The organism is Spirillospora sp. NPDC029432 (genome assembly GCF_040703975.1).
In the GTDB taxonomy this organism is placed as follows: Bacteria; Actinomycetota; Actinomycetes; order Streptosporangiales; family Streptosporangiaceae; genus Spirillospora.
Genome location: NZ_JBEZWH010000009.1, coordinates 1 through 56,144, shown reverse-complemented (window position 1 = coordinate 56,144; position 56,144 = coordinate 1). Strand labels below are relative to the sequence as shown.

Annotated in this window: 51 protein-coding genes (1 of these 51 running past the window's edge); 28 read left to right on the top strand and 23 right to left on the bottom strand. The window is 72.1% G+C overall.

Annotated elements, in window-relative coordinates; translation table 11 throughout:
- The 3 genes from AB0881_RS09655 to AB0881_RS09645 form a co-directional block, all read right to left on the bottom strand.
- Nucleotides 1–2,114, bottom strand: the 5' portion of a protein-coding gene (locus tag AB0881_RS09655; RefSeq protein ID WP_366615734.1) for an amino acid adenylation domain-containing protein. Its footprint begins 1,813 nt before the window's first position; only the first 2,114 of its 3,927 coding nucleotides appear in the window; it begins with the start codon at nucleotides 2,112–2,114; the stop codon falls past the left edge of the window.
- Nucleotides 2,115–2,462: 348 nt separating this feature from the next.
- Nucleotides 2,463–3,008: a hypothetical protein gene (locus AB0881_RS09650; protein ID WP_366615732.1), complete on the bottom strand. Its 546-nt coding sequence runs from the start codon at nucleotides 3,006–3,008 to the stop codon at nucleotides 2,463–2,465.
- Nucleotides 3,009–3,158: 150 nt separating this feature from the next.
- Nucleotides 3,159–4,316, bottom strand: coding sequence for a beta-propeller fold lactonase family protein (locus AB0881_RS09645; RefSeq protein WP_366615730.1), 1,158 nt, complete (start codon nucleotides 4,314–4,316; stop codon nucleotides 3,159–3,161).
- A 358-nt stretch (nucleotides 4,317–4,674) separates the two neighbouring features.
- Between AB0881_RS09645 and AB0881_RS09640 the strand changes: the two genes are divergently transcribed.
- Both AB0881_RS09640 and AB0881_RS09635 read left to right on the top strand, forming a co-directional pair.
- Nucleotides 4,675–4,920 carry an SCO4226 family nickel-binding protein gene (locus tag AB0881_RS09640; RefSeq protein ID WP_366615729.1) on the top strand — a complete coding sequence of 82 codons (246 nt, stop codon included), beginning with the start codon at nucleotides 4,675–4,677 and terminating at the stop codon, nucleotides 4,918–4,920.
- 265 nt (nucleotides 4,921–5,185) lie between these two features.
- Nucleotides 5,186–5,473 carry a hypothetical protein gene (locus AB0881_RS09635; protein WP_366615727.1) on the top strand — a complete coding sequence of 96 codons (288 nt, stop codon included), beginning with the start codon at nucleotides 5,186–5,188 and terminating at the stop codon, nucleotides 5,471–5,473.
- 7 nt (nucleotides 5,474–5,480) lie between these two features.
- On the opposite strand, the gene AB0881_RS09630 is transcribed toward AB0881_RS09635, so the two are convergent.
- From AB0881_RS09630 to AB0881_RS09615, 4 genes are all read right to left on the bottom strand, one after another.
- Nucleotides 5,481–6,014 carry a hypothetical protein gene (locus tag AB0881_RS09630; RefSeq protein ID WP_366615726.1) on the bottom strand — a complete coding sequence of 178 codons (534 nt, stop codon included), beginning with the start codon at nucleotides 6,012–6,014 and terminating at the stop codon, nucleotides 5,481–5,483.
- Between the two features lie 96 nt (nucleotides 6,015–6,110).
- Complete coding sequence (locus AB0881_RS09625) at nucleotides 6,111–6,314, bottom strand: hypothetical protein (RefSeq protein ID WP_366615724.1); 204 nt, start codon at nucleotides 6,312–6,314, stop codon at nucleotides 6,111–6,113.
- Nucleotides 6,311–7,384: a LacI family DNA-binding transcriptional regulator gene (locus AB0881_RS09620; protein WP_366615723.1), complete on the bottom strand. Its 1,074-nt coding sequence runs from the start codon at nucleotides 7,382–7,384 to the stop codon at nucleotides 6,311–6,313. The genes AB0881_RS09625 and AB0881_RS09620 overlap by 4 nt, the downstream gene beginning before the upstream one ends.
- 85 nt (nucleotides 7,385–7,469) lie before the next feature.
- A complete protein-coding gene (locus tag AB0881_RS09615) occupies nucleotides 7,470–8,693 on the bottom strand; it encodes a serine hydrolase domain-containing protein (RefSeq protein WP_366615722.1) in 1,224 nt (407 codons plus the stop codon).
- A gap of 363 nt (nucleotides 8,694–9,056) precedes the next feature.
- Here AB0881_RS09615 and AB0881_RS09610 point away from each other — a divergent pair, with 363 nt between their 5' ends.
- Both AB0881_RS09610 and AB0881_RS09605 read left to right on the top strand, forming a co-directional pair.
- Nucleotides 9,057–10,664 (top strand): PP2C family protein-serine/threonine phosphatase, encoded by a 1,608-nt coding sequence (locus tag AB0881_RS09610; RefSeq protein ID WP_366615720.1) that lies wholly within the window; start codon nucleotides 9,057–9,059, stop codon nucleotides 10,662–10,664.
- Entirely contained in the window at nucleotides 10,661–11,740 is a 1,080-nt protein-coding gene (locus AB0881_RS09605; protein WP_366615718.1) for a cobalamin-dependent protein, read from the top strand. The genes AB0881_RS09610 and AB0881_RS09605 overlap by 4 nt, the downstream gene beginning before the upstream one ends.
- Here AB0881_RS09605 and AB0881_RS09600 read toward each other — a convergent pair.
- Nucleotides 11,700–12,536, bottom strand: coding sequence for an AraC family transcriptional regulator (locus AB0881_RS09600; protein WP_366615717.1), 837 nt, complete (start codon nucleotides 12,534–12,536; stop codon nucleotides 11,700–11,702). The genes AB0881_RS09605 and AB0881_RS09600 overlap by 41 nt on opposite strands.
- 127 nt (nucleotides 12,537–12,663) lie before the next feature.
- Between AB0881_RS09600 and AB0881_RS09595 the strand changes: the two genes are divergently transcribed.
- The gene (locus AB0881_RS09595; RefSeq protein WP_366615715.1) at nucleotides 12,664–13,449 is read left to right on the top strand and encodes a phytanoyl-CoA dioxygenase family protein; all 786 of its coding nucleotides are present in this window, start codon (nucleotides 12,664–12,666) and stop codon (nucleotides 13,447–13,449) included.
- 243 nt (nucleotides 13,450–13,692) lie between these two features.
- Here AB0881_RS09595 and AB0881_RS09590 read toward each other — a convergent pair whose 3' ends face one another.
- The 6 genes from AB0881_RS09590 to AB0881_RS09565 form a co-directional block, all read right to left on the bottom strand.
- Nucleotides 13,693–14,388, bottom strand: a complete 696-nt coding sequence (locus AB0881_RS09590) for a hypothetical protein (protein WP_366615713.1) — start codon at nucleotides 14,386–14,388, stop codon at nucleotides 13,693–13,695.
- Between the two features lie 160 nt (nucleotides 14,389–14,548).
- Entirely contained in the window at nucleotides 14,549–14,695 is a 147-nt protein-coding gene (locus tag AB0881_RS09585) for a hypothetical protein (RefSeq protein ID WP_366615711.1), read from the bottom strand.
- A 72-nt stretch (nucleotides 14,696–14,767) separates the two neighbouring features.
- Complete coding sequence (locus AB0881_RS09580; protein WP_366615709.1) at nucleotides 14,768–15,088, bottom strand: hypothetical protein; 321 nt, start codon at nucleotides 15,086–15,088, stop codon at nucleotides 14,768–14,770.
- A gap of 289 nt (nucleotides 15,089–15,377) precedes the next feature.
- Nucleotides 15,378–16,199, bottom strand: coding sequence for a YwqG family protein (locus AB0881_RS09575; RefSeq protein WP_366615707.1), 822 nt, complete (start codon nucleotides 16,197–16,199; stop codon nucleotides 15,378–15,380).
- Between the two features lie 1,503 nt (nucleotides 16,200–17,702).
- A complete protein-coding gene (locus AB0881_RS09570; RefSeq protein ID WP_366615705.1) occupies nucleotides 17,703–19,064 on the bottom strand; it encodes a flavin monoamine oxidase family protein in 1,362 nt (453 codons plus the stop codon).
- A 745-nt stretch (nucleotides 19,065–19,809) separates the two neighbouring features.
- Entirely contained in the window at nucleotides 19,810–20,448 is a 639-nt protein-coding gene (locus tag AB0881_RS09565; RefSeq protein ID WP_366615703.1) for a restriction endonuclease, read from the bottom strand.
- Nucleotides 20,449–20,651: 203 nt separating this feature from the next.
- On the opposite strand from AB0881_RS09565, the gene AB0881_RS09560 reads away from it, so the two are divergent.
- From AB0881_RS09560 to AB0881_RS09505, 12 genes are all read left to right on the top strand, one after another.
- Nucleotides 20,652–20,831 (top strand): DUF6183 family protein, encoded by a 180-nt coding sequence (locus AB0881_RS09560; RefSeq protein WP_366615897.1) that lies wholly within the window; start codon nucleotides 20,652–20,654, stop codon nucleotides 20,829–20,831.
- 403 nt (nucleotides 20,832–21,234) lie between these two features.
- On the top strand, nucleotides 21,235–22,464 hold the full coding sequence (locus AB0881_RS09555) for a macrolide family glycosyltransferase (protein WP_366615701.1): 1,230 nt from the start codon (nucleotides 21,235–21,237) through the stop codon (nucleotides 22,462–22,464).
- Nucleotides 22,465–22,487: 23 nt separating this feature from the next.
- The gene (locus AB0881_RS09550; protein WP_366615699.1) at nucleotides 22,488–23,396 is read left to right on the top strand and encodes a sulfotransferase domain-containing protein; all 909 of its coding nucleotides are present in this window, start codon (nucleotides 22,488–22,490) and stop codon (nucleotides 23,394–23,396) included.
- Between the two features lie 15 nt (nucleotides 23,397–23,411).
- Complete coding sequence (locus tag AB0881_RS09545; RefSeq protein ID WP_366615697.1) at nucleotides 23,412–24,191, top strand: class I SAM-dependent methyltransferase; 780 nt, start codon at nucleotides 23,412–23,414, stop codon at nucleotides 24,189–24,191.
- Complete coding sequence (locus AB0881_RS09540; protein ID WP_366615695.1) at nucleotides 24,178–26,490, top strand: PEP/pyruvate-binding domain-containing protein; 2,313 nt, start codon at nucleotides 24,178–24,180, stop codon at nucleotides 26,488–26,490. The genes AB0881_RS09545 and AB0881_RS09540 overlap by 14 nt, the downstream gene beginning before the upstream one ends.
- Nucleotides 26,487–27,128, top strand: a complete 642-nt coding sequence (locus AB0881_RS09535; protein WP_366615694.1) for a gamma-glutamyl-gamma-aminobutyrate hydrolase family protein — start codon at nucleotides 26,487–26,489, stop codon at nucleotides 27,126–27,128. The genes AB0881_RS09540 and AB0881_RS09535 overlap by 4 nt, the downstream gene beginning before the upstream one ends.
- A complete protein-coding gene (locus AB0881_RS09530) occupies nucleotides 27,125–27,877 on the top strand; it encodes a phosphocholine cytidylyltransferase family protein (RefSeq protein ID WP_366615692.1) in 753 nt (250 codons plus the stop codon). The genes AB0881_RS09535 and AB0881_RS09530 overlap by 4 nt, the downstream gene beginning before the upstream one ends.
- Complete coding sequence (locus AB0881_RS09525; protein ID WP_366615691.1) at nucleotides 27,874–28,404, top strand: adenylyl-sulfate kinase; 531 nt, start codon at nucleotides 27,874–27,876, stop codon at nucleotides 28,402–28,404. Before AB0881_RS09530 ends, AB0881_RS09525 begins: the two co-directional genes overlap by 4 nt.
- Before the next feature lie 2 nt (nucleotides 28,405–28,406).
- Complete coding sequence (locus tag AB0881_RS09520; protein WP_366615690.1) at nucleotides 28,407–29,597, top strand: class I SAM-dependent methyltransferase; 1,191 nt, start codon at nucleotides 28,407–28,409, stop codon at nucleotides 29,595–29,597.
- A gap of 54 nt (nucleotides 29,598–29,651) precedes the next feature.
- A complete protein-coding gene (locus AB0881_RS09515; RefSeq protein ID WP_366615689.1) occupies nucleotides 29,652–30,665 on the top strand; it encodes a 3-oxoacyl-[acyl-carrier-protein] synthase III C-terminal domain-containing protein in 1,014 nt (337 codons plus the stop codon).
- Nucleotides 30,666–30,748: 83 nt separating this feature from the next.
- Complete coding sequence (locus tag AB0881_RS09510) at nucleotides 30,749–33,124, top strand: ATP-binding protein (RefSeq protein ID WP_366615687.1); 2,376 nt, start codon at nucleotides 30,749–30,751, stop codon at nucleotides 33,122–33,124.
- Nucleotides 33,124–33,753 carry a response regulator gene (locus AB0881_RS09505; protein WP_366615686.1) on the top strand — a complete coding sequence of 210 codons (630 nt, stop codon included), beginning with the start codon at nucleotides 33,124–33,126 and terminating at the stop codon, nucleotides 33,751–33,753. The genes AB0881_RS09510 and AB0881_RS09505 overlap by 1 nt, the downstream gene beginning before the upstream one ends.
- Here the strand turns inward: AB0881_RS09505 and AB0881_RS09500 are convergent.
- Nucleotides 33,731–35,215, bottom strand: coding sequence for a DHA2 family efflux MFS transporter permease subunit (locus AB0881_RS09500; protein ID WP_366615685.1), 1,485 nt, complete (start codon nucleotides 35,213–35,215; stop codon nucleotides 33,731–33,733). The two genes, AB0881_RS09505 and AB0881_RS09500, sit on opposite strands and share 23 nt — an antisense overlap.
- Before the next feature lie 224 nt (nucleotides 35,216–35,439).
- On the opposite strand from AB0881_RS09500, the gene AB0881_RS09495 reads away from it, so the two are divergent.
- Nucleotides 35,440–35,910: an SgcJ/EcaC family oxidoreductase gene (locus AB0881_RS09495; protein ID WP_366615684.1), complete on the top strand. Its 471-nt coding sequence runs from the start codon at nucleotides 35,440–35,442 to the stop codon at nucleotides 35,908–35,910.
- Between the two features lie 123 nt (nucleotides 35,911–36,033).
- Here AB0881_RS09495 and AB0881_RS09490 read toward each other — a convergent pair whose 3' ends face one another.
- The 7 genes from AB0881_RS09490 to AB0881_RS09460 all read right to left on the bottom strand — a co-directional run bounded on the left by AB0881_RS09490 (nucleotide 36,034) and on the right by AB0881_RS09460 (nucleotide 42,502).
- Entirely contained in the window at nucleotides 36,034–36,888 is an 855-nt protein-coding gene (locus tag AB0881_RS09490) for a shikimate dehydrogenase (RefSeq protein WP_366615683.1), read from the bottom strand.
- On the bottom strand, nucleotides 36,885–37,328 hold the full coding sequence (aroQ, locus tag AB0881_RS09485) for a type II 3-dehydroquinate dehydratase (RefSeq protein WP_366615681.1): 444 nt from the start codon (nucleotides 37,326–37,328) through the stop codon (nucleotides 36,885–36,887). The genes AB0881_RS09490 and aroQ overlap by 4 nt, the downstream gene beginning before the upstream one ends.
- Nucleotides 37,329–37,354: 26 nt before the next feature.
- Nucleotides 37,355–38,137, bottom strand: coding sequence for an N-acyl homoserine lactonase family protein (locus AB0881_RS09480; protein WP_366615680.1), 783 nt, complete (start codon nucleotides 38,135–38,137; stop codon nucleotides 37,355–37,357).
- Nucleotides 38,134–39,495, bottom strand: a complete 1,362-nt coding sequence (locus AB0881_RS09475; RefSeq protein ID WP_366615679.1) for an MFS transporter — start codon at nucleotides 39,493–39,495, stop codon at nucleotides 38,134–38,136. The genes AB0881_RS09480 and AB0881_RS09475 overlap by 4 nt, the downstream gene beginning before the upstream one ends.
- A gap of 132 nt (nucleotides 39,496–39,627) precedes the next feature.
- Nucleotides 39,628–40,416, bottom strand: coding sequence for a citryl-CoA lyase (locus AB0881_RS09470; protein ID WP_366615677.1), 789 nt, complete (start codon nucleotides 40,414–40,416; stop codon nucleotides 39,628–39,630).
- A 40-nt stretch (nucleotides 40,417–40,456) separates the two neighbouring features.
- Nucleotides 40,457–41,650, bottom strand: a complete 1,194-nt coding sequence (locus AB0881_RS09465) for a CoA transferase (protein ID WP_366615675.1) — start codon at nucleotides 41,648–41,650, stop codon at nucleotides 40,457–40,459.
- Nucleotides 41,651–41,710: 60 nt separating this feature from the next.
- Complete coding sequence (locus tag AB0881_RS09460) at nucleotides 41,711–42,502, bottom strand: IclR family transcriptional regulator (protein WP_366615674.1); 792 nt, start codon at nucleotides 42,500–42,502, stop codon at nucleotides 41,711–41,713.
- A 364-nt stretch (nucleotides 42,503–42,866) separates the two neighbouring features.
- On the opposite strand from AB0881_RS09460, the gene AB0881_RS09455 reads away from it, so the two are divergent.
- The 8 genes from AB0881_RS09455 (at nucleotide 42,867) to AB0881_RS09420 (ending at nucleotide 52,442) form a co-directional block, all read left to right on the top strand.
- Nucleotides 42,867–44,348, top strand: coding sequence for an aldehyde dehydrogenase family protein (locus tag AB0881_RS09455; RefSeq protein WP_366615672.1), 1,482 nt, complete (start codon nucleotides 42,867–42,869; stop codon nucleotides 44,346–44,348).
- Complete coding sequence (locus AB0881_RS09450) at nucleotides 44,345–45,349, top strand: alcohol dehydrogenase catalytic domain-containing protein (protein ID WP_366615671.1); 1,005 nt, start codon at nucleotides 44,345–44,347, stop codon at nucleotides 45,347–45,349. The genes AB0881_RS09455 and AB0881_RS09450 overlap by 4 nt, the downstream gene beginning before the upstream one ends.
- Nucleotides 45,350–45,413: 64 nt before the next feature.
- Complete coding sequence (locus tag AB0881_RS09445; RefSeq protein WP_366615670.1) at nucleotides 45,414–47,219, top strand: thiamine pyrophosphate-binding protein; 1,806 nt, start codon at nucleotides 45,414–45,416, stop codon at nucleotides 47,217–47,219.
- Nucleotides 47,216–47,590 (top strand): cupin domain-containing protein, encoded by a 375-nt coding sequence (locus tag AB0881_RS09440; RefSeq protein WP_366615669.1) that lies wholly within the window; start codon nucleotides 47,216–47,218, stop codon nucleotides 47,588–47,590. The genes AB0881_RS09445 and AB0881_RS09440 overlap by 4 nt, the downstream gene beginning before the upstream one ends.
- Before the next feature lie 84 nt (nucleotides 47,591–47,674).
- Nucleotides 47,675–48,832 carry an ABC transporter substrate-binding protein gene (locus AB0881_RS09435; RefSeq protein WP_366615668.1) on the top strand — a complete coding sequence of 386 codons (1,158 nt, stop codon included), beginning with the start codon at nucleotides 47,675–47,677 and terminating at the stop codon, nucleotides 48,830–48,832.
- A 93-nt stretch (nucleotides 48,833–48,925) separates the two neighbouring features.
- Nucleotides 48,926–49,795 carry a branched-chain amino acid ABC transporter permease gene (locus AB0881_RS09430; protein WP_366615666.1) on the top strand — a complete coding sequence of 290 codons (870 nt, stop codon included), beginning with the start codon at nucleotides 48,926–48,928 and terminating at the stop codon, nucleotides 49,793–49,795.
- Nucleotides 49,792–51,669: a branched-chain amino acid ABC transporter ATP-binding protein/permease gene (locus tag AB0881_RS09425; protein WP_366615665.1), complete on the top strand. Its 1,878-nt coding sequence runs from the start codon at nucleotides 49,792–49,794 to the stop codon at nucleotides 51,667–51,669. The genes AB0881_RS09430 and AB0881_RS09425 overlap by 4 nt, the downstream gene beginning before the upstream one ends.
- Entirely contained in the window at nucleotides 51,666–52,442 is a 777-nt protein-coding gene (locus AB0881_RS09420) for an ABC transporter ATP-binding protein (RefSeq protein WP_366615664.1), read from the top strand. Before AB0881_RS09425 ends, AB0881_RS09420 begins: the two co-directional genes overlap by 4 nt.
- 74 nt (nucleotides 52,443–52,516) lie before the next feature.
- On the opposite strand, the gene AB0881_RS09415 is transcribed toward AB0881_RS09420, so the two are convergent.
- A complete protein-coding gene (locus AB0881_RS09415; RefSeq protein ID WP_366615663.1) occupies nucleotides 52,517–53,509 on the bottom strand; it encodes a ThuA domain-containing protein in 993 nt (330 codons plus the stop codon).
- 299 nt (nucleotides 53,510–53,808) lie between these two features.
- On the opposite strand from AB0881_RS09415, the gene AB0881_RS09410 reads away from it, so the two are divergent.
- Nucleotides 53,809–55,965 (top strand): PQQ-binding-like beta-propeller repeat protein, encoded by a 2,157-nt coding sequence (locus tag AB0881_RS09410; protein WP_366615662.1) that lies wholly within the window; start codon nucleotides 53,809–53,811, stop codon nucleotides 55,963–55,965.
- Nucleotides 55,966–56,017: 52 nt separating this feature from the next.
- Nucleotides 56,018–56,140 carry a pyrroloquinoline quinone precursor peptide PqqA gene (pqqA, locus tag AB0881_RS09405; protein WP_366615660.1) on the top strand — a complete coding sequence of 41 codons (123 nt, stop codon included), beginning with the start codon at nucleotides 56,018–56,020 and terminating at the stop codon, nucleotides 56,138–56,140.
- The last annotated feature ends 4 nt before the right edge of the window (nucleotides 56,141–56,144 follow it).

Below are 56,144 nucleotides of genomic sequence, written 5' to 3'. Positions count from 1 at the left end.
GATCCGGAGGTGAAGATCACGTACGCCAGCTCGTCGGGAGCCGGAACACGCGGCTCGGCCTCGCCGCCCCCGAGCGAGCCGGACGCGGGCAAGCGGTGCACCTCCACGCCCGCCGGCCAAGAGACGTCCGAGTCCTCCGGGACCACGGCCCGGCGCACCCCGGCCTGCTCGCACACCGACGCGATCCGCGCCGCGGGCCACGACGGCTCGACCGGCACGTATCCGGCGCCGCTCGCGGTGACCCCCAATAGCGCCGTGACCTGCTGGATCCCCTTCTCGAACGCCACCGCGACCAGGTCACCCGGGCCGGTGCCCGTTCCGGCCAGCTCCCGGCCGATCCGGCGTACCCGCTCGGCCAGCTCGGCGTGCGTCACCTCGTGCGCGCCGTCCAGCAGCGCCGCGTTCCCCGGATGCTTCTGCGCGGCCCAGCGCAGCGGATCGTCCAGCAGCGGCCCGGCGTCTCCGAACGGGCGGCGGTCCAGGGGTTCGTCCAGCAAGAAAGTCGGGTCCCAGCCCAGTCCAGGATCGGTCCACGCGCCGGGATCGTCGGCCAGCCGCCGCAGCAATCGCAGATGCGCGTCGCGCATCCCGGCCACGTAGCCCTCGGTGAACGCGCCGTCCGCCGCGTCCCAGGCGATGCGCAGCCGCCCGCCCTCGTCGTGGACGATGTGGTCCAGCGCCACCTGAGGCGTCTGGGAGATGCCGAAGACCTCCTCGCCCAGCCACCCGGCCGGTGGGCGGTCCGGGTCGGACAGCCCCAGCCCGCTGGTGAAGACGACCGGATGGGACGGCGTCAGGTCCGCGGTCCCGGTCTCGCGCAGGACCTCGACCCCCGACATGGTTCGGTGGTCCATGTCGGTCCAGAAACGCCGGTTCACCCGTTCGGCGAACCTGGCGAACCCTTCGGCGAGTTCCGGACGCGGCACCTCGACCAGGATCGTCGAGGTGAAGTCGCCGACCAGATGCTCCAGCTCCGGATCGTCGGGCCGGTCGAACAGCGTGGTGTTCAGGCTGAACGGCGCCGCCGCGCCCCACCGGTCCAGCACCAGGCCGAACGCGGCCAGCAGCACGCCGGTCGGGCTCAGGCCGTGCTCGGCCGCCCGCTCCCGCACCGCCCGCCACTGCCCCGCGGAAAGCTCGGCTGACTCCCGGGAGAACCGGTGGCCGCGCAGCTCCGCCAGATCGGTCGCCCACGGCAGGCGGGGGCCCGGCGGCAGATCCGGTGCCCGCCGCGCCCAGTACTCCCGATCCCGTTCGCGCCGGAGCCGCTCCCCGGGATCGGCGGCGCGGTGCCGCATCACCTCGGCGAACGTCAGGGAGGCCCGGGGAAGTTCGGCCGACGGGGCGATCATCAGCTCGCCCCACTCGGCCAGGATCTGCATCCAGCCGGCGAGGTCGAGGGCCAGCACGTCGATGCCCAGGAAAACCCTGGTCCGCCCGTCCGGCAGGAAGGCCGCGCGCACGTCGAACAGCGGCCAGCGGGCGGGATCGCGTACCTGGTGCGAACACTCGTGCCGCATCCGCTCCAGCACGGCGTCCGCGTCCACCGCGCCGCGCAGGTCGGTTACGGCGATCTCGTAGTGGCCGGTCTCGGGCAGTACCCGCTGCCGCCCCTCCGCGTCCACGATCATCCGGAGCATCGGATGGTGCGCCACCAGCCGGTTCCAGGCCGCACCGAGCCGAGCGAGATCGTCTTCCGGGCTGTCCGGGCCCGGCCACCGGTCGTACTCGCGGTAGTAGAACGTTGCGACGCCACCCAGAGGGAACGCCGGATTCCGGCCGATCCAGTACGCGCTCTGCAGCGGCGTCAACGGGAACGTCTCCTGCGGCCCTTCGTCCGCGATCGAAGCCGGCGACCCGGCCTCGTCCTCCTCGACTCCTGACCGGGCCGCGACGCTGCGCACAGTGGCGGATCCGAGGAACGCCGGAAGCGGCAGGTCGATCCCCAGATCGCGCAGCCGCCGCCGCAGCCGTACGGCGGTGAACGACTCCAGCCCGAGAACGGTCAGCGCGGTATCGGGATCGACGGAGGCGGGATCGAGCCCGAGGACTTCGGCGACCATCTCGCCTACCTCGTCGACCATCGCGGGCGAGGACGGCAGCACGTCACGCATGGGTCTCCCAGAAGCCGGACGAGTACGAACTTGCACGACAATGATTATCACAACCGTTTTCGCAAGAACAGTCCGTCTTGCCGCGATCGTGCGCGTGCGAGGTCGCTTCCTGCGCTGCTACGCCTCTCAGCGTGAATAGCGCTCTTGCCGGCGCCGCCGGGTCCGAGTCGACTGCCGGCCACACGTACTACAAGGCGTAGTGGTTTCCTCGGTGGCGTGTGGACCGCGCGCTGCCGCGTGGAGCGCTGGGGTGGTGCAGGTGCACGGCGCGGTTCCTGGGCCGGTCCTGACCGATCCGCTGGAAACACAGCGCCTGTGCGCCTCCCGGCGCTGGTTCTCCGGGTGGAGTCAATCGTGCTTAGAAGCACTCCCGCCCTGGCGGACGCGGATGCGACCGGACGTCGGCGCGCCGCCGTCCGGCACGAAGGTTCCGGTCGCCGCGCCGGCCGGCGTGGGCTTCGTCGCCGAGGCCTCCGCCGCGGGGGCGGCGGCGCAACTCGCGGCTGGGGCCTGGTCGCGGTGGGCGATGACGCCCCACACGGTGACCGGGACGCCCTCGACGTCGACGGCGGCCTCCACGGTGACGATCGCATCGGCCGGGACGCTGCCCTTCACGGTGAGCGCTGCGCGGCCGAACCGTCCGGCGAACTCGGCCACCAGCTCGCGGACCTCGTCGTAGCCGCGCCCGGCCGCAACGCGAGCTTCCAGCCGCACCGGGCCCGGGCCGCCGACCCGCCAGTCCTCGGCCGGACGCCAGACGAACTCGCGGGCCTGGCGCTCGTCCATCCCGGCCCGGCGCAGGGCCGGGAGCATCTGCGCGGCGATCGCGTCCGACACCGCGTCGCCGGCGGCGCGGTTCACGCGGTCGGCCAGGCTGTTGGGGTGCGTGGTCATGGCCAGCGCCTCCTACAGGGCGTCGACGTCACCGAGGAGATGATGCACACCGTGCCGCGGCGTCGGGCGAACGGCGAGTCGGTCGAGCAGATCCGGCCCGACCTGATCCCCCCGCCGGTAAGGCCACTTGAGCTCACACGGGTATGAAGGTCAAGCCAAAGCCCGCGAGGGGTGCGGGGCGGGTGGAACGTTGACCGAGTGGAACGCCGGGCGCGGGCCCTGGGACGGCACTGTCTGGAGGAGCCTGAGCGCGCCGCCCGGCCCGACCGCGAAGGTGTTGACGATGCTGTCGGTGAAGTCGCTGACGTACACGCGCCGTCCGCCGGGGGCGAACCCGATGCCGATCGGGCTGGACATGCTGGTCCGCGGCACGGTCTCGGTGAGCCTGCCGTCGTCCCCGATCGCGAACCCCAGCACCTGGCCGGGGACCGCGTCGGGATTGGCCCCGACCCCGACCGCGGCCACGTAGAGCCAGTGGCCGTCCGGGCTGATCGCGGCCCCCTCGGGAAAGTCGCCTCCGGGCACCGGCGAGCCGGGCACCGGCCTCAGAGCGCCGCTCGCGGCGATGTGGAACCCGTGAACGTCGTCCGACACCTGGTTGACCACGTACACGAACCTGCCGTCCGGAGTGATCACGGTCTCCGCTCCGGACACGCCGATCGCGGCCCTGGCCACCCGGCGCCCGACCGAACCGTCGGCGCGCAGCGCGAAGCCGGTCAGCACGGTCCGCGCGGTGTCGGCGGGCGTGCCGTGGCTGACGTACAGGAACCGGCCGTCGGGGGTCACCGCGACCCCCTTGCTGTTCTCGGCGCCGGTGTCCACCGCATCGCGCGGGTGCAGGTCGCCGCGGCGCCCCACGGCGAACACCGAGACCGCTCGGCTTCCCAGGTTGCTCGCGTAGAGCGTCCGGCCGTCCGGGGACATCGCCATCGCGAACGGGGCCTGCGTCGCGACCGCGCCGAGGCGGGTGAGGGCCCCGTCGGGTCCGATCCGCACCCGCAGGATCCGGTTCAGGAGGGTGTCGGCGACGTACCCGAAGCGCGCGTCCGGGGTGAAGGCCATGGCGCGCGTACCCGCCGTCTCGTCGGTCGGCAGCGCGTCCACCGGAGTGAGCGTGCCTGCTCCGGTGACCGCGAAGCGGGCGACGTTGCCGGTCCCGCCCGCGTTGGCGCTGTTGGTCACGTAGACCACGCGCCCGCCGGACGGTGCCGCCTCCCGGACCGGCGCCGCGCTCGCGGGCGCCGCGCTCGCCGCCCCCGCCAGCAGGAGTCCGGCGGCCCCCGCCGCCATCCGGCCGAGTCTGCACATCGGATCCTCCCCGTCGGGTCGGCGCGGGCGGCCGGGCGCCGCCGCACCCACACCGAACCCCGGCCACGGTGATCCAGTCCAGGCCGTTCCCGAACTGACACGTACCGGCCAGAAACGGAACCGCCCGCCCCCCGCGGAGCGTGATCGGGCCTCTGCGAGGCGGTACGCCACTCCGGACCGAGGGTGAAATGTCCAACTATGGGTCGGTCGTCGGCCAAACTCCGGCTAAGCGCAGGCCGCGCGCACCGCCCTTGCCTGTACGCCCGGAACCTGCCGATGGAGCATGGAAGGCGAGGCAGGATCCGGCGACCGGCCGGCCAGCTAGGCGACGCGACATGCTCCTAGGGGGAAGAGCGAGATGAAGTTCATGGACGTCCACCGCAACATGCAAGGGATCTCCAGCGACGATCTGTCGGCCGCCCATGAGGCGGACCTGGCGATCGAACGCGACGAGGGCGTGCACTTCGAGCGGGCCTGGGCGGACCCCGAGTCCGGCACGGTGTACTGCCTGTCCGAGGGGCCCTCGGCCGAGGCGGTCCAGCGGATCCACGAGCGCGCGGGCCACCCCGCCGACGAGATCCACCGGCTGACGTTGATCGTGTGACACCGGCCGACGGGCCGGTGGCGGGTTCGCGGCGAGGGCAGCGGTCCCCGGCTCAAGGGCCGAGGCCTCACGGCTTCGGCCGGCCTCGATGCCGACCGTGGTCGGTGGATGGGGCCTGGTCCGGCCCGCATGTCGCCGTACGCTCAGGTACCGCCTCATCGGCGGTCTGCGACGCCTGGTCTCGTGAGTAGGGTGAGCCGCTCAGGTCGGGGCGTGGTGTGCGGAGGCGTTCGCAGTGGGGTTCGAGGGGAGCGTCTGGCGGGTCATGCGCCAGGACGAGCTGGTCGGTGAGATCACCATCGAGGCGGCGGATTGGCCTTGGCTCAACGGGCGCTTCGTGGCGGGGCCCGCGTTCGCGGATGTGGGGCCGCTGTTCTCTCGGGAGCTGGCGCTTCTTGATCGCATCGATGATGACCACGAGGCGTGGGAAGCGGTCTATGCGCAGATCGCCGAGGCTGTGCAGCTGGTGGCGCCTCATGGGGCGGTAGCGGAGTTCCTGCTGCATATCCAGGACGATCAGGCGTGGTTCCGCTGGAGCGACGAGCCGCCCTAGAGGCTCGTCACGGGTAGGAGGTGTCATGGACGCCCACCGGGGCGCCCATGGCCTCTTGCAGTGATTCCAGGAGTTGTTCGAGTTCGCGGCCCTCGGGCTCGTTCAGGAACGCGGTCACGGCGGAGTAGACGTCCACCGTCGCGTCCGGGTGGTCCGCGTCGTACTTGCCCATGAGGAAGCGGGCGAAGGTGGGCGAGGCCGGGTCTTCGTCGAGCACCCAGGTGCCGCCCGCGTCGCTGAACATGTACTCGGCGCAGTAGGCGGTCAGCAGCAGGTCGAAGGGCTGGTAGCCGATCATTTCGAAGGGGGTCAGGTCCTCGGAGGCGCAGATGATGCTCATGTGCCCGAGGCCGTGGCTGGGTTGTTCGAGCAGGACTTCTGGGGGATCCCAGCGGGACAGTTCGCCCAGGTAGACGACCAGCTCGCGACTCGTTTCGATCCAGTCCGGCAGGAACTCCCGGCGCTCGTCGCGCACGCGGGCCGCCGCGTCGGGGGACAGCGGGTCGGGCAGCGGCTCTTCCGGATCGAACGGGTACGCCATGCGCTCTCCTGATCTTGGAACGGTCGAGCACGCACACTAACGCACCCTGCCTGAGCAATCGGTCAGGACAGCAGCGGACCTCGGCCTGGCACCCGTTCAGAACGAGCCGCGCCCGACCGCGGGGTCGCAGGGTTCGAGCCGGTCGGCCAGGCGGTGCAGCGTCCGCGCGGTCGCTCTGCGGACCTGCCCGCGGTGGCGACGCCGCGGGCGGCCGGGGACGTGCGGCGCGTCCGGCAAGGCCGAGCGCGCCCGGGTGCGGGAGATCTCGTTGGCGACGGTGAAGCCGAGCAGGTCCATCATCGTGCTCCTTCCGTGGGGGCCGGGCCGGTAGAGGCCCGGACGACCAGTTCCGCGGGCAGCACCACGTCGCGCGCGGCCCGCCCGGCGGGAGGATCGAGCAGGAGGCCGCCGGCGACGCGCCCCATCTCGCGGGCGGAGTGCCGGACGGTGGTGAGGCCCGCCGTCGCGGCCTCCGGTACGTCGTCGAAGCCGATCACCGAGATGTCGTGACCGGGGCGCAGTCCGCGTTCGGCGAGCGCGTCGAGGACACCGAGGGCGAGCATGTCGTTCACGGCGACGATCGCCGTGGGCCGGGGCGGGCGGTCGAGCAGGAGGGCGGCCGCGGCGGCGCCGTCGGCCCGGGTGTAGGAGGCGGCGCCGGCGAACGCCAGCTCCGCCCAGCCGACGCCGGCCTCCGCGAGCGCGTCGCGGTAGCCGCGCAGCCGCTCGCGGCTGAAGTGGTACGGCAGGTCGTCAGGGCCCGCCAGGGAGACCGGGCCGGTGGGCCGTCCGGAGGCGGGCAGGGCGAAGATCGCGGCGATCCGCCGGTGGCCGAGCCCGGCGAGGTGGGCGCCTGCGGTACGGGCCGCCGCGGCGTCGTCGATGCCGACGAACATCGCGTCGGGGTCGTCGTCGCGCCGGTCGGCGTTCACGATCGGGAGGCGGCGCGCCCTGACGGCGTCCAGGGACCGGTGCCCGTCGGGCAGGCCGTACACGCAGAAGCCGTCCACGGAGGCGTCCTGCACCAGGCGCACGGCCGTCTCGTCGTCGCTCCCGGACAGCGGCACCAGCAGCAGGCCGGTCTCGTGCCGCTCGGCGGCGGCGGCGAGGCCGCTCATGAACTGCACGGTGTAGGGGTCGGTGAAGGCCACCGACACGGCGGCGTTGAGCAGCACGCCGATCGCGCCGGTGGTGCCGCGCCGCAGCGAGCGGGCGGTCGGGTGCGGTCCCGGGTACCCCAGCCGCCGCGCCGTTTCCAGGACCTTCTCGCGCAGCTCGGCGGAGAGCTGGTCCGGGCGGCTGTAGGCGTTGGACACCGTGCTACGGGAGACCCCGAGCTCGTCCGCGACGGTCTGCAGTGTCGGCCGCATCCTTGGATGATCTTTCTGTATCGATTCAGTCTTCTGGATCGATACAGTAACACGGCCGTGCGTCTGCCTCCAGTCCCAGCGGCGGCTATCGGCCGCCGCCGGGGGAAGTTCCGGTGATGGCCTGCCTCTGCTTGCCGGCGATCTCCTGCAGCGGTATGTCGTCCTGGTTGGCGAGGATGACGCCGACCCACCCGGTGTCCGGGTAGATGCTCCAGTGACTGCAACTGCCGGGGTGGATGCCGCCGCGCGACAGCTCCCACTGGCCTGCGACGATGTGGGCCGGCGGCCCGTAGGTGCTGAAACCCGGGGAGCCTCGGAAGTTGGGGGCCTTGACCGAGGTGTACACGTCGGCCCACGGCGGGTCGAGCAGGGTGCCGTCGTACAACGCCTTGGCGAACCGGACCATGTCCGGCGCGGTGACGAACCCGCCGTCCGGGACGAAGTTGCGCGCATTGTTCTGGCCCGCCAGGCCCGGGTGCGTGCTGCCCTTGTCCAGGTTGCGGACGGCGTCCACCCGGCTGCCGTCGGCCTGCTTCATGTACGAGTGCGCGATGTGCTCGTCCGCCAGCCATTGCGGCCTGGTGTAGTACGCCGAGCCGGTCATGCCGCAGCGCCCGAAGACGTGCTCGTGCACGTAGTCCCAGAACGTCATGCCGGTCACCGCCTCGACGATCTGCACGGCGACTTCCGCACCCCAGCCGGGCTTGTTCGAACCCGCGCCGGGGGCGGCGACCAGCCTCGCCTGCCGGGTGTACTGCCGGTAGTACTCGAGCTGCTCCTGCTCGCTGCCGAACACGCGTTGATGGTCGTGCTCGGGAAAGGACAGCCCGGAGGTGCCCATGAGCAGATGGTGGATGCGCACCTGCTCGGCGATCTCCTTGGCGAAACCGGTCAGGTAGGTGCCCACCGTGTCCCACAGCTTCACCTCGCCCCGCTGCGCGAGCTGCACGATGGACAGGCTGAGGAACGGCCCGCCATAGAGGTTGAACGCGACACCCTCGTGGTTGCGCGTCCCCTTCTCCTTGTCGGCCATGCCGTAGCTGCGCGACAGTACCGTCCGGCCCCGGTGCGACAGCAGCACCACTCCGGAGAACCTGTCCTCGGCGGCCAGCTTGGCGATGTACCGGTCGTAGGCACCGCCGGGACGGGTGTCCGGCGGGATCCGGTCGGGCTGGGACTTGTACGTGCCGGCGTGGCCGGGCCGGCCGGTCGCTGGCGAGACGCCGTACGCCACCACGCCGGCGCCGGCCAGCCCGCCCCACCTGAGCAGCCGCCGCCGGCCGATACCACGTTCGGAATCCGAGTCCATGATCACGATCCTTTCCGGATCGACAGTGAGAGCCGTGCCCATTCCCGCTCTGAAGAGGGACGGCTGTTGCGGTCACCTTCCACCCGCGACTTTCTAGCCAACGGACGGTCACGGCACGGTGCCAACGGCTGTGACCCGGCTGTGACCGGGACTCCGGCCACGCAGCGCCGGCGCCACCCGCGTGACGCGACGCCGTTCGCGGCGGCGGTGCGGGAGTGCCGGGAGTAGCGGGCTTCGGTATCCGCACGGCTACGCCGCGTGACAGGTCGTGTCGGGTGTCGGTTAGGCTCGGAGTGGAGAAGATCCACTGTAGGTGCGTACCGAGGGGGAGGGGAGCCCCGCGCCGGGCTCGGGTCCGATGCCATGACCGAAGACGGAGACGGCTCTCCCGGTGTCCTCGACCCGGTGTCGCGGTCGGCTCCGCACGCGGTCCTGACGGTCGAGCCGTCCGGGGTGATCTCGCGGCTCAACGACGCGGCCCGGGGCCTGCTGGGCGCCTCGGCCGGGCGTGCCCTGGCCGCCGCGGCGCCGGGCTGGCTGGCCGACGCGCACCGCGCCTTGGAAGATCTGGTCGGCGCGGGAACCGCGACCGCCAGCGGGCCGATCGGTGATCGGGTCTTCGAGGCCCGGGCGGTTCCGCTGCACAGCGCCCGGGGCGCTCCCGTACCCACGGCCTGGTGGCTGGCCGACATCACCGAGCGGGTTCGGCTCGCGGAGGACCTGGCGGCCGAGCGGCGGCGGATGGCGTTCCTGGCGGAGGAGTCCGGCTGGTTCCTCGGGTCGCTCAACCTGGAACGGTGCATGGAGGCCGCCGTCCGGCTGGCCGCCCGGCACCTGGCCGGCGCGGCCCTGGTCATCGCGGCGCCGTCCGGGCCTACCTACCCCGTCGCCTACTGCGGTTCGGACGGCGACCCCGAGCACGAGGAGCGGGTGATCGACCTCGCGGAGGTGCCGGGACTCGCCGAGGCGATGCGGGGCCTCCCGCCCCCGCGCTGGATCGACCCGTCCGACGTTCCCGGCTGGGTCGCGCGCCCGGAACCGGGCGTCCAGGGCGCGATCGCGGTGATCGGGCTGCCGGGGCAGGGCGTCCCCGCCGGGGTCCTGCTGCTGCGCCGCCGCGGCCGGCCGGGATTCTCGGAGAGCGAGGAGACGGTGGTCCGGCTCTTCGCCCGCCAGGCGGGAGCGGCGATGGCGGCCGCCCGGCTGTACGGCGAGCAGGCGTCCATCACCGAGACGCTGATGCGTGATCTGCTGCCCCCGCCGGCGCAGCACCTGCCGGGGATCGAGCTCGCGGCGCGATACCGGCCGTCCGAGGACGCCGAACGCGTGGGAGGCGACTTCTACGACGTGTACCCGGCCGAGTCCGGCGGCGAGTCCCTCGTGGTCCTCGGCGACGTGGCCGGCAAGGGCCTGGAGGCCGCGGTGCTCACCGGCAAGATCCGTACGACGCTGCGGGCCCTGCTGCCGCTGGCCGGAGACCACCGGCGGGTGCTGGAACTGGTGAACGCGGCGCTGCTGCACGACGGCGGCACCAGGTTCGCCACGCTGGTGCTGGCCTCGGTCCGGCGGGAGGAACGGCGGGTGCGCGTCAGGCTCACCAGCGCCGGCCACGCTCCGCCGCTGATCGTCCGGGGCGACGGCCCGATCGAGGAGGCGCCGACCGGCGGCTCGCTGATCGGCGTGCTGGACGAGATCGTCTCCACGACGGCGGAGGTGACCCTGTGGCCGGGCGACACCTGCCTGATGTACACCGACGGCATCACGGAGGCGTTCGGCGGCCCGCTCGGCGACGAGATGTTCGGCGAGGAGCGGCTGTACGCGGGACTGGCCGGCTGCGGCGGGATGCTCCCCGAGGCGCTGGTGGAACGGGTCCACATGCTCGCCGCCGAATGGGTCCGCGGGAACCGGCACGACGACATGGCGATCATCGCGATCACCGCCCCCCGGCGTTCGGAACGGGGAGGATCATGACGCGCGCACCGGATTCGCTGGCCGACCGTCTCTGGGAGGCCGTCACCTCCGGGGACGAGGCCGCCGCGGCCGACACCGCCATCGCGGCGCTGGACGGCGGGCTCGACATCGAGGACCTGCTGCTCGACGTCATCGCGCCCCTCCAGGGCCGGATAGGGAGCGAGTGGGCGGCCAACCGGTTCAGCGTGGCGCGGGAGCATCTCGCCACCGCCGTCAACGAACGCGTGATCAGCGCGCTCGCGCACCATCCGGCCGTCCGGGAACGGCAGCAGGCGCGGCGGCGGCCCGGCCGGGTCGCGGTGGCGTGCATCGACGGCGAGTGGCACGCGCTGCCCGCACGGCTGGTGACCGAGGTCCTGCGGCTGCGCGGCTGGCACGTCGACTACCTCGGCGCCCAGGTGCCGACCCAGCATCTGGTCTCCTACCTGCACGGCACCGGCCCGGCGGTCATCGCGCTGTCATCGTCGATCGCGACGCGGCTGCCCGCCGCGCACGCGGCGATCGCCGCCTGCCGGGCGACCGGCACCCCGGTCATGGTCGGCGGTGCGGCCTTCGGCCCCGGCGGACGCTACGCCGCCCGGCTCGGCGCGGACGCCTGGGCCGCCGACGCCCGCGCCGCCGCCGACCGCCTGGCGGAGGGGCCGCCGCCGGCACCGCCGGCGGTCCACCGCCAGGTCATCGACGACCTGCCGCACCTCGCGGACATGGAGTACGCGCACGTCAGCCGGACGGCGCCGGACCTGGTCCGGCACGTGCTGGACGGTCTGGCGTCCCGGTTTCCCGACATGGCGGCCTACAGCGAGCAGCAGCTGCACCACACCGCCGAGGACGTCGCGCACATCGTCGACTTCCTCGGCGCGGCCCTCTACGTCGACGACCCCGACCTGTTCAGCGGCTTCATGGCGTGGGCGGCCGGCCTGCTCGCCGCCCGCGGCGTCCCCGCGCGCAGTCTCCTGCCCGCGCTGGAGCTGCTCTCCGAGCGACTCGAGGGCCGCCCCCGCGCCATCGCCATGCTCGACCGCGCCCACACCGAGATCAGGAACGCCCGAAACGGGCACGGTACGCGGCCGGGCTGAAGTCGAAGAAGTGCCGGAAACGGCGGCTCGCGTAGTTCGGGTCGTTCCAGCCGACCAGCCGTCCGACCGCCGCGACGGGCAGTTCGGTCTCGATGAGGAGGGCCGCGGCACGCTCGGCGCGCAGCCTGCCCAGGTAGGTCATGGGCGGGACGCCCAGCTGCGCGGTGAACAGGCGGGCCAGATGGGCCGGTGACGTGGTCACCGCCGCGGCGAGCTCGGTCAGGCTCCAGGCGCGCTGGACGTCGTCCTCCAGCAGCCGTGCCGCGGCCGTCACCGCGGGGTGGGTCCGTCCGGGCGGGTCGGCGGGGAGCGATGCGGCCGTGCCGCCCAGCAGGCAGAGCAGCATGCCGACCAGTACGGCATGCGGGGGTTCGGGGCGGGGCCGGCCGGTGATCGCGGTGAGGCCGGTCTCGACGATGCGCAGCGTGGTGGGGTCCAGCCGCAGCGGGTGGCCGGAGCGGCCGGCGTCGTGCAGGATCCGGCCGAGCCGCGGGTCGGCGCGCAGCCAGGCCAGTTCGCGCTGGAACACCTCCGGGCCGACGTAGAGGTTGTGGACCACCAGCCGGCGGCAGTCCCGGTAGCCGTGCCAGTCTCCCGGCCGCAGCATCGCCACCGAGCCGCGGTCCAGTTCCCGCTCGCCCGCGGCCGAGACGTGCGTCGCGGTCCCGCCGGTGACCACGGCCAGCTCGATGAAGTCGTGGCTGTGGAGCGCGGCGCCGTCCCGCAACTCGTACCGCTCGGCGACGGCCGGCGGCCCGCCGGGCGGGAAGACCTCCGCTCGCCGCACGCGATGCACCGGGCCCTCCTTCCGCGGGTGACCGTCAAGATTGTGCTACATCTGCCGGGTTCCCGTGCTAGCCGCGCACCCCTCGCGATCGCGACAGTTGTAGCGACCGACTCCCCGAAACGCGAGGAAGATGAGAATGGACGCCGCCGCCGCACACCCCCGCACCACCCCGGAGAACCTCTCCGAGGACACCGTCGCCGCCTACCGCCGTGATGGTTTCGTCCATGTGCCGGGGGTCATCTCCCGGACGGACGCCGCCAGGTACGCCGAAGCCGCGCTGGCGGTACGGAGCACCGTCCGCGACAACCACGACGGGATGATCTTCACCCAGCTGCTCCAGCTATGGCGCCGGGACGAGACGCTGCGGGAGCTCACCCTGGACCCCGCCCTGGCGGCCATCGCCTCCCGGCTGGCGGGGATCCCGCTGCGGCTGTGGCACGACCAGCTCCTCATCAAGGACCCGCACAACGGGGCCGCCACCGAGTTCCACCAGGACCAGCCGTACTGGCCCCACACCGGCTCCCGGCATGCGCTGTCGGCCTGGGTGGCGCTGGTGGACGTCCCGGTCGACCGCGGCTGCATGACGTTCATCCCGGGCTCGCAGCACCTGGACGGGCTGCGCGCGCAGGACCTGTCCGACCACGCGGACATGTTCGCCGTGGCGCCCGAGCTGGAATGGGAGCGCCGCGTCACCGTTCCCCTGCGGGCGGGCGACTGCACGTTCCACCACTCCCTCCTCGCGCACAGCGCCACGCCCAACCTCACCGACGATCCCCGCATCGCCCACGTCATCATCTATGTGGACGCCGACCTGTCCCTCGCGTCCGAGCCCGCCCATCCCGTCACCGACCCGCTCGGCCTCGCCGCGGGAGAGCCGCTGCCCGACGAGCACTTCCCCCGCTTCCGCCCCGCCCGCGGGTGACCGTCCGGCGGTGCGGGCCGGCGGAACGTCCGTCCAGGGGGCATCAGAGGTGCAGGTGCAGGCCCTGGGGTGTCGCCAGCTCGGCAAGCACGGCGGCTTCGCCGGGCTTTGCCGGAGAGGTTCGGTCGTGCTGCACGGTGTTTCTCCCCGACGAGGCGCACAGCCAGCAGCCGCTCGCCATCCATGGACGGCAGCCAAGCATGCGCCACCGACAACGGCCACGGAACGGCGCGAAATCGGCGCTCACAAGCGGGCGTCGAAGCGTCGGCGGAGCGGCTCGTAGTCATGCGCGGGAAAGATCTCCGGAAGCACTGTGAGGTAATGCTCCAAACCCGCGACGCTGCTGGGCGACACCTCGCGCCGCAGGTTCACGTCGGCGAAGAGGTACTGCCACCCGTGGGCACCCACAGTGAGCAGCACCGAATCGAGGTAGCCGGCGTAGTCGACGTCCAACGGTTCGAGCCAGTGGTCACCGGCGTCGTAGTACCAGATCTGCGTGTCCGCCCCGATGGACAGCGGGCGCGCTTCGGGTAGGGAGATCCCGGTGACCGACCCCGACCCGGCGTGCGGCTCGTAATCGATGGTGTAGAGGTCGACCAATTTGGCGTACTCCTCGGGCGGCAGCGTCCAGTCATCGGGACCCCACCCGTTCACCGCCCATTCGGCGATGTTCTGGAGGCAGAACTCGCCGCCGCGGGTGCCGTCGGCCGTCAGCCGCCACACGACGTGAAGTTGCTTGGAGCTGAAGTACAGGCTGCGGAAGGCATCGTCCAAGTGGACGTCGGCGTTCTGGGCCAACTCCGCGAACACGGCGTCGGCGCCGGCGCCGTCATGCACGTCCTCACCGGACTCCTGATGCTTGACGGAGACGAGCGGGCTTGCCACCAACTGCTCAACGACGCGAACGTAGCGTTCCAGGAAAGGGGTGAAGCCGTTCATCGCTCTCCAAGATATATTCGCACCAGATTCAGGCGGAGCCGAGCAGATTCCAGCGCTTACCGACAACGTTGAAGAACACCACACCTACCACAGGCCGGCGTCAGGACAAGTAGAACAGGGAAAGTGACCGTTGGTATGGCGGGCGCCAATTGCGAGCCGATCAGAGTATCTGCTTGGCGGCCCCTGCCGGATCGGATCTGCGTGCGGTGAGTTTGCCGTGCGCCTGGGCGCGGCCCCAGACCGCGTCCTGCCTGGCGCGGGCCGGCACGACGACCACCCGCACCACTTTCCACGCCGAGACCACCATGGCCGCCACGATCCTCGGGCTCCCCACGGACTTACAGGGCTCGCCTGCCTGCCTGATCTTCAGGCTTCCACCTCAGCCACCGGTGTCCGGCGCGCGGAAGTGATCATCCGGAGCCGGGGCGCCCCCGCCGGAGGCTGTTCCTGCCGTTCGGAACTCCTGGAGCCAGTCGGCGATCTGCTCCTGGTCATGCAGGTATGGCTGCCCGCGACCGTGGCGTAGATCGATGCCGTGCAGCAGTCCGAGCGCACGCCAGATCGCGCTGTCTGTGGCATTGGGTTCGCCGGCGGTCCTCCATTGCCCCGCCCAGCGGTCGGCCTCGTCCCTGCTGACGGTGCCGTCGAGCAGGCCTAGGAACATGGCCTCGATCTCATCGCGGGTTGGTGGCTGCCTCATCCGGCCATCGTGGCATCAGACCGAACGGACGGAACGCCGCGGCTTCCTGGCCACTGACCGGGTCGAGGCTCGTTCATGGGAACGGGCCGTCCGAAGGGACGACCGTGAGAGAGTAGCCGCTGCCAGTGGCGCTTCCTCGACACCGCGCTTCTCGATGCGTTCCTAGCTGTAGCCCCATTTTGGGGGGCGAAGCCAGATAGGTGCTCCTGGACCCGCACTTCCCGCACCACCAGCACGAGTCCGGAGATCACCACCATCCCAAGCCCTTGCCGTCCAGGGTCTCGGGCCGTCAGTGACTCTGCCAGTCGAATCTAGCCCGGTCGAAACGGTGTGCCTTGAGGTCTTCGTACCTGATCATCCAGTAGAGCAGGCCGCCGTCGCCCCACTCCATGCCCGCTTCCTTGTCGCCCGCGATCTGCGCCAGCAGGATCCAGCGGTCCGCCTCGCTCCACAACCGGTCCTCGTTCCGCGTCCTGAGGACGGTCTCGGCGATGCCCAGGGCGACGGGATGCTGGATGTGCTGGGGCTCGCCGCCCACCTGATGGCCCTTCTCCTCCGCCTCGAAGAGCACGTACTCGAAGTGCGCGATGCGGTCGAGGTCGTCCTCCGTCAGCCCTAGCGGCTCCCACACCTCCTCGTCCGTGATGCGGACCGAGTCCATCGCCACCTCGGCGCGCAACGGCACCGGGTTGTACGGCGATAGCGGTTCCGGCGTGTGACGCGGTTCAGCCTCCATGCCGTCCGGAACGTACAGGACCCGCGCGCCCGCAAAGGTCTCCGGATCGCTCGCGTTCACGTACGAGGCGAAGTCGTCGGCCCGCCCGTCGAAATAGAAGAAGAGCAGCTTCCCGTCCTGGGGGAACCCGACACCGGGCAACGCGGCGCACTCCAGCGAAGCGATGAAGGAGAGCGGGCCATGCCCTTCCCAGTAAGGCCACTCGACACCGTCCGGCAGCGAAGGCTCACCGCCGAGCACACCGACGGCCGCCTCGCCCGCGCTCGCCGCGATCAGGCGATACCCGTCAGGCTCGGCACGACCGATCCAGCGCTCGGCGACATCCTTCGGAAGCCCGGCACGAACGAGTTCGGCGAAACGCGCCATCGTCAACATGGCGGACATGCTGCCAGAACCCGGAGACAAACCCCGAACCTCGACATACGGCAGGAGTTGCCGGGCCAGGCGAAAGAGGGATATGCAGCAAGGGTCGCGGCCAGCCATGGACCGCCCGGCTTGGCGTGCGGCCGCATCTGCGTGCGTCCGCGGCGCGGACCTCCGCTCACCGGCTGCTGGCCGACAAGGCCCACCAAGGCGCCGGCGAGCACGTCATGATGCCCTATCGCGGCCGCGGCAAGCCTCAGTCACAAAAGGACGCCAACCGTGCGCACGCATGGCTGGCTGTGCGGACCCGGCGAAACGCGCCAACGCCCAACTCAGAGCCTGGCAGATCCTGCGCAAGCTGCGGTGCCGCCCCTGGCGCACCGGACGCATCGTCAAGGCCGTTCACACCCTGAAATTGCGCGAGTCCACCGCATGCTGGAAAAGGCTCAGTGGTTGATCGACCAAGAAAACCCGACACCGGAGACCGCATGCCGCCTTTGTGCCTGTCTCTGAATGGTGATTCGAGTGGTGAGGGCCGTTGCGGGGGACCTGGTGAAAGGACCTTGGGCGAGAGGGGATCGTCACTTCCGGCGATCAAGCGCACGACTCCCGCGGATGGGCCTGACCGAAGTGGGTCGTGGGGTTCTGCGCGGATGGGTGAACGAGCATGATCTCTGCATGACTCCGAAACGCTGGATCGTCCCTGGGGTGGTGCGCCTTGGCCTGTGCGGCTCTGTTGGCGCTCGTAGGTGGGCTGCAGGTCTTCGGCTCCGTCACCTCGCCTACCTTCAGGACTCTTGAGATCAGAGGCGGCCGAGAGGCGCAGTTGCTCGACCCCGCCGCCTTCCTGCGAGGGCTGGTCTTAACGGTCTCGGCGGGGGTGGCGTTCTTCTCTGGTCTCGCCTGCATCTTCTGGGGTGCTTCGCGGCGCCGTCAGGAACTGTTAGAGGAGATCCTTCAGCGCCTGTCTCCCCCTGCGCCGAGCGCTCACGAGGGTGTCCATGCCGGCCCAGGTCGTCCGGACTCCACTTGATCTGACAGCGACAGTGAGCCGGCCGATCGTTCGTGAACGCCTGGTCCGGCCGGGGGTGCCGACGGGCGATCGGGGTCGCTGCCAGGAGCGAATCCAGCGAGTTTGCTCGGGTCACGGTCGGTCTCCATGTCCTCGTGCCAGCCGGCGGCGTTGGTGATGACGTAATGGGGACCGGAATTTCGATCGGATCGTCGCTCTCTGTAGTCGCCTTCTCGGGTGCTGCGGAGTCGAGGAGTCAACTGGTCGGCGCCGGCGTCGCCCGCTGGCCGGGAACGTGCGGCCGTGGGCGTTCACCTCCTGTCCGAGAATGATCTTTCCGGACAGGAGGCGGGGCCACACCACCTTCGGGGCTGAATGAGAAGTCACGCCGGCGTCAGCCGTCGCGGCCGTGCAAACGCGACGTTCGGTTCCGACGCCGGTCGACCTTCGTGGTGAAAGGCACTGCGGCGATACGTCGCCTGCCCGGACGCAGCGGCTGCCGCTCAAGACATGAGCACCTCGTCAGCGGCGGCCTGGCCGGAGCGCACCGCCCCGTCGATGTAGCCGTACCAGCGGGTCGCGGTCTCGCTTCCTGCCCAGTGGATGCGGCCCACGGGGGTGCGGAGCGCGGGGCCGTACTGGGTCCACGCGCCTGGCGGGAAGAGCGCCGCGTACGCGCCTCGGGTGAAGGGCTCGGCGCTCCAGTCCTGCTCCAGGTAGGTGCGCGGCCGGGCGGCGTGGGGGCCGAACAGGCGGGCGAGCTGGTCCAGGACGGCGCTCTTGCGCTGATGTTCCGGCAGGGCGGCCAGCTCCCGGGCGACGGCGCCTTCGAGGATGCCGACCAGTACACCTCGGTTCGCCGAACGGGGACTGCTGTCGGTGACGCCGCTCAGGGGACCGCGCAGACTCAGCGCCTGCCCGCTCAGGCCGGACGAGCGCCAGAACGGCTCCGGATAGACGATCAGGCACTTGATCGCGCTGCCCATCGCCAGCCGCTGGGTCAGGCCGTCCCGGCCGGCAGGCAGCGGCGGATCGTAGCTGATGCGTCCGGCCAGGACGGGCGGGATCGCGACGACGACGCGGGCAGCGCGCACGGTGTCGCCGGCCGCGGTGCAGATCAGGACGCCGGAGTCGTTCTGGGCGATCCGCAGGACCGGCGCACTGAGGCGAACGCGGTCGCCGAGCCTGGAGGCCAGGCGCCGCGCCAGCTCGCCGGCGCCCTGGTCCAGGCGGTCCTGCTGGGCGCCGCCCTCGGTCGCCATGACCGCCTCCAGACTGCCCGCCGACCGGGCGTAGAACAGGGCGTGCAGCAGGGACAGCTCGCTCGGCTCGCAGGCCCACATCAGCCGGGTGGCCAGCGAGAACAACCGGCGCCCGCCTCGAGTGCGCAGGGTGCGGCCGATCCACGTGGCCAGGGTCTGGTCATCGAGTACCGCGGCGTTCGGGCTGCTCCACGGGGCGGCGGGGTCGATCGTCCGGGCCAGCCGCTCGAACCGCGCCTGAGCCTGAGCGAGGTCCAGCAGCTGCGGCATGCTCAGCCGGGGGACGGTCCCCCGCCAGTGCCGGATGCGGCCAGCGGAGGTCTCGACCAGGTGGTCGCCTGCCACATGGGTGGCGAACACCTCGATCCCGAGCTCCTTGGCCAGGGCATGGACACGATCCTGCCCGGGACCGATGAACTGGCCCCCGAGGTCGAGGATCTCGCCGTCGGCCTCAACAAGGCGGGTGCGCCCGCCGACGTGGTCGCGGGCTTCGAGTACGAGCACGTCCACGCCCTGCCGCAGCAGTGTGTCGGCGCAGCTCAGCCCGGACATTCCGGCGCCGACGACAACGACGTCGGCGACGTGGGGACGGTGGTCGGTCATGACTCGCTCCTGGTGCGTCGGGCCGTGCCACGGCACGCGACGTCCCTAGGGTGCGACGCGTTCGCGGCACGGCGAACACGCCAGCGCACCCACCGACCACCATCGGCGCTGACTCATGATGCTTGATCACCCCCAAGCTACCCGGGTGGTTGTGGTCTCGGGACGATCTGGTCGAAGTTCGTGTACGCCCCCGGAGCCACGTGCGTTGACTGCAGACCCTCAGGACCAACGAATACGCAACCTTCGGTTAGGCGAGCTCACCGGTATCGGCCCCGGAATCGGCAGCTGCTGGCGTTGCGCCCTGGCCTACCAGTGAAGACGGGCGGGCCGGCCCGCGCGGGGTCGCAGGGGATCGGACGCAGGCGCTGGAGCTGCACCGACCGCAGCGGCCGCCGCCATGTCGGCCGGACGTCACCGGCACCGATGTCGTTCTGCTGCTGAGCGACATCTAGCACGCGGCGTCGTCGTCGCTGCCGGCCGAGCAATCGGGGCCCGGGCGAACAAGCGGGCGGCCCTGGCGGCACCCGTCGCTGTCAGCCGCATGCTGGCGCGTCCGCCGTGGCGGTTTCGCGACCCGGAAGTCTGCCGCGGGGTCCTGGCCCGGCTTCGAACGGCGAGCGCGGGCGATGCGAGTTCGAGCTGGTCGACGGTGGGGATTGCCTGTCGCGTTGGATCGCGACGGGCTTCACGGTCGCGCCGGGTGATCGCGCCGAGTGCTGGGTGGCCCGAAGTTGTGGTGCTGAGATCAGAGGGTGAGTGGGGTGTCGTCCATCCAGCGGGCCAGTTCGTCGCGGCCGATGAGGACGAGGTGGCCTTCGGCTTCGGCGCGGGCTTGCCGGGTGAACGTGTTGTTGGTGACCAGCACGCCGATGTGGTCGCGGTAGCTGGAGTTGATGGCGCCGATGAGGTTGCGGACGCGGTCGGCGCCGACCGGCTTCTTCTGGCGTTTGCACTGGATGGCGATCTTGGCGCCGCCGTCGGTCAGGGCGGTCACGTCCACACCGCGGTCGCCGGCCCGGCCGATCACCTCCACGGCACGGAACCCGTCGCGGCAGAGGAGGTCGGCGGTCAGCTCCTCGAACTGGAGCCCGGTCATCACATCGACGCGTTCCAGGTGGGCGAGTTCCCGCAGCCGTTCCTCGCGGAGCCGGGCCTGGTGCCTTTCCGCGGCCAGCAGCACGGCTGCGACCAGCGCCAGTACCGACACCGCGACGACCACCGCAACGATCCAGGGCCAGTGTGCCGAGAGCACACCGAGGAGGAAGCGGCCGACGAAGAAGACGACGACGGTCGTGACGGCGCCGGCGGTCAGCGCGCCGATGGCCACGACGACGGCGTGCGGGCCTTCTCGATCCGGGGGAGCGGGGGGAGGCGGTGCTGCCATGAAGACCTCCGCGGCGTCTGACCAGAAGTTGACCCGAGGATGACACAGGCCAGTGACGCTTTGCATGGGCGGCACGGTGCCGCCGGCCCGGCACCGCCATGCTGAGCCGACCGAATTCTCTCCCGGACCGCCGCACATGATCGGTCACGAAGTGCGGTCGCACCCAACTACCCGGCGCCATCTGCTGCTTGGTGAGCGTCGGCATGGACCTGAGGTCGGCTGGCCTGCCGGCCAGGAGATCGAGGGCCGCTCGCCGGTGCGAGTGGCTGATGTTCAGTTCGCCATGGCATACACGGACGGCCCCGTTCTGGGATCTCGGTGTCGCGGCGCTGTGGCCTGCCCGGGACACGATCGCGATCCTGGCCGCAACCGACAGCGACTGACCGGCACGATCCACAGTAGCCAGTGGGTGCCGCCCTTCCGCGCGGGTCCCGGCTGCGCCGGGCGGTCACGGACGGCTGGGCGGACGGGCATCTAGCGCTGCCGAACCATGAGGGTGAGATTGTCACGCGCGTCCCAGAGCGCCTGTCCGCGGTCGCAGGAGGCTGCTGTGCCGCTGTCGGGCGCGCGGAGGCTGCGCCGGACGCCGGCCGGATCGGCGTCAGAAGGTGAGCGAGTCGGGGCAGGCCCATTTCCCCAGAGAGGCGCTTGGAAGGATTGTAGGTCGAACGGCCGTCATCTTCGCCGCCGCAGGGCGCGTACGTTTTCGTTGCCGGGGCTGACGACGTCCTGCCCGGGGAACCGAGTATCGCGCTGTGGCTGTGCCCAGAAAGGCTGGAAGCGAATATGGCCGGTCGGCATCTGCTTGTCCTGAACGTGCACGCGTACGGGCATGTGCTTCCCACCTTGGTCATGGTCGAGGAACTGGTACGGCGCGGTCACCGGGTGACGTACGTGACGTCCGGGCAGTTGGCGGGGCCGCTGGAACGGGCGGGCGCGACGGTTCTGCGGTACGAGTCGCGCATTCCGAAGATCGATCCGTTCGAGGAGGTCGGCGATGACGTGGGCCGCCCGCTGAACCTCTTTCTCGAAGAGAACAAGGCGATCCTGGACGTCGCCGAATCGGCCCTCGCGAACGTCCCTGCGGACTTGGTGCTGTACGACTTCGCGGCGCTGCATTCCGGCCGGATCCTCGCCGAGAAGTGGTCGCGTCCGGCCGTCCAGTTGCATCCGGTGTTCGTTCACGCGGACCAGTTCGCGCAGTACCGCTGCATGTTCGAGGACCCGGAGCGGACCGGGGACGAGACGGCGGGCGTGCTGGAATACCGTGACAGCGTACAGAAACTGCTGGCCGAGCACGGCGTGGCACGGCAGGCGCCGGAGTTCATGAGCGCGGTCGAGGACCTCAATCTGGTCTTCCTGCCCGAGAGTTTCCAGCCGGACGCCGCGGAACTCGGCGACCGGTTCGTCTTCGTCGGCCCATGCCTGGGCGCACGGGATTTCCTGCCGGATTGGCGCCCGCCCGAACCGGAGCGGCCGGTGGTGCTCATCTCGCTCGGCACCGTGTTCAACGAGAATCCCGAATTCTTCCGCACCTGCGCGCAGGCGTTCGCCGACGGCGACTGGCATGTCGTGATGACGCTGGGGGACCGGCTCGACCCGGCTCGGCTGGGGACCCTGCCCGGGAACGTCGAGGCGTTCCCCTGGGTGCGGCACGCGTCGGTGCTGGAGCACGCGGCCGTCTCGGTCGGCCAGGCGGGCATGGGCAGCACGCTGGAGTCCCTGGCCCACGGCCGTCCGGTCGTCGCCGTCCCGCAGTCGGGGACGCAGGAGCCGATCGCCGAACGCCTCTTCGACCTGGGGCTGGGCACGGTGATCCGTCCCGCCGAGCTCTCCGCGGAACGGATCAGGGCCGCGGTGGACGAGCTGGCGGCCGACCGGGAGTGCCTGCTGCGGGTCCGGCGGACGCGGCGGGAGATCGAGGACGCGGGCGGGGCGGCCCTGGCCGCCGACGCGATCGAGGCGCATCTCGAACGCGCTGGACGGGCGGTCGCGTCCGAGCCGTTTACGAACTGAACACGAACGGGGGCAGTCACTTCATGACACCGACGACATCGGATGCCGGGCAGCCGGACGGCGACGAGCGGAGCAATCTGCATGTGCGAAATGCCCGCCGGCTGGGTCCCGACGACATCGTCATGGCGACCCAGCCGGGTTCCGGCGCGACGCTGCTCGGCAACATCATGCTGGAACTGGACATCGACGTGATGGACCCGTTCGGTGTGGTCATCGAAACGGACGGTTCGGTGCGCGCGAACGAGGACGTGCTCACCAAGCGCGAACGCATCTCCGCGGTCGCGGCGAAGGAACGGAGCCTGCGCAGCGGCTCGGCCGCGGGCAATCCGGACGTGCGGTTCTTCAAGAACTTCCTGCCGCCGGAGAGTTACGCGCCCGGAGCGACCCGCGGGGCGGTCGTACTGGTCCGCGATCCGCGCGACGCGATGTACTCCAAGTACCGTTTCCTGCGCGATTTCGGAAACTGGATCCCCGGCCGGGACGACATCGAGGAGCAGGGTTCCTTCGCGGAGTTCCTCGATGGCAGGGGCGCGGGCCCCGAACCGCCGCCGATCGAGAACTGGACGGCCTTCTACGGGGCGTGGGCGGAGGCCGCCGACCGGTTCGAGCGGTTCACCGTCCTCCGCTTCGAGGATCTGAAGGCCGACACCTTCGGTGCGGTCTGCGAACTGCTCGACCTGTTCCAGGTGAAAGTGCCGCCGGACGAGATCGCCGCCGCGGTCGAGCGCAGTTCGTTCGACGCGATGCGCAAGCACGAGGACGCGCATTCCGCCGCCACCGGCGACGCGGTCGATGCCCGGATCATGCGTCGCGGCAAGGTCCGCGAATGGGAGGAATGGTTCGGCGACCCCGAACTGGCCGAGCGGTTCCGGAACGCCGAACTGATCGCGACGGCGGCCCGCCTCGGCTACTCCCTGTTCTCCGACGCCTAGAAAAGGAATGCTCGATTGACTTCGCTCAAGCATGACTACACGCCGTTCTCGTCCACGTACGAGCACCGCCCGGACTATGCGCCGGGCGTCGTGGACGGGCTGGTGCGCATCGCGCGGGTCGGCCCGGAGGACGCGGTGTGCGACATCGGTGCGGGCTCGGGGCATCTGACCGTCCCGCTGCTGGAGCACGGCCTCGCCGTGGACGCCGTGGAGCCCAACGCCTCGATGCGCGAGATCGGCGAGCGGCGCACCGCCGGGTTCCCCCACGTCCGTTGGCGCGAGGGGTTCGGTGAGAGCACCGGGCTCGGCACCGGCACCTGCGGTCTCGTGACGTTCGGGTCCTCGTTCGACCGCACCGAGCGGGAGGCGGCGCTGAAGGAGGTGGACCGGATCCTGCGTCCGGGCGGCCACTTCGCCTGCCTGTGGAACCACCGCGACCTGGACGACCCGCTCCAGGCGGAGATCGAGGCGCTGATCCACCGGTACGTCCCGGCGTACGACTACGGGGTCCGCCGCCAGGACCCGTCCCCGGTGATCCGCGCGAGCGGGCTGTTCGAGGAGCCGGTCGCGCTGCGGCAGCGGGTCGTGCACCGGGTGGACGCCGGGCGCTGGTGCGACGCGTGGAGTTCGCACATGACGCTCGGGTCGCAGGCCGGGGACCGGTTCGGGGACGTCCTGGACGGCATCCGCGCCCTGGTGAAGGAGCACGCGGGAGGCGGCACCGTGGACGTGCCGTACACGACGAAGCTGTGGGTCGCCCGAACACGCCGGAGCGCCGGTGATGGCGGTGCCTGAGGTACGGCTCGGAACCAAGGGCGACACCCTCGCCGGACTGATCGGACGGGTGCGTTCCGCGCGCGTCCTCCCTCTCGCGCTGCACGACCTGGCCGAATGGGAGAGCGACCGGGAGCGGGTCCTGGACCGGGTGCTGGCCGCGCCGTGGGCGTCCGGGCGGCTGATCGTCCGCAGCAGCGCCGGCGCCGAGGACGCCGCCGCCGAGTCGCTGGCGGGACGCTTCCTGACCGTCCCGGCCGTCGCCGGCCGGGACGACCTCGCCGCGGCCGTCGACCGGGTGTTCGCGTCGTACGGGGAGCCGGACGCCGCCGACCAGGTGCTCGTCCAGCCGGAGCTGCTGGCCCCGCGGCTGAGCGGTGTCGCCTTCACCCGCGACCCCAACGGCGGCGCCCCGTACACGGTGATCAACTGGAGCGAGGGCGGCCTGACCGACACCGTTACCGGCGGCCGGGTGGACGGCCTGCGCTGCTGGTACGGGGCGCGCTACTCGGGCCGCGCGCGGCCGCCCGAGCCGGTGGCCGGGGTGCCCGCGCTGCTCGCCGAGCTGCGGCGGCTGACCGGGCACGACCGGCTCGACGTCGAGTTCGCGGTGTCCGCCGAGGGCGAGCTGATCCTCCTCCAGGTGCGCCCGCTGGTGGTCACGGCCGGGACGGTCGCGGAGGCGGCGCACCGCACGGTCCTGGCCGGGGTCGCCGACGAGATCGCGGCGGCCCGGACGCGGCCGGCGGAGGCGCTGGGGGAGCGGACCGCGTACGGCGTGATGCCGGACTGGAACCCCGCCGAGATGATCGGCCTGCGGCCGCGCCCGCTGGCGCTGTCGCTCTACCGGACGCTGATCACCGACCGGACCTGGGCGCGGGCCCGGTACCGCTACGGCTACCGGGACCTGCGCGGGACACCGCTGCTGGTGGACTTCTCCGGGCTGCCGTACATCGACGTGCGGGCCAGCGTCAGCTCGCTGATCCCCGCCACCGTGGACCGCGCGCTGGCGGCCCGGCTGGCCGAGCACTGGGTCGGGACGCTGCTCGACCGGCCGCACCTGCACGACAAGCTGGAGTCCCGGGTGGTGGTGTCGGCGCTGGGCCTGGGCGCCGAGGACCGGCTCGCGGAACTGGCCGGGGCCGGGTTCGGCGAGGCCGAGCGCACCGCCCTGGCCGGGAGCCTGCGCGCGCTGACCGACCGGCTCGTCACCGGCGGGCTGTGGCGGGAGGACCTCGACCGGCTCCGCGCCCTCGATGTCCCCGACGCCGCGCGCGACGACGGCGCGGAGGAGCCGGCGGCCAAGGCGCGCCGGTGCGTGGAGTACGGGACGCTCCCGTTCGCCGGGCTGGCGCGCGCCGCGTTCATCGCGACCGACCTGCTGGACCACCTGGTCGCCGCGGAGGCGCTGTCCCCGGAGGACAGGACGGACTTCCTCGGCGACCTGGACATGGTGGCCAGCGGGCTGCGCCGCGACTTCGGCGCCCTGGACCGGGACGCCTTCCTCAAGCAGTACGGGCACCTGCGGCCCGGCACCTACGACATCCTGTCGCCCCGCTACGACGAGGACCCCGACCGGTACTTCGACTGGTCGGCCCGGACGGGCGCCGAGCCGCACCGTCCCGGGTTCGCCCCGCGGCCGGAGCAGCTGCGCCGGATCGAGCGGCTGATCGCGGAGAGCGGCTTCACGTTCGACGCCGCGCGCCTGCTGGAGTTCATCGGCACCGCCATCTGGGGACGGGAGAAGGCCAAGTTCGAGTTCACCCGCGTGGTCAGCGACCTGCTGGTGGACATCCGCGAGCTGGGCGCACGGTACGGGCTCGGCGTGGACGACCTGTCGTTCGTGGACTTCCCGGTGCTCGCCGGGCTGAGCGGGGAGCCGTCCGCCGACGCGCGCGCCCTTGCGGAGGCGGCCGAGCGCGGCCGCGCCCGGTACGCCACGGGCCAGACGCTGCTCCTGCCGCCGCTGATCGGCGACCCCGAGGACGTGTGGGGCTTCCAGGCGCTGCGCGCGCAGCCCAACTTCGTCACCCGGGGCCGGGTCATCGCCCGGGTCGCCGACGTGGACGCCGGAGCCGACCCGCAGGGTGCGATCGCGGTCGTGGCCAGCGCCGACCCGGGCTACGACTGGCTGTTCGCGCGCGGCATCCGCGGCCTGGTCACCGCGTACGGGGGAGCGAACTCGCACATGGCGATCCGCTGCACCGAACTGGGCATCCCCGCGGTCATCGGTGCCGGGGAGATGCTGTTCCGCAAGTGGGCGGCGGCACCGGCGCTGGAGATCGACGGCGCGAACGGCCTCGTGACGGTGCTGCCATGACGGCGAGTCCCAGCACAGGCCGGCGGCGGCCGGGCGTGGGGGTCACGCAGCGGGCCCTGGCACCGGACCGGTTCGGCGAGCACCGCGACGCGCTCGACGTCCGGTGGTACGAGTTCCTCGACGCGTGCGGCTTCGTCGCCGTACCGCTGCCCGGCCTCCCGGGGCCCGCGCTGCGGGGGGCGTCGGCGCTGGGCCTGCACGGGCTGGTGCTGACCGGCGGCGACGACCTGGCGGTCTGCGCCGGGGGCCCGGCCACCCGCCGGGAGACCGCCGAACGCGGCCTGCTGCGGTGGGCCGTGGCGGCGGACGTGCCGGTGCTCGGGGTGTGCCGCGGCATGCAGCTCGTCCTGGACGAGTTCGGCGCCGAACTCGTCGAGGTGGACGGCCATGTCGCGACCCGGCACGAGGTCTCGGGCGTGGGCGCGGGCGGCGGGCGCGAGGTCAACAGCTACCACCGGTACGCGGCGCGCTCGGTCCCCGATCCGCTGGTCGCCACCGGCACCCATGGAGATGTGGTCGAGAGCGTCCGGCACCGCCGGGCGCGGGTGGAGGGGATCATGTGGCATCCCGAACGTGAGCCGGTATACGCCCGGGAGGACGTGGTGCTGGTCCGCGAGCTGTTCGGAGGTGCGCTGTGAGGGCCGTCATCCTGGCCGCCGGGCGCGGCTCGCGGTTCGCGCCGTTCACCGCGGACCGGCCCAAGTGCCTGGTCCGGGTGGCCGGCCGGACGCTGCTGGAGCGCCAGATCGCGGCGCTGTCGGCCGCCGGGGTCGGGGAGATCGCGGTGGTGGCGGGCTGGTCGGCGGAGTCGTTCGACGGGACCGGGCTGCCCCGCTTCGAGAACCCGCGGTGGGCGGAGACGACCATGGTCGAGTCGGTGGCCGCCGCGCGCTCCTGGCTGTCGCGGGACGAGGTCGTGGTGTCGTACGGCGACATCGTCTACACCGCGGACACCGTCCGGGCGCTGCTCTCCGCGTCCGGCCCGCTCGCGCTCTCCTACGACCCGCACTGGCGGGAGCTGTGGGAGCGGCGGTTCGAGCGGCCGCTGGACGACGCGGAGACGTTCCGCTGCGACGGCGCCGGGCGGCTGCTGGAGATCGGCGGACGGCCGTCCGGAATGGCGGAGGTCATGGGGCAGTACATCGGCCTGCTGCGCTTCACGCCGGAGGCGTGGGACGCCGTGGACGAGCTGCGCCGCACCACCCGCGGAGGGCTGGACATGACCGGCGTGCTGCGGGAGCTGCTGAGGCGGCGCCGCCTGCCGATCACGGCCGTCCCCACCCGCGGCCCGTGGTTCGAGTTCGACCATCCCTCGGACGTCGAGGCCGGGATGCGCGTCCTGGACGCCCTAGACGCGGCCGACGCCGTCGGCGAGGTGGCCTCATGATGCGCCGGGGCGTCGTGTGGGTGACCGGCCTGTCCGGCAGCGGCAAGAGCACGGTGACGGCCCGGCTGCGGGAGCGGCTGATCGAGGCGGGGGTCGAGCCCGTCGTCCTGGACGGCGACCGCCTCCGCGCGATCATGCCCGTCCGGCTCGGCTACGACGAGGCCGACCGCAGGCGGCTGGCGATGTTCTACGCGCGGCTCGCGCACGAGTTCGCCGCGCAGGGACGCCTGGTGCTGTGCTCGACGATCTCGCTGTTCCACGAGGTGCACGCATGGAACCGGGCGAACAACGAGAACTACCTCGAAGTCTGGCTGCGCGTCCCGGTACGGGAGCTGAGCGCGCGCGACGGCAGGGCCGCGCTGTACTCGGGAGGCGCGGCCGTCGGCGCGGGGGTCGCGGCGGAGTTCCCCGAGGCCCCGCATGTCGTGATCGACAACCACGGGCCGACGACCCCGGACGACGCCGCCGATCGGATCATGGCCGCGCTGGCCGGCGCGCCCGTACCGGCGCCGGCGAGGGGGCGGTGAGCATGCCGGACGATGTCATCGAGCGGGTGCTCGCCCTCGCGGACGGCCCGGTGGAGCAGGTCCGCCACCGGCTCTCGGACGTGGACGCCGCGCCCCTGGCCCGCTGTGCGCTCGACGAACTGCTGTTCCGCGCGGCCCTGATCGACGCGCCGGAACGTCCCGTCACCGTCCAGATCGACCTGGGCGGGGGCGGGCGATGCCTCGGCTTCGCCGTCACCATGGGACCCGAGGGCGACGAGGTCAGGTCCGGCCGGGCGGACGATCCCGACGTCCACTTCAGGCAGGACCTCGCGGAGTTCCTCGCCGGGCTGTTCGGGCCGCCGGGCCTGCGGGCGGACGCCACCAGGGAGGTGTCCCTGGTGGAGGCGCCGCTGCCCGAGGCGGCCGGAGGCCGGCCCGACCACGGCCGCCACGAGGCGGCGCGGCGGGCGGCGCACCGGCTGCTGAAGGCGTCCTCGCCCGACGAGCGGGACCTGGACTCCCTCGCGGTCCGCTTCGGCTCGGACAAATGGTGCTCGCACTGGTACACGCCCAGATACCGCCGCCATTTCGCGGAATACCGTGAACAGCGGGTACGGCTGCTCGAAATCGGTGTCGGCGGATTCCACGACCCGCACAGCGGCGGCGAATCGCTGCGCATGTGGAAGCACTATTTCCGGCGCGGCCTCGTCTACGGGCTCGATCTGTACGACAAGTCCGGGGTCGAGCAGCCGAGGATCCGGACCGTCCGGGGCGACCAGTCCGATGGAGCGTTCCTGGACTCCCTCGCCGCCGGGATCGGGCCGCTGGACATCGTCGTGGACGACGGCAGCCACCTCAGCGAGCACGTGATCGCCTCGTTCCGGGCGCTGTTCCCGCACGTCCGGCCCGGCGGTCTCTACGTCGTCGAGGATCTGCAGACCTCGTACTGGACGGGCTGGAACGGCGACAACACCGACCCCGGCGCCCCCGGCACCGCGATCCGGTACCTGAAGGACCTGGTGGACGGCCTGCATCACCAGGACCGGCCTGACGGCCCGGACGGGAAGGCGCCCGCCGCGGAAACGGCCGGGCTGGAACGGCAGATCGCGGCCGTGCACTTCTACCACAACATCGTCTTCATCGAGAAGAGCGTCAACGCCGACCAGCCCGCGCCGTCCTGGCTGCCCCGGGAGACCGACCCGCGGGAATGGACGCGCTCGCTGCCGGCCTGAGCGCATTTTCTTCTGCCTGGAGGATTCCCCTTGTATTCAGCACGCATTACCGGCATGGCCACGGCCGCCCCGCACCTGGTGAAGATGCGCGATGTCGCCGACCACCTCGCCGACGATCCGGCGGGCGAGGACATCGCGCACATCATCGGCGTGTCGGCCATCGAGTCCAAGGCCATGGCCATCGACCCGCTGGTGGAGGATCCGCGCTTCTGGGGCGCGGGCGAGCGCTACCGCCGCGCCCTGGAGGCGGGCAAGGAGATGGGCGCGCGGGCGATCCGGGAGGCCCTGGACGAGGCGGGCGTCGCGGCCGGCGAGATCGGGATGCTGGCCACCGTCACCACCACCGTCCATTCGCTGCCCGGCCTGGACGGCCTGGCCGCCGACCTCGGGATGCGGCCGGACACCGAGCGCATGCTGCTGGGGCCGATGGGCTGCTACGCGGCGGCGCCGGGCCTGGCGGCCTGCCGCGACTGGGTGCGCGTGCACGGCAGGCCGGCGGTGCTGCTGTGCGTGGACGTGTTCTCCGCGCACCTCCAGCCGCCGCCGTACGACAAGGAGAAGGCGGTCGTCCTGACGCTGTTCGGCGACGGGGCGGCGGCGCTGGTGATCCGGCCGGGCGAGGAGGGCGTCCCGGGGCTCGACATCCTCGACAGCGCGATGATCACGGCGCCGGAGCACGCCGACAAGCTCCAGGTGCACACCGGCGACCACGGGGCCGGCGTCCGGCTGGCGCCGACGATGCCGGAGGTGGTGGCCTCCGCGGTCGGCCGTCCCGTGGAAGCCCTGCTCGGCCGCAACGGGCTGCGGCACGAGGACGTCCACTGGTGGGCGCTGCACCCCGGCGGGCGGCGGATCATCGAGCGGGTCGCCGAGGAGGCGCGCATCCCGGAGCCGTCGGTGGAGGCGGCCCGCGAGGTCATGCGCGAGTACGGCAACGCGGTCGGCCCGGCCGTGCTCATGGTCCTGGAGCGGCTCCAGGGGACCGATCCGCTCCCGCCCGGCGGGTACGGCGTCGTCCTCGCGTTCGGTCCCGGCGCCACGGTGTGGGCCGTGCTGCTGCGCGGTTGAGGCGCCGGCCGCGTACCGGGCCCGGCAGGAGACGCGGGGGCTGGAATCGGGTCGCGCCCGAGGTCTCTGGTACGAATCCCGTGATGGACACCGACGACCCCGACCGCGAAGATCTGGAGAGGGCCGGGCCCACCGAGCGCGGGCTGGACCGGACCGCCGGGCGTTACGCGGTGCTGGTCCGGGCGGGCGTGATCATCCCGTGCGGCCTGTTCGGACTCGTCGCCGCGCCCCGCGAGCACCGGGCCGCCGCGGCCGCGCTCGTGGTGCTCGTCATCGCCTGGTGCGCCCTGCGGCTGCTCTGGACGGAGCGCCGTACCCCCGCCCGGCTGCCCCGGCCGACGCCCGCGAGGCTCGTCGCAGTCGACGCGGCGGTGCTCCTCGCCGCGGGGCTCGGCCAGGGCGCGGCGGGCGTCCGGTTCGCCGGAAGCTGGGTCCAGGCGCTGACCGGCATCACGGCCGTGACCTACGCGTACGAGTGGGCCGCCCGGCCCGCCCTGGCCCTGGGCATGGCCGCGCTGTCGTACGGCGCGTACATCGCCGGGCTGGCGGCGGCGCCGGACGGCCGGTGGCCGGACGCGGTCCCGCTCGTGCTGCGCGGCGCGGCGGAGACGCTGATCGGCCTGGGCTGCTACGCGTTCGTCCGGCGGCGGGCCCGGGCCGCCGACCGGGTCATCGCGCGCGGCGCCGCCCGGCGCCGCTCCGCCGCCGTCGACGAGGCGCGCCGCGCGGGCGAGCGCCGCCATCTGGCCACGCTGCACGACACCGCCAGCACGACCCTGCTGATGGTCGCGGACGGGGCCTGGGACGGCGGGCGGGAGCCGCTGCGCGAGCGGGCCCGGCACGACCTGGAGGCGCTCGGCACGGCGCCCGCCCCCGAGTCCGGCCGGCTGGACCTGGCCGACCTGCTGGCCGGCGCGGCCGAGCACCGGTACATCGCGATCAGACCGGATGTCCGCGGCCCGCTGCCGCTGCCCGCCGAACCGGCCCTGGCCATCTTCCACGGCGTCCGGGAGGCGGTGCGCAACGTGGAGCGGCACGCCGGTGTGGCGGAGGCCGAGCTGTACGCGGCGCGGGACGAGGGCGGCGCGGTCGAGGTGGAGGTCCGCGACGCCGGGCGCGGCTTCGACCCGGACCGGGTCCCGGCCCACCGGCGCGGCCTCGCCGGGTCCATCGAGGAGCGGATGGCGAGCGCGGGCGGCTGCGCGCGGGTCGATTCCCGTCCCGGCGGGGGGACCGTCGTGCGCTGGCGGTGGCCTGGCCCCGGCCGTACCGCCGAACCCGGCGGCGGGCCGCGCGTGACGGGCGGGGGCCGTCCGGCGCGTTCAGCCGACCGCGTCCGCCAGGGCCTGCTCGGCGGGTTCCGGATCGCGGTGCTGGCGGTCGCGGTCATCGTCCAGTTCGCCTTCTGCCTGGGGGAGCTCTACTCGGCGCGCGCGACCTACACGGCCCTGTGGCCGCAGATCGCCGCGTTCGGGCTGCTGACCCTGGTGGCCGCCGCGGGCGGCCTCCTCGCCTGGACGCGCGGGCCGTCGCTCGCACCGGCGGTCCGGTGGACCTGCGTGGGCCTGGTCCTGCTGGCGTCCCTCGCCGCGACGGTCTCCGTCCCCGGGGGCGCGCACCTGTCGCCCGCGCACTGGTCGTTCGGGCTGGTGGGCTGGTACGGGCTGTTCCTGCTCTTCGACCTCCCGCCGGTGTACTTCGCCGCGTTCCTCGGCGCGCACCTGGTCCTCAACTTCGCCGGCCTGGCCGCCGGGCAGGCCCTCGGCTCGGCCGTGCTGGCGTCGATGGGGATCGTCGCGGTGCAGGTCTGCGGGTTCCAGCTCGCCGTCGGCATGATCGCGGTACTGCTCCGCCGGGTCGCGGGCTCGGCCGCCCGCGCCGCCGAACGGGACGAGCGGCTGCGCATTAGGGCGGCGGTGGACGAGAGCACGCACCGCGACCACCAGCGCCGCCGCCTCGCGCTGGCCCGGACGACCGTTCCGCTGCTCACCGGCCTGGCGGACGGCTCGCTCGACCCGTCCGACCCGGGCGTGCGGAGCCGCTGCGCGCTGGAGGCGGCGCGGCTGCGGCGGCTGTTCGCCGAGTACGACGGGGTGGACGACCAGCTCGTGCACGAGCTGCACGCGACCATCGACGTGGCCGAACGCAACGGGGTCGGGGTACGGCTCGCGGTGCGCGGGCGGGCCACCGACCTGCCCAGGGACGTCCGCCGCGCGCTGATCGAGCCGGTGGCGGCGGTGATCGTCGCGGCCGGGTCGGCGGTCCGGGCCACCGTCGTGCGCACGCCGGGGGAGGTCCGGCTCAGCGCCGTCGCCGACAATAACGACCAGGCCATGGAACTATGGCGCACGCTCCGTGCGTCCCACCCCACATGGAGTCATATCAAGATCGCCGGTATGGCCACGGAGCACCGGCTGTGGGTGGAGACGATATGGCGCCCGGGGGAACGATCACCGTAGTGGTGATCGACGATCATCCGGCCGTGGTCGCGGGCGCCGAGCAGTGGTACGGGACGTCCGAACGTCCGATCGAGGTCGTCGCGGCCGGCGCCACCACCGGGGCCGCCTGGACGCCGCCGGGCGACACGGCGGACGTCGTGGTGTTCGACCTCCAGCTCAACGGCGGGCTGCCCGCCTACGGCGAGCTGCGGCGGCTCGTGGACGCCGGCCGCAGGGTCGTCGTGTACACCATGCGCGACGACGAGCGCACGGCGCTGACCTGCCTCGACATCGGAGCCTCCACGTTCCTCACCAAGGCCGAGGGGCGCGACCACCTCCTGGCCGCCACCGTCGCCGTCGCCGAGGACCGCTCGTACACCCCGCCCGCGCTGGCCGGAGCGATCGGCGCGAACACCGCGCCGGACCGCCCGCGGCTGTCCGACCGCGAGCAGGAGGTGCTGATCGAGTGGTTCCAGTGCGAGTCCAAGCGGCTGGTGGCCGAGCGCCTCGGCATCACCGAGCGGACCGTCAACACCTACCTCGACCGGGTCCGGATCAAGTACGCCAACGCCGGCCGGGAGGCGGGGACCAAGGCGACGCTGGTCGCGCGGGCCCTCCAGGACGGCCTCATCCAGATCGACGACCTGTGAGCGCCGCGGGCCGGCCGGGCGCGGAGCCACCGCTCGTCCCGCCGTCCCGTGGGAAGAGCAGCGCCGGAACGAACGCCAGCGCCAGCACCGCCAGCGCCCACCAGTAGGTGGCCTGGAACGCGTCCGCCGTACGGGCGTCCTGCCCGGCGGCGGGCGCGCCGCCGGCCGCCAGGCGGGTGGCCAGCAGGACCGTGATGAACGCGGTCCCCACCGACGCCGCGAGCTGCTGGACGATGTTCATCGCGGTGGTCGCCCGCGGCACCTCGTCGTGCCGTACCGCCCGCATGGCCGCCGACATGACCGGCATCATCGTCAGCCCCAACCCCAGCCCGAGCACGAACTGGGCACCGCTCAGCACCCAGTACGAGGCGTCCACGGTGATCCGGGAGGCGAACCCCGCCATGCCCGCCGCCACGACCACCAGCCCCACCGGCACGACCCTGCCGGGGCCCGCGCGGTCGGTCAGCCTGCCGCCGAGCCGCATCGTGGCCGCCATCCCGAGCGCCTGCGGCACCAGCAGCAGGCCCGCCATCAGCGCGGTCTCGCCCCGTACCGTCTGGTAGTACAGCGGCAGCAGCAGCATCGACCCGAAGATCGCGCACGCGAACGGAGCCAGCGCCGCGGCCGCCGTCGCCACCGAACGGCGCCGGAACAGCCGCAGGTCGATCACCGAGCCGGGGCCGCCCCGCCGCAGCGACCGCACGACGAAGCCCATGACCAGCAGGGTCCCTGTTGCGGTGGCCGCCAGGACGTCCGCACGGGCGAAGTCCGAGCGTTCCGCCCCGGTCGCCAGGCCGTAGATCAGGGCGGCCAGGCCGGGCGACAGCAGGAGCAGCCCCAGGAAGTCGAGGCGCTCGGCCGGGCACGGCTCGTCCCGCGGCAGCGTCCGCCACGACAGCGCCCAGGCCAGCGCCCCGACCGGCACGTTCACGAAGAAGATCCAGCGCCAGGACGCGTGGTCCAGCAGCCACCCGCCCAGCAGCGGACCGGCGATCGGCCCGAGCATCATCGGGATCCCCACCACGCTCATCACCCGCCCGACCCGCGGCGGCCCGGCCGCCCGGGCGAGGATCGTCATCCCGGCCGGCATGATCATGCCGCCGCCGAGGCCCTGCACGACCCGGAACGCGATCAGCGACTCGGCGTTCCAGGCCGTCCCGGCCAGCGCGGACCCGGCCGCGAACAGCCCGATGGAGACCAGGTACAGCCGCCGCGCCCCGAACCGGGCGGATGCCCACCCCGTCACCGGGATCACCGTGGCCAGCGCCAGCGTGTAGCCGGTCGCGACCCACTGCACCGCGGCCAGCGACGCGTCCAGGTCCCGGCCGAGCCGGGTGAGCGCCACATTGACGACCGTGGCGTCCAGGACGGGCATGACCGCGCCGAGGGAGACGACCAGTGCCATCGCGATCAGCGCGCGATCGAGCCCCTGGTCCGGCGGCTGTGGGGAAGACGCGGTCAAGGAAGCCTGCCAATCGTCGGCCCGGGAACGACGGAGAGCGCCCGGCGGAAGGTCGCCTCGCCGAAGGCAGCCCCCGCCGGGGCCCGCCAGGAGGCCAGGGCCGCTCAGGCACCGGGACTGCCGGTCGTTCACCCCACAATTCGCGGCTCAACGGATGGTGATGTCGGCGAGGCACCGCCGGACGGACTTGACCTCAACTCAAGTTGAGCTCCCATGGTGGTGGGATGGAGCCGACCGATGAGAGCAAGATCCGCGACATGCTGGCCGTTCAGACCAGGCACTGGATCCGCCACGAAATGGACGCTTGGGGCGCGTTCTTCACCGACGACTGCGACTTCATCACCCACCGGGGGCTCTGGTGGCGAACGCGGCAGGCCAACGTCGACGGGCACAAGGACGTCCCGGCCTCGGTGGTCGCGCAGAAGCGGAGCTACGCGCAGGAGATCGTGAGCATCCAGGACATCGCGCCGGGCGTCGCGCTGGTGCACACGCGTTGGACCTGGCCCGAGCACCGCCTCCCTAACGCGGAGGCACCGGAGGATCGCGGTGGTCTGATCACGATGGTGCTGGTGAAGCATCGGGACGAGTGGAAGATCCGTGCAGTGCACAACACCCGGGTGAACGGCCTCGACGACTTCGCTGACAAGAACTCCGACCGGCGGCCACAGAGCGGACGCCCCGCGGGGTCACCGTGAGAGACGCGGCAGGGGCCGGGCAACGCCGACTCTGCGCCCAGTCGCATTTCGACCAGATGGAGCGGATCCTGCGCCATGTCCTCACTGTCGCGGGACGCCTGCTCTAGCCGAGTTTCCCTGGGTTCATGCCGTGACCAGGTCGGACAGGTGGGCGAGCATGCGGTCGGTGTCGGGGGTCAGGCCGGTGAAGAGGCGGAAGGCGTGGGCCGCCTGGAAGACGACCATTCCGCCGCCGTCCAGGGTGCGGCAGCCGAGTTCGCGGGCTCGATCGAGCAGTTCGGTGCGCAGCGGGCGGTAGACGACGTCGGCGACCCACAGGTCCGGGCGGAGCAGTGCGGCGGGGACCGGGGAGCCCGGATGCGCCGCCATCCCGACCGGTGTCGCGTTCACCAGGCCGTCCGCGTGGTGGAGGGCTGCCTCCAGGTCGGTGATCGGCGTGGCTCGGGCGCGTCCGGGGCCGAAGCGTTCGGTGAGCTCGGCGGCGAGCGACTCCGCGCGGGCGGTACGGGTGTCGGCCAGGACGACCCGGTCGGCGCCGAGTGTCAGCAGGGCGTGCGCGACGGCGGCGCCGGCGCCGCCGGCTCCGATCTGGACGATCCGGTCGGTGGCGGCGTCGGGGAGGCCGCGGGCGAAGGATTCGGCGAAGCCGGTCCAGTCGGTGTTGTGGCCGACGGCCCGGTCGCCGTCGAAGGTCACGGTGTTGACCGCGCCGAGGCGGGCGGCGTCCGGGGAGAGCTCGTCGAGGTGCTCGATCACGGTCTGCTTGCAGGGATGGGTGATGTTGAGCCCGGTGTAGCCGAGCCTGCGGGCGGTGCGGACCAGGTCGCCCGCGGCGGTGGCGCCGACGCCGAGGTCGGCGATGTCGAGGATCTTGTAGAGGTAGCGCAGGCCGTGGTGGTCGGCCTCGCGTTCGTGCAGGGCGGGGCTGAGGGAGGGGCCGATGCCGGAGCCGATCAGCCCGATCAGGTGCGCGGTCATCCCAGCGGCTCCTTGCCCATCAGTTCGGCCAGGTGGAGGAGGGCCAGCTCGTAGCCGTGCGCGCCGGCTCCGCAGATCACGGCGTCGCTGACGGCGGCGGTGTGGGAGGTGTGCCGGAACGCCTCACGGCGGTGGATGTTGGTCAGGTGGACCTCGACGGTCGGGACCGCGGCGGCCGCGAGCGCGTCGCGCAGCGCGATGGAGGTGTGCGCGTACCCGGCCGGGTTGATCACGATTCCGGCGGCGCCCTCGTGTACGGCGTCCACCAGGGCTCCCTCGTGGTTGCTCTGGCGGAAGTCCACGCGCAGCCCGTGCTCCGCGGCGACGGTGTGGCACCTGGCCTCGATCTCGGCCAGCGTGGCGGTCCCGTAGAGTTCCGGCTCCCGCCGGCCGAGCAGGTTGAGGTTAGGGCCGTTCAGTACGAGAACGGTCGGTGTCATTGGTTTCCCCGATAATTGTGGTGTGGTCAGGCGATGCGGGCGATCGGCCCGCGGGCGTCCGGCAGGAGCGGGAAGCGCTCGAGGACCTCGGGATCGTGCCCGGCCACGATCAGGTCCGGGCCGCCGGCCAGTTCCTTGATGCGGTCGAACGCGCCGTACATGCCGGTCATGCTGTGCAGGATCGCGAAGGGGCGGTCGTCCTCGAGGTTCTCGTAGAAGTGAGCGGCGTCGGAGGCGAGCACCACGTGGCCGCGGCCGGTACGTACGCGCACCACCTGCATGCCGGCGGTGTGGCCGCCGACGAGGTGGACGCTGAGACCCGGCACCACGTCGCCGTCTCCCTCCATGATCCGTACCCGGTCGCGTGCCTCGCGCAGATGCGCGAGGTCGTCGTCGCTGACCAGCCAGCGCTCCCGTTCGATGCGCCGCGCCCACGGCCCGGACCAGTAGTCGAGTTCCGAACGCTGGAGGACGTAGCGCGCGCCGCCGAACGCGGCGGCGGTGCCGGTGTGGTCGTAGTGCAGGTGGGTCAGGACGACGTGGTCGACGGTCTCGGCGGCCACTCCCATGCCGGCCAGGAGCGTCACCGGGGAGGCGTGGTAGTCGATCCCGGCGAGCCGGCCGGCCCGCTCCGGGGCGATCCCGGTGTCGATGACGACGGTGTGCCGATCGGAGACGGCCAGCCAGACGTAGTAGGCGGTGGGATGCGGCTCGTCCCAGCGTTCGTCGTAGCCGTGGAAGTGCTGGCCGCGCCTCCCGTCGCGGCGCGCGTAGCAGAGGGCGTACACCCGGAAGGTGTCGCCGGTCATGCCCGCTCCGCCAGGGACGGGACGGGCTCGGCGGCGCTGGAGCGGGTGCCGAGCCGCTCGGTGGGGACCTTGTACGTCTCGCGTCCGGTCGCCACGGCGGCGACGTTGATCAGGCACAGGACGGCCGTGATGATCGAGACGCCGAGCCAGGCGCCGGGGCCGTCGCCGGCGATGGCGCCGGCGATGCTGGGGGCGAAGCCCGCGATGGCGAAGCCGATCTGGGTCCCGATCGCGGTGCCGGACAGCCGGACGCGGGCGCTGAACATCTCCCCGTAGAAGGCGGGCCAGACGCCGCCGGTGGCGCTGTGCACGACGCCGAACATCAGGATGCCGACCGCGAAGATCAGCGGGTAGTTGCCGACGGAGATCGCCCAGAGGTAGGCGAACATCAGGACGGCGCAGCCCAGGGAACCGCCGATGAACACCGGCTTGCGCCCGATCCTGTCGGCGAGCCGCCCGAACAGGGGGAGCGCGATGAGCGCCGCGGCGTTGGCCAGTACGCCGACCCACAGCATGGGCGTCTTCTCCAGATCCATCGTGTTGACGGCGTAGGAGAGGGCGTAGACGGTGAAGATCGTGCTGACCGAGGCGATGACGGCGGCGACCATCACGCGCAGCACATCGGCCCAGTGGTCGCGCAGCAGGACGGCCAGCGGCAGCCCGGCGACGGCGCCCTGGGCGGCCTCCTGCTCGAACACCGGCGTCTCGTCGAGCTTCTGCCGGATGACGAACGCGACCACCATGACGACCGCGCTGAGCCAGAACGGGATCCGCCAGCCCCAGCTCAGCAGCTGCTCCTCGGGCAGGGCGGCGACCGGCAGGAAGATCGCGGTGGCCAGGATCTGGCCGGCCTGGGTGCCGTTGAGGGTGAAGCTGGTGTAGTAGGCGCGCCGGTTCGCGGGGGCGTGTTCGAGGGTCATGGAGTTGGCGCCGGCCTGCTCGCCGCCCGCCGAGAAGCCCTGGGCGAGGCGCAGCAGCACCAGCAGGACCGGGGCCAGGAGGCCGACCTGGCCATAGGTGGGGAGGCAGCCGACGAGGAAGGTCGCCGCCCCCATGAGCATGACGGTGAAGACGAGGACCTTCTTGCGGCCGAACCGGTCGCCGACGTGGCCGAGGACGAAGGCCCCGACCGGACGGGCCAGGTAGCCGACGCCGAACGTGGCCAGCGCCAGCAGCGTGCCGGCGGCGGGATCGGAGTCGGGGAAGAAGATCTTGCCGAACACGAGCGCGGCGGCGGTGCCGTAGATGAAGAAGTCGTAGTACTCCAGCGCGCTGCCGATCCAGGCGGCCAGCGCCGCCTTGCGCGGCTGGCCTCCTGCGGGCGGCCCCGCCGTGACGGCGGTCGGGTGGTCGCGCACGTGATGCTCCTCGGGGTGAGAGCCCGTAAGTACGAACTAGATAGTTAATTAACCGGGCCGTCACGTATGTTTCTGGTGAGTGGCATCACGTGTCAAGAGGTCAGAGCGATGTTCGCCGCGGAGAGCCGCCCGTCAGGGCAGGTACGCGGGGAGGATCGACCGGGGGATGGGGCCCTTGTTGCGGCTGCCCTGCTGGGTCTCCTCCCAGGCGTGGGCGAGGATTCCGATGCTGCGGCTGAGGACGAACAGGCCGCGGGCCAGGGGAGCGGGGAAGCCCAGCTCGGCGTAGATGATGGCGGTGGCGCCGTCGATGTTCATCGGGATGGGCTTGGACCCCTTGGCGGCGAGGTGGGCCTCGACCGCGAGACCGGCGCGCAGGTGGTCCCCGGGCACGGCGCCGTCCCGGACGGCGTCCTCGACCAGGGCCAGCAGCGGGTCGCGGCGAGGGTCGCGCGGGTGGAACCGGTGCCCGAAGCCGGGGACGTAGCGCGGCCCCCGCCGGACGGCGCGCTCGACCGCGGTCTCCAGGGCGGTCCCGGCCGCCTCCTCCGCGAGGATCTCGTCGAGGAGGCGGACGCACTGCTCGCCGGCGCCGCCGTGCGCGTCGCCCAGCGTGTTGACCGCGCTGGCGACGGCGTTGTTCAGGCCGACACCGCAGGTGGCGGCCATGCGGGCGATGGCGATGGACGGGGCCTGCGGACCGTGGTCGACCGCCGCGACCAGGGCCGCCTCCAGCAGCCGGGCCCGCCGCGGGTCCGGAAGGTCGCCGCGGAGCATCAGCCAGATCATCGAGCCGAGGCCGGTGGTGCCGATGAGGTCCTGCACCGGGCGGCCGCGCAGCTCGATGACCCCGGGCTCCATGCGGGAGACGGCGGTGGCCCACCAGCCGGCGACGGCGCCCGTCGGGTCGATGTCGGTCACGGAAGCTCCTCGGGGACGGGCGCGGGAACGCGGTCCCGGCTCATGAGGTGACGGCCGTCTCGGTGCCGTTCCAGCGTGCCGTCAGCGCCTGGATCTCGGCGTTCTGCTCGCCCAGCAGCGGGGGAGGGGCGACGGGGCGCAGGGGTTCGCCGTCGTGCAGCACACCGCTCCCGGCCACCCGCAGCGTCCGCCCGGACCCGTCGGGGAAGGCGAGGTCGGTGAAGAAGCCGCGATGGCGCAGCTGCTCCAGCTCCACCGCCTGGGGGACCCCGGCGACGCGGGCCGCGGGGACCCCGGCCGCACCGAGGACCTCTTCCCATTCCAGCGCGGTCCGGCGGCGCAGGGCGGCGTTGAGCTCGCCGTCGAGTTCCTCGCGGTGGAGCTTGCGGGCCTCCCGGTGGGCGAAACGGGGGTCGTCGAGCAGGTCGCGGCGGTCCAGGATCGCGCAGAGCGTCTCGAACTGCTGCTGGCGGTTCGCGGCGATGTTCAGCGGGCCGTCGGCGGCCTCGAACGTCCCGGACGGGGCGGAGGTCGCGTTCTGGGTGCCCATCGGCTCGGGCGGCACCCCGCTGACCAGGTAGTTGGAGACCGCCCATCCCATGGCGGAGACCGCCGCCTCCAGCATGGAGACGTCCAGGAAGGTCCCCCTGCCGGTCGAAGCCCTGCCGGCGAGGGCGGCGCAGATGTGCAGCGCGGCGGCGAGCCCGCCCACGGTGTCGCAGACGGGGAAGCCGACCCGCAGCGGCGCCGTCTCCCTGGTCCCGGTCACGCTCATCATCCCGGACAGGCCCTGGATGATCTGGTCGTACGCCGGTGCCTGGCTCATCGGGCCGGTCTGGCCGAATCCGGAGACGGCGCAGTACACGAGCCCCGGGTTGAGCTCGCGGAGGCGGGGCCAGCCGAAGCCCAGGCGGTCGAGCACGCCGGCGCGGAAGTTCTCCAGCAGCACGTCGGCGCCGCGCACCAGGCCCTCGAAGCGCGCCCGGTCGCCGGGGGCCTTGAGATCGATCTCGAGCGACTTCTTGCCCGCGTTCTGGGCCAGGAAGGACGCGCCCAGGCCGGAGCGGTTGAGCTCGGGGTCGGGTCCGAGGTTGCGGGCCAGGTCGCCTTGACCGGGCACCTCGACCTTGACGACCTCCGCGCCGAGCAGCATCAGCTGGTAGCTGCAGTACGGGCCGGCGAGCACGTTGGTCAGGTCGAGTACCCGGATGCCGCTGAGCGGTCGCTCGTGCATGCGCTTGCTCCTTCAGTCGCGCGCCGCCCGGCGGGCGCGTTCCGTACGTGATCGGCGGGATCAGTGCGCGGGGGCGAGGGGATGGTCGAACCCTCGCTCGGACATCTCCTTGGCGACCTGCCGCAGGTCCGCCGCGAACAGCTCGACCTGGTCGTCGGCGAAGCGCACGGTCGGGCCGCTGAGGGACAGTGCGGCGACCACCTTGCCGGAACGGCCCAGGACCGGGACGGCGACGGCGGACAGCCCCTCCTCGCGCTCGCCGTGGCTGACCGCCCAGCCGCGGTGCGCCGCCTCGTCGATCCACTCGCGCAGCCGCCGGGTGTGGCCCTCCCCGTAGGGGGACGCCTTGGCGATCCGTGCCAATAGGTCATCAGAGGCGTCCCGCAGCAGGACCTTGGAGGAGGCGCCGGCCCAGAGCGGGAGCTTGTCGCCGACGTGCACGACGTGGCGCAGCGGCTGCGGGCTCTCCTGCTGCGCCACGCAGACCCGGTAGACGTCGCGGAGCATGTACAGGTTGACGGTCTCCCGCTTGCGCGCGCCCAGGTCGCGCATCATCTTGCGGGTCTCGGGGGGAAGTTCCCAGCTGCTGCGCGCCAGGTGTGCCCAGCGCCAGAGCCCGGGGCCCGGCAGGTAGCCGTTCGGCGTCGCCCAGAGCAGGCCGTTCTGCTCCAGGGTCTGGACCAGCCGGATGACGGTGGTCTTCGCCAGGCCGGTGGCGGTGACGATGTCCCGGACCGTCACCACCGGCCGCTCCTCGCTCAGCAGCGACATGATCTCCACGGCCCGCTGAACGCTGCGCACGCCCTGGGCGTCGGCCGACGACTCGGCCTCGGGCTTCCTCGCTGGACTCACAGGCGTTCGCTCTCCCCGGCTTCCGGTGTCCTCGGTCGTTCCCACTCTGCCGCCGTACGTTACACGCAGTCCGCATAGCGGTCTAGTTGGTCCGTCAGTCGGTGCGTTCAGGGGCGTGTCGCCAGAAAACCCCCTCTCCGCCCTTCCGTCTGTGAGTCAGGTCACCTATAACTAACTCACTGGTTCGAACATTAGAAGGATCGCCGGTTCTCCCTGGTCTCCGACATCGGGCGCCCCGGCCGCGACCGCGGCCCAGGCAACTTCCGCAGAGAAGGGCCTTGTCAGGGGCGGCGGGTGCCCTTACGTTGGCTCGCAAGTCCGCGAAGCGGGCCAAATAGACCGCTTAGCGGTCCAGGAGGAATTGATGCTGAAGTCTCTCCTTGCTGCTGATCCCCAGGTAGGGCCGGTACAAGCGGCAGCTCTGGTGGGCGGCGAGTGGATTGCGGATGGTCCGCAGAGTGAACGAGTTGGACCGTATCTGCGCCGTCCGGTGAGCCAGGCCCCCTCAGCCGGGACCGCGGACGTCGCCGCCGTCAGGGCCTATGCCCGAACGGCCGCGCGGAAGGTGGCGGGCCTGGCGCCGGCCTCCCGCGCGGACATCCTGGAACGCGCCTCGGCCGCGGCCCTGGAGCACCGGGACGACCTCGCCCGCCTGCTTGCCTTCGAACTCGGCAAACCGCTCAAGGACGGCCGCGGAGAGATCGACCGGGTGGCCGACACCTTCGCGGTGTGCGCGGCCGAGGCCCGGCGCATCGGCGGGGAGACACTGCCGGTGGCCGGCTGGGACCGGGGGATCGGCAACACCGCGTTCACCTACCGGGCCCCCGCGGGCGTGGCCCTGGCGATCACGCCGTTCAACGCCCCGGCCAACCTGCTGGCGCACAAGCTCGGGGCCTCCTTCGCCGCGGGCAACACCACGATCGTCAAGGCCCCGCCGCAGGCCCCGGCCGTCTCCACCGCCATCGTCGCCCTGCTGGTCGAGTCCGGAACGCCGGTGGAGGCGGTGCAGCTGCTGCATGGGGCGGGCGACATCGGCTCTGCCCTGTGCGCGGCAGACGAGGTGAGCGTCATCAGCTTCACCGGCAGCGCCGCGACGGGAGCGGCGGTGGCCAGGGCGGCGGGCGCCAAGCGGCTGGTCCTGGAACTGGGCGGCAACGCCGCCACCATCGTCTGCGACGACGCCGACATCTCCGCCGCCGCCGGCGTCTGCGCCCGCACCGGCTACACCAACTCCGGGCAGAGCTGCATCTCGGTGCAGCGCGTGTACGTGCACCGCCCCCGCTTCGCGGAGTTCCTGGGGGCGTTCACCGAGGCCGTCGCGGCGCTCAAGGTGGGCGACCCGCTCGACCCCGCGACCGACGTCGGCTCGATGGTCGATGAGGAGGCCGCCGAGCGCGTCGTGCGCTGGAGCGCCGAAGCCGCCGCGGCCGGGGCGCGCGTGGTGCTCGGCGGCGAACGCGACGGCGCCACAGCCGCCCCCACCATCGTCGCCGAACCGCCCGACGACGCGGCGGTCGTGACCCGGGAGGTCTTCGGAGCACTGGTCGCGGTCCTGCCCTTCGACGACCTCGGCGAAGTGATCGAGCGCTGCAACGGCAGCCGGTACGGGCTGCAGGCCGGGATCTTCACCCGCGACATGGAGCGCGTCATCACGGCCTGGCGCGACCTGGAGGTCGGCGGGCTCGTGGTGAACGGCTCCTCCAACTACCGGCTGGACCACGTGCCGTTCGGGGGAGTCAAGGACTCGGGCTTCGGCCGGGAGTCCCCCGGCTGCATGATCGACGACTACACCGTCGTCAAGACCCTGATGCTGCGCGGCGTCTCCCTCTGGGGAGCGCGTGGATGAAGGCGGTCGCGCTGACCTCGCCCGGCACCGTGGCGGTCCTGGACGACCTGCCCGAGCCGGCCTGCGGCCCCGGCGATGTGATCGTCGCGGTACGCGGAGTCGGGCTGTGCGGATCCGACCTGGCCGTGGTGTCCGGTCGCCGCGCCGTTCCCGCCCTCCCGTGGGTCCTGGGGCACGAGGCCATCGGGGTGATCACGGCCGTGGGCCGGGACGTGACCGGCCGGGCCCCCGGGCAGCGCGTCGTCATCGAACCCAACTACCCGTGCCTGGCCTGCGCTCCCTGCCGTTCCGGCGGCACCGCCGGATGCCGTGACCGCCGTGCCGCCGGCATCACCGAGCCGGGCCTGCTGGCCGAGCGGGTCGCCGTGCCGGCCAGGTTCGCGTGGCCGGTGCCGGACGATTGGGACGACACCGACGCCGTCTGCGTCGAGCCGTTCACCGTCGCGCTGAACGCGGTGCGGATGAGCGGGCTGCGGCCCGGCGACGACTGCCTGGTCGTGGGCGCCGGCTCGCAGGGGCTGCTGGTGTGCATGGCCGTCCGCCACGCCGGCGGGACGGCCTACGTGAGTGAGCCGCACGAGGGCCGCCGGGACCTCGCGGTGGCGCTGGGAGCGCGCGCCGCCGACCCCGGCGGCCACGACCAGCGGTTCCCCGTGGCGATCGACGCCTCCGGGGCGCCGGAGGCGTTCGAACGCGCGCTGGAGTGCGTCACCCCCGGCGGCTCGGTGATCGCCGTCGGGCAGAGCAGCGCACCCGCCCAGGTCCCCACCTTCACCCTGGTGCAGCGGCGGCTGACGGTGCGCGGCTGCCTCATCTACGACCACCCCTCCGGGTTCGCCGCCACCATCGCGACCCTGGAGCGCTCCGGCCTGCGACCCGGCCGGGTCCTGCGCGAGAGGTTCGAGCTCGCCGACGCGCCCAAGGCGTTCGAGCGCTCGGCCGACATCGCCGGCAAGACCTGGATCACCCTGCCCCACGACGACGAGGAGACCGCCCCGTGACCGAGCCCGCGAGGAGACCGATGGACGCAGCGATCCCGCTCGCCAGGCCGACGAAGGAGGCCTCATGACCGTCGACACCCGCGCCCACGATGGCGCGTCCACCGGCCGCGCCGCGACCGTCACCGCCGCCGAGGCGCTGGTCCGCCAGCTGGAGTCGTACGGCGTCGAGTACGTCTTCGGCACCTGCGGCCACACCAACATCGCGCTGCTGGACGCGCTGGGCCGCAGCCCGATCACCTTCGTCATCGCGCGGCACGAGCAGGCGGCGGCGCACGCCGCGGACGGCTACGCCCGGGCGTCCGGCCGTCCCGGCGTCCTGCTGGTGCACGTCGGGCCGGGGATGATGAACGCCGTCACGGGGGTGGCGACCGCCGCGCTCGACTCGGTCCCGCTCATCGCCATCTCCGGGGACGTGCCCTCCTATTACCACGGCCGGCATCCGCACCAGGAGGTGAACCTGCACGCCGACGCCGACCAGACCGCGATCTACCGCCCGTTCGTGAAGCGGGCCTGGCACGTCCGGCGCGCCGAGGACCTGGGCCGGTTCACCGAGCGGGCCTTCTGGACGGCCACCGGCGGGCGGCCCGGCGCTGTGCTGCTGAACGTCCCGATGGACCTGTTCTCCCGGCCCGTTCCCGGTGAGGACCGGCCGCTGCCGGCGACCACGTCCGGGCCCGGCCTGCCCGCCTCGACCGCCGAGCGGATCGCCGCGCTGCTGGACGGGGCCCGGCAGCCGCTGATCTACCTCGGCGGCGGGCTGCGCGGCGGGCCCGGGCGCGCGGCGCTGCTGTCGCTCGCCGAGCACCTGGACATCCCGATCGTGCACTCGCTGATGGGCAAGGGCGCCGTACCCGACGACCACCCCCTGCTGCTGGGAATGCCGGGATTCTGGGGCCTGCGGACCACCAACGACTACGCGCGCACCGCCGATGTGGTGCTGGCGCTCGCGACCCGGTTCGCCGAGACCGACGCCAGCTCGTGGGACCCGCGCTTCACCTGGAACCTGGGCCCGGAACCGGGGCAGGGCCGGCTGATCCAGATCGACATCGACCCGGCCGAGATCGGCCGCAACTACCCCGTGGAGATCGGCGCGGTCGCCGATGTGACGGCGGCGGTCGAGGCGATCGGCGCGGCGGTGCGCGCCGCCCGTCCCGACCCCGTCACCCGGCCCGGACTGCGCGACCGGATCCGCACCGCGCGAACCGAACTGTTCGAGGGCAGCCGCGAGCGCGGCCGCGCCGACGACTACCCGCTGCGGCCCGAGCGCATCCTGCGCGACCTGCGCGACGCCCTTCCGGACGACGCGGTGCTCGTCACGGACGTCGGCTGGAACAAGAACGGTGTCGCGCAGTGCTACGAGCTGCCCGCCGAGGGGGAGTTCATCACTCCGGGAGGCGCCTCGACGATGGGCTTCGGGCCCGCGGCCGCGGTCGGCGTCCAGATCGCCCGGCCCGAACGCGTCGTCGTGGCGCTCGTCGGCGACGGCGGGATGAGCGCCCAGCTCCCGGCCGTCCCGATGGCCGTCGAACAGGGCCTGCCGGTGATCTTCGTGGTGATGAACAACCGCGCCCACGGCACCATCGCCGACCTGCAGGCGGCCAACTTCGGCGCCAGCTACGGCTGCGAGTTCGAAGACCCCGAGGGCCGGCCCTACAGCCCCAACTTCGCGCTCCTCGCCGAATCCTGCGGTGCCGACGGCTACGAGATCCCCGCGCCCGAGGCGCTGGCCTCCGCGCTGCGGTCGGCGGTGAGCCGGCGGCGCCCGGCGGTGCTGGACGTGCCCATGGTCAACGAGCCGGTGCCCACACCGGGGCACTGGAACATCAACGACATCTACCAGGGTGTCTTCCCCGAGGAGGGGAGCTCATGATCCAGGTCATCGATCCGTTCGCCCAGTCGGACCCCATCTGGCTCGGCCTGGACGACCGCGGCCACCGCCGCAAGGTCTTCAAGGTCGTGGATCGGCACCTCAACTCCAGCGACTTCCTCGTCGGCGGCCTGACCATCTTCGAGCCCGGTGAGGCCAGCTCGCTGCACGACCACCCCGAGTCGGAGGAGATCAACTTCATCGTGCGCGGCGCGGGGGAGGTGGTCGCCGGCGACGGCCACCGCACCCCGTTCGGCGCGCACACGTTCATGTTCATCCCCAAGGGCGTCAAGCACCAGCACGTCAACACCGGGCGCGAGCCGCTCTGGCTGGTGTTCGTCTACGGCCCCCACGGCGAGCTTCCGCGCGCCTAGGCCCGGCGCGCCGGCCGCCCGTCCACCTCTGCCGCCGCCCCCCGCCGCCTCTCAACCCGACCCCCCACCCCCGAGGTGACGCTCATGTTCAACCTGTCCAGGGTCCGCCTTTCCGCCTTGGCCGCCGGTGCTCTGACGGCATGCCTGGCGACCGCGTGCGGCGCGCCCGGTGAATCGGAGGAGTCCGGTTCCGGCGGTTCCGGCCCGATCAAGATCGCCGTCGTCAACGCCCAGAGCGGCCAGCTGAGTTCGCTGGGAAAGTGGGAGCACAAGGGCGTCAAGCTCGCCGTCGACGAGTGGAACAAGGCCGGCGGCATCAACGGCCGCAAGATCCAGCTGGACGTCTTCGACGACCAGGGCGACCCCACCGTCGGCACCAACATCGCCCGGAAGATCGCCAGCCAGAAGTACATCGCGATGCTCGGCACCGCCGAGAGCGCCGTCACGATCGCGATGGCGCCCGTGCTGCGCCAGTACGAGATCCCCAACATCGCCTCGGGCCAGTCGCCCGGGATGGTGGCGCTCAAGAGCCCGTACCTCTTCCTCAACGGCCCCACCAGCACGACCTACGACGAGACCCTCGCCAAGCACCTGGTCGACACCGAGAAGATGAAGAAGGTCGCGCTGATCACCAACAACGGCGCGTACGGCAAGGGCGAGCACGACGCCTTCGCCAAGGCCCTGGGCGACCGCGGCCTCAAGCCGGTCGCCGACGAGGTCGTCACCATCGACCAGAAGGACTTCAGCGCGCAGCTGACCAAGATCCGGCAGGCGCGGCCGGAGGTCATCTTCCTCGGTGCCGAGGAGGTCGAGTCCGGCCTGATCGTCAAGCAGGCGCGCGATCTCGGCATCACCGCCCCGTTCGCCGGCGCCGCCCCGCAGGGCACCCCCGTCTTCCTCGACACCGCGGGCGCCGAGAACGCCGAGGGCACCATCGTCAGTTCCCCCTACCTCAGCAACGACATCAGCGAGGACGCCAAGAAGTTCGCCGCCGCCTACCAGGCCGCCTTCAACGAGGAGGCCGAGATGCACGGGGCCAAGGCCTACGACGGCGCCCAGATCATGCTGACCGCGCTGAAGAACAGCAACGTCGCCACGGGCAGGAAGCTGGCCGACGCGATCCGGGCCGTGCGGCACCAGGGGCTGCTCGGCGACTTCGTCTACGACGAGACCGGGGTCGGCATCAAGGCGACCAGCATCGGAGTGATCAAGGGCGGCAAGCTCGTCAAGGCCGAGGGCTGACCGGACACCAACGGGCCGGCGGCGGCGGCCGGGCGTCCAGCGCTCGCTGGTCCGGCCGCCGCCGTCACCGGCTCCCCGTCCAGAAAGAGAACCATGCAGGTCTTCCTCCAGACACTGATCGGCGGGCTGAGCCTCGGCGCGATCTACGCCCTGGTGGCGATGGGCTTCTCGCTCGTCTACCGCACCATGGGGCTGGTCAACTTCGCGCACGCCGACGTCCTCATGATCGGCGCGTACGCCGCGTCCACCTTCTACATGTCCACCAAGCTGCCCTTCGCGGTCGCGATGGTGCTGTCCATCGCGCTGACCGGGCTCATCGGCCTGTTCATCGAGCGGGTGCTGCGCCCGCTGGAGAACAAGGACTTCACCCTGATGCTGATCGGCACCATCGGCTTCGGCATGGTGCTGCAGGCGGTGGCCGTCCTGATCTGGGGCGCCACCGGGCACGCCGTCGACAACCCGGTGCAGGCCGCCCCGATCGAGCTGTTCGGGCTGCGGGTGCGCACCTACGACCTCGTCGTGCTGCTCATCGTCGCGGTCGCGGTCGTGCTGCTGGTCGGCTTCCTGCAGCGCACCAAGCGGGGCGCGGCCATGCAGGCCGTCGCGATGGACCACGAGGCCGCCACGGCCGTCGGCATCCACGTCGGCCGCAGCAACGCCATCGCGTTCGCCATCGGCGCGGGTCTCGCGGCGCTCGCGGGCGGCCTGGTCGGCCCGCTGCTGTACGTGAACCCGACGATGGGCGGCGCGATCGGCATCAAGGGATTCGCGGCCGCGATGCTCGGCGGCTGCGGGAACATCCCCGGCGCCATCGTCGGCGGGCTGGCGATCGGCGTCCTGGACTCCTTCGCCGCCGGCCACTTCCAGGGCTACTCCGAGCTGGTGGTGTTCCTGGTCTTCACGGTGATCATCATGATCAAGCCGCTGGGACTGTTCGGCGAGATGACGGTGAGCCGCGCATGAACCTCCCCGGTACCCTCCGGCACCCCCGGGCCCCGAGGCTCGGCGGGCTGGCGGCACTGATCGCCGCGGCCTGGATCCTGCCCTACCAGGTGGGCGGCTACGCGATCCACGTGGTCAACATCGCGCTGGTGTTCGCGCTCCTGGCCATCGGCATGGGCCTGGCCATGGGCATCGCCGGCCAGATCAACCTGGCGCAGGTCGCCTTCTTCGGCGTCAGCGCGTACGCGACCGCGATCCTCACCACCCACAGCGGGCTGGGCTTCTGGCCGGCGGCCGCGCTCGCCATGGTGGCGTCGGCGCTCATCGGCCTCCTGGTCGGCATCCCGGCACTGCGCATGCAGTCGCACTATCTCGGCATCGTCACGCTCGGACTGGCGCTCGGCTTCATCAACTGGACCACCAACGCCGAGATCGCCGGCGGGGCCGAGGGCATCTCGGCCATCCCGGTGCCGCCGATGTTCGGCATCGACCTGACCAGCGAGTACCTCTACTACTACCTCGAAGTGGTGGTGTTCGCGCTGGCGCTGGCCTTCGGGCTGTTCGTCGTCCGCACCGGGCTCGGGCGCCGGCTGAAGGCGATGCGCGACGACCCGCTGGCCGCGGGCGCGGTCGGCGCGGAGATCCCGCTGCTGCGGATGACCGCGTTCATGCTGTCCAGCGTGTTCGGCGGCATCGCCGGCGTGCTCTACGTCGGGCTGATCCGCTACATCGCGCCCGAGACCTTCAACATCGCCAACATGTTCCTGCTGCTGGCGATGGTGGTGATCGGCGGCCGGCAGAGCCTCGTCGGCTGCGTGGTCGGCGCGATCGGGCTGACTCTGATCCGCGAACAGCTGGTGGACCATCCCACCGTCGCGCAGCTCGGCTTCGGCATCGTCGTGGTCATCATGGTCGTGTTCGCCCCGACCGGGCTGGCGGGCGTTCCGGCGCGGGTACGCGCCGCGGTGGACCGCCGCCGGGGCAGGTCCGCCGACCGGGCGGAGCTGCGCCCGTTCCAGCCGTACGAGCCCGCCGAACAGGACGCCCGAACCACGGAGGAAACGGATGCGGGAGCGGCCGCGGAGAGCGTCGCGCCGATGCTGGAGGTCCGCGAGGTCAGCAAGCAGTTCCGCGGGCTCAAGGCGCTCGACGGCGTCTCGGTCACCGTCGCCCGCGGCGAGATCCGCGGCATCGTCGGGCCCAACGGCTCGGGGAAGACCACGCTGTTCAACGTCATCAGCGGCTTCTACAAGGCGTCCGGCGGCCGGGTGGTCCTGGACGGGCGGACGGTCACCGGCGCCCGCCCGTACCGGCTGTCCATGCTGGGCGTGGCGCGCACGTTCCAGAACCTGCGCCTGTTCGGGGAGATGAGCGTCAAGGACAACCTGCTGGTCGCCCTGGACAGGTCCCGTACCGCCGCGAGCTGGCGGTACGTGCTGTGGCCGGTGGGCGTGCTGCGGCGCGAGCACCGGCTCAACGAGCAGGCGGACGCGCTGCTGGCCCGCTTCGGGCTGACCGAGTTCGCCGGCGCCGCGCCCGGCTCGCTGCCGTACGGCATCCAGCGCCGGATCGAGATCGCCCGCGCGATGGCCGGCTCGCCGCGCCTGCTGCTGCTCGACGAGCCCGCCGCGGGCCTCAACGGCGAGGAGGTGCGGCAGCTCGCCGAGATCGTCCGCTCCATCCGCGGCAGCGGTGTCACCGTCGTGCTGATCGAGCACAACATGGGCCTGGTCATGTCGCTGTGCGAACGGGTGACCGTGCTGGCCGGCGGCGTGGTCATCGCCGAGGGCACGCCGGACGAGGTCGTCGGCGACCCCGCGGTGATCGAGGCCTACCTCGGCGACTCGGCCATGGCCGAGATGCCCCTGCCGACCACCACGGAGGTGAGCCCATGAACAGCGGCACCGCTGCCAAGGACCAGCACGAGAGCGGCGCGGCGGCCGCCGCCGCGCGCCCGGAGACCCTGTCGGTGGAGGACCTCTCGGTCCATTACGGCGGAGTCTGCGCGGTCAGGTCGATCTCGTTCACCGTGGAGCCCGGCCAGTCGGTCGGCATCATCGGCGCGAACGGGGCGGGCAAGACCTCCACGCTCAAGGCCCTGATGGGGCTGGTGCCCCGCAGCGGCGGCAGGGTCCGTTTCGGCGAGACCGACCTCGCCAAGGTCAGGGCGCGGGACGTGGTCCGGCACGGGATCGGCTACGTCCCGGAGGGCCGGCACGTCTTCCCCGGGCTCACGGTCGAGAAGAACCTGATGCTCGGCGCCTACGCGCGTTCCTGGCGCGACCCGGCGACCCGGAGGACGCTGGAGGAGGTGTACGAGCTCTTCCCGGTCCTGGGGGAGATGCACGGACGCCTCGCCGGAGCGCTGTCGGGCGGACAGCAGCAGATGCTCGCGGTCGGCCGGGCGCTGATGGCCAAGCCCCGCCTGCTCCTGCTGGACGAGCCCTCCATGGGGCTGTCGCCGAAGCTCGTCGAGGACATCCTCGCCGTGCTCGTCCGGCTGCGGGAGGAAGGGCTGAGCCTGCTGCTGGTGGAGCAGAACGCCAAGCTGACGTTCGAGGCGACCAGCGACTGCGTGGTGATGGAGAACGGAGAGGTCGCGATGACCGGGACGTCAAGGGAGCTGCGCGAGGACGTCCGCGTCCGGCGCATCTACCTGGGCCTGTAGGACGCGGCGCGCCTCGGGGCGGGTGGCCGGTGGGAGCACCGGCCACCCGCGACGCCGGGCCGTCCGGGGACGGGTCAGCGGCAGAAGGGCTTCCTGCCCATGGCCGACTCGATCCCGCCGAGGACCAGCCGCTGGAACTGCGGTGCGCCGGCGAAGGACGTGCCGTCGTCGGTGAACGCCTTGGCGTCGTGCCCGAGCGTGGTCAGCCAGGCGCGGCCGCCGTCGTAGTAGTGGCACCAGGCGACCGGATGGGACGAGCCGTGCCCGGGGTGCCCCAGGTTGCCCTTGGTGCCGCGTTCCATCGTCCTCTCGTCCACGGAGGCGAGGACGCGCACCCGGGACGGGAAGGGGACCAGGTTGTACCACTCGTCGCTGAACGCCCAGCGTGCGGGCAGTCCGGCGGTGGAGGCGTCCCCGCGGCCCGCGGTCTGGACGGTGCCCGGCTGGGCGGGGCCGTGGTCGTAGAAGTTGGCGCCGCCGAGGAGGCCCTCGTACCAGGGCCAGTTGTATTCGGTGCCGAACGCGTTGTGGATGCCGACGAAGCCACCGCCGCCGCGGATGTACTGGCGCAGCGCGGTCTGGGCGCTGTCGTCCAGGGTGTCGCGCGTGGTGCTGAGGAAGACCACGGCGTTGTAGCCGAGCAGCCGTCCGGCCGAGGAGAGCTGGGCGACGTCCTCGGTCCAGTCGACGGCGAACCCGTTGTCCCTGCCCATCTTCACCAGGGCGCTCTGGGCCACGTTCGCCGCGCTGAGCGGCGGGTTGAGGCCGGCGGCGAGCGCGGGCCCGAGGTTGGCGTGGCGAGGTCCGGCCGTGCGGCTGTACACCAGGACCTTGTATCCCTCGGCGGGATCGAAGTTGCCCCAGTCGTGGTAGCAGCGGGGGTCGGTGCCCCGGCAGACGCCGTACTCGGGGTCGCCCAGCTCCTGGGCGCCGCGGTCCTTGGGCTTGGCCGGGGCACTGCCCGCCGCGGCGGGCAGGCCGCCGGCCAGCGTGCCCGCGAGCAGGACCGCCGCGGTGCCGACCGCCGACACCGCCGCGGTGACCAGATGGGACGAGGGTCTCCTCATGGCGCAGGTTCCTTCCTGACATGCTCGCTCCGAGGTCAATCTAGCGGTCTAGATGGACCGCTCAGAGGTTGCATGACGATCTCATGCCCATGCCCGGACAACAAGGGCGGCGATCGAAAGGTGGCCTTGATCGGCCGCTTGAGCAGAGAAAACAGAAGAAGAATGCCGTGGATGATCCGAAGCCGCCGCATCGGGGCCTTGTCAGTCCATCGGCTATCGGCTTACCGTGGCGTCCGTTTAGCGGACTCGTTTATCCGTCTAGTGGACCATCAGCCGGTACCGGTGGGTTGGAGATCAGCATGAGACGACGGAACTTCCTGACAGGGGCCGCCATCGCCGGCGGGACCGCGGCCTTCACCCCGTTCCGCGCGCCCGCGCACGCCGACCCCGGCTCCACGATGGCGCTCCCCGTTCCCAGGCAGCCGCGGGGACTGGAGCCGACCGGCGGGGACTTCCCCAAGGTCGGCGGGAACCTGGGCAACCAGAACCACTCCTCGCTACGGCGGATCACCAGGCGCAACGTCCGGCACCTCGGCGGCGCCTGGCACGTCAACCTGGAAGGGGGCGCGACCGACGGGCGCGCGCAGCAGAGCACCGTCGTCGCCCAGGACGGCGTCCTGTACGTCCAGACCGCGCAGCAGAACGTCTTCGCCGTCGACGGCCGGACGGGCGAGATCAAATGGAAGACCAACGTCGGTTCCGAGCGCACCAACATGCGCGGGGTCGGCCTCGGCGGCGGCCTCGTCTACACCACCTCCGGCTCCAACATCGTCTACGCCCTGGACCAGCGGACCGGCGGCGTGGTCTGGCAGCGCGAACTGCTCATCCCCGGCGAGGGCGACCCGGGCTGCGACCCGCAGAACGGCCAGTGCGGCGGCAACCGCGGCGGCCTGGCCGGCGCCGTCGTCTACCACGACGGGCTGATCTACGTCGGCACCGAGGGCAGCACCGCGGGAGCCCGGGGCCGCGGCTACGCGCTCAACGCCCGGACCGGTGAGGTCGCCTGGACCTTCTGGGGACCGCCCGGACCCGGCGAGTACGGCAACGACACCTGGGAGGGCGAGAGCTGGAAGACCGGCGGCGCGGTCTGCTGGATGCACCCGGCCGTCGACCCCGAACTCGACCTCGTCTACTGGACGTTCGGCAACCCCTATCCCCGTACCAACGGCTCCACCCGCGGCGGGCTCAACCTCTTCTCCAACTGCCTCGTCGCCATCGACGCCAAGACGGGCGAGCGGCGCTGGCACTTCCAGTCGGTGCACCACGACATCTGGGACTACGACAACGTCATGGCGCCCGTGCTGATCGATCTGCAGATCGGGCACCGCAGGCGGAAGGTCGTCGTCTACGGCAGCAAGACCGGGATGTACTACATCCTCGACCGCGCCACCGGCAAGCCCATCCACGGCATGACCGAGCGGCGCGTACCGCAGGACGCCCGGCAGAAGACCTGGCCCACCCAGCCGTTCCCGGGCGGCAGGCCGTTCGTCCCCCTGGAGCCCAGCCACCGCGACACCACCAGGCCCGTGCCGTACTACCCCACGGGCCCGATCTACACCCCGTTCTGGGACGACGCCACGATCCTGTACCCGGGAGCCGGCGGGGGAGCGGACTGGTCGCACATCACCTTCAGCCCGCACACCGGCCTCCTGTACGTCGGCTACGGACTGATCAACTCCTCCTACTCCAACACCAACGGAGGGCGGGTCAACACGGCCAGGCCCCTGGGCGAGTACTTCTCCGGCGGCATCGTCGCCGTCGACCCCCGCACCAACCGCCCCGTCTGGCGCCGGGAGGGCGACTGGTCGCTGGCCCACGGCAACGGCATCCTCAGCACCGCCGGCCGCGTGATGTTCCAGGGCGGGCCCGACGGGGTGCTGCACGCGATGGACGACACCGACGGCCGCAAGCTGTGGAGCTGGCAGTGCGGAGCGGGCGTGCACACCAGCCCCGTCACCTACGAGATCGACGGCGAGCAGTACATCGCGGTCCTCGCCGGAGGCAACGGCCTGCCCTATCCCGACATCCCCAAGGGCGACCACCTCTGGGCGTTCAAGCTGGGCGGGACGGTGGCCCCGGCGCCCACGCCGACCCCGCCGTCCAAGCGCAACCAGATCCGCACCGCGCCCGTGGCGGGCAGCGCGGTGAACAACACGATCACGCTCGGCCGGGTGTGGGACTCCGGCGCCGGCGTCCCGGGCGGCACCGAGAACACCGTCGCGCAGAACGCCATGTCCCCCCAGCATCTGACGGTCCCCGTGGGAACGAAGGTCACCTTCCTCAACCCCGAGGGCAACGCGCACAGCCACGGCGCGGCCTCGTTCTTCGAGCGCGTCTTCGACACCGGCCGGCTGAGCCCCGGCCAGTCGTCCTCGCACACCTTCACCGAGGCCGGCGAGTACTTCTACAACGACCCGGTCTTCCCGCAGAGCACCGGCAAGATCGTCGTCCGATGAGCCGCCGGGATTCCCCGGCCAGCCCCACCACCCACAGGAATGAGGAGTCACCATGACGGAGCACACCACCGACACCGGCCGGAGCGACGACCGCGGGGCCCGCTGGGTCACGCCCGACTTCGAGATCGTGGAGACCTCGCTGGAGGTCACGGCGTACTTCACCGCCGAGAGCTGATCGG

Coding starts and splice junctions, on each gene's coding strand:
- AB0881_RS09425 (WP_366615665.1), top strand. CDS start 49,792: ATGAACCTCCCCGGTACCCTCCGGCACCCCCGGGCCCCGAGGCTCGGC.
- AB0881_RS09560 (WP_366615897.1), top strand. CDS start 20,652: ATGGACCTGAGGTCGGCTGGCCTGCCGGCCAGGAGATCGAGGGCCGCT.
- AB0881_RS09615 (WP_366615722.1), bottom strand. CDS start 8,693: ATGGACTCGGATTCCGAACGTGGTATCGGCCGGCGGCGGCTGCTCAGG.
- AB0881_RS09635 (WP_366615727.1), top strand. CDS start 5,186: ATGCGCCAGGACGAGCTGGTCGGTGAGATCACCATCGAGGCGGCGGAT.
- AB0881_RS09430 (WP_366615666.1), top strand. CDS start 48,926: ATGCAGGTCTTCCTCCAGACACTGATCGGCGGGCTGAGCCTCGGCGCG.
- AB0881_RS09565 (WP_366615703.1), bottom strand. CDS start 20,448: ATGGCAGCACCGCCTCCCCCCGCTCCCCCGGATCGAGAAGGCCCGCAC.
- AB0881_RS09620 (WP_366615723.1), bottom strand. CDS start 7,384: ATGCGGCCGACACTGCAGACCGTCGCGGACGAGCTCGGGGTCTCCCGT.
- AB0881_RS09540 (WP_366615695.1), top strand. CDS start 24,178: ATGGCGGTGCCTGAGGTACGGCTCGGAACCAAGGGCGACACCCTCGCC.
- AB0881_RS09650 (WP_366615732.1), bottom strand. CDS start 3,008: ATGACCACGCACCCCAACAGCCTGGCCGACCGCGTGAACCGCGCCGCC.
- AB0881_RS09420 (WP_366615664.1), top strand. CDS start 51,666: ATGAACAGCGGCACCGCTGCCAAGGACCAGCACGAGAGCGGCGCGGCG.
- AB0881_RS09515 (WP_366615689.1), top strand. CDS start 29,652: ATGGCCACGGCCGCCCCGCACCTGGTGAAGATGCGCGATGTCGCCGAC.
- AB0881_RS09450 (WP_366615671.1), top strand. CDS start 44,345: ATGAAGGCGGTCGCGCTGACCTCGCCCGGCACCGTGGCGGTCCTGGAC.
- AB0881_RS09415 (WP_366615663.1), bottom strand. CDS start 53,509: ATGAGGAGACCCTCGTCCCATCTGGTCACCGCGGCGGTGTCGGCGGTC.
- AB0881_RS09625 (WP_366615724.1), bottom strand. CDS start 6,314: ATGATGGACCTGCTCGGCTTCACCGTCGCCAACGAGATCTCCCGCACC.
- AB0881_RS09440 (WP_366615669.1), top strand. CDS start 47,216: ATGATCCAGGTCATCGATCCGTTCGCCCAGTCGGACCCCATCTGGCTC.
- AB0881_RS09590 (WP_366615713.1), bottom strand. CDS start 14,388: ATGAACGGCTTCACCCCTTTCCTGGAACGCTACGTTCGCGTCGTTGAG.
- AB0881_RS09630 (WP_366615726.1), bottom strand. CDS start 6,014: ATGGCGTACCCGTTCGATCCGGAAGAGCCGCTGCCCGACCCGCTGTCC.
- aroQ (WP_366615681.1), bottom strand. CDS start 37,328: ATGACACCGACCGTTCTCGTACTGAACGGCCCTAACCTCAACCTGCTC.
- AB0881_RS09605 (WP_366615718.1), top strand. CDS start 10,661: ATGACGCGCGCACCGGATTCGCTGGCCGACCGTCTCTGGGAGGCCGTC.
- AB0881_RS09465 (WP_366615675.1), bottom strand. CDS start 41,650: ATGCACGAGCGACCGCTCAGCGGCATCCGGGTACTCGACCTGACCAAC.
- AB0881_RS09535 (WP_366615694.1), top strand. CDS start 26,487: ATGACGGCGAGTCCCAGCACAGGCCGGCGGCGGCCGGGCGTGGGGGTC.
- AB0881_RS09445 (WP_366615670.1), top strand. CDS start 45,414: ATGACCGTCGACACCCGCGCCCACGATGGCGCGTCCACCGGCCGCGCC.
- AB0881_RS09570 (WP_366615705.1), bottom strand. CDS start 19,064: ATGACCGACCACCGTCCCCACGTCGCCGACGTCGTTGTCGTCGGCGCC.
- AB0881_RS09640 (WP_366615729.1), top strand. CDS start 4,675: ATGAAGTTCATGGACGTCCACCGCAACATGCAAGGGATCTCCAGCGAC.
- AB0881_RS09435 (WP_366615668.1), top strand. CDS start 47,675: ATGTTCAACCTGTCCAGGGTCCGCCTTTCCGCCTTGGCCGCCGGTGCT.
- AB0881_RS09575 (WP_366615707.1), bottom strand. CDS start 16,199: ATGTTGACGATGGCGCGTTTCGCCGAACTCGTTCGTGCCGGGCTTCCG.
- pqqA (WP_366615660.1), top strand. CDS start 56,018: ATGACGGAGCACACCACCGACACCGGCCGGAGCGACGACCGCGGGGCC.
- AB0881_RS09455 (WP_366615672.1), top strand. CDS start 42,867: ATGCTGAAGTCTCTCCTTGCTGCTGATCCCCAGGTAGGGCCGGTACAA.
- AB0881_RS09595 (WP_366615715.1), top strand. CDS start 12,664: ATGGACGCCGCCGCCGCACACCCCCGCACCACCCCGGAGAACCTCTCC.
- AB0881_RS09495 (WP_366615684.1), top strand. CDS start 35,440: ATGGAGCCGACCGATGAGAGCAAGATCCGCGACATGCTGGCCGTTCAG.
- AB0881_RS09580 (WP_366615709.1), bottom strand. CDS start 15,088: ATGAGGCAGCCACCAACCCGCGATGAGATCGAGGCCATGTTCCTAGGC.
- AB0881_RS09480 (WP_366615680.1), bottom strand. CDS start 38,137: ATGACCGGCGACACCTTCCGGGTGTACGCCCTCTGCTACGCGCGCCGC.
- AB0881_RS09490 (WP_366615683.1), bottom strand. CDS start 36,888: ATGACCGCGCACCTGATCGGGCTGATCGGCTCCGGCATCGGCCCCTCC.
- AB0881_RS09525 (WP_366615691.1), top strand. CDS start 27,874: ATGATGCGCCGGGGCGTCGTGTGGGTGACCGGCCTGTCCGGCAGCGGC.
- AB0881_RS09555 (WP_366615701.1), top strand. CDS start 21,235: ATGGCCGGTCGGCATCTGCTTGTCCTGAACGTGCACGCGTACGGGCAT.
- AB0881_RS09645 (WP_366615730.1), bottom strand. CDS start 4,316: ATGTGCAGACTCGGCCGGATGGCGGCGGGGGCCGCCGGACTCCTGCTG.
- AB0881_RS09550 (WP_366615699.1), top strand. CDS start 22,488: ATGACACCGACGACATCGGATGCCGGGCAGCCGGACGGCGACGAGCGG.
- AB0881_RS09520 (WP_366615690.1), top strand. CDS start 28,407: ATGCCGGACGATGTCATCGAGCGGGTGCTCGCCCTCGCGGACGGCCCG.
- AB0881_RS09585 (WP_366615711.1), bottom strand. CDS start 14,695: ATGGTGGTCTCGGCGTGGAAAGTGGTGCGGGTGGTCGTCGTGCCGGCC.
- AB0881_RS09610 (WP_366615720.1), top strand. CDS start 9,057: ATGACCGAAGACGGAGACGGCTCTCCCGGTGTCCTCGACCCGGTGTCG.
- AB0881_RS09410 (WP_366615662.1), top strand. CDS start 53,809: ATGAGACGACGGAACTTCCTGACAGGGGCCGCCATCGCCGGCGGGACC.
- AB0881_RS09510 (WP_366615687.1), top strand. CDS start 30,749: ATGGACACCGACGACCCCGACCGCGAAGATCTGGAGAGGGCCGGGCCC.